Origin of the sequence: Anaerococcus lactolyticus ATCC 51172, from assembly GCF_000156575.1 — a bacterium.
GTDB lineage: Bacteria > Bacillota > Clostridia > Tissierellales > Peptoniphilaceae > Anaerococcus > Anaerococcus lactolyticus.
Genome location: NZ_GG666046.1, coordinates 339599 through 397269, shown reverse-complemented (window position 1 = coordinate 397269; position 57671 = coordinate 339599). Strand labels below are relative to the sequence as shown.

General features: G+C 37.2%; 45 protein-coding genes and 1 other annotated feature (1 of these 46 cut by a window edge). Of the genes, 11 read left to right on the top strand and 34 right to left on the bottom strand.

Annotated elements, in window-relative coordinates; genetic code table 11:
* Window positions 1–17: 17 nt before the first annotated feature.
* The 17 genes from HMPREF0072_RS06445 to rimP all read right to left on the bottom strand — a co-directional run bounded on the left by HMPREF0072_RS06445 (window position 18) and on the right by rimP (window position 16424).
* On the bottom strand, window positions 18–431 hold the full coding sequence (locus tag HMPREF0072_RS06445; protein ID WP_004828491.1) for a hypothetical protein: 414 nt from the start codon (window positions 429–431) through the stop codon (window positions 18–20).
* 21 nt (window positions 432–452) lie between these two features.
* Entirely contained in the window at window positions 453–983 is a 531-nt protein-coding gene (gene pgsA / locus HMPREF0072_RS06440; protein WP_004828489.1) for a CDP-diacylglycerol--glycerol-3-phosphate 3-phosphatidyltransferase, read from the bottom strand.
* Between the two features lie 9 nt (window positions 984–992).
* The gene (locus HMPREF0072_RS06435; RefSeq protein WP_004828486.1) at window positions 993–3278 is read right to left on the bottom strand and encodes a DNA translocase FtsK; all 2286 of its coding nucleotides are present in this window, start codon (window positions 3276–3278) and stop codon (window positions 993–995) included.
* A 122-nt stretch (window positions 3279–3400) separates the two neighbouring features.
* Window positions 3401–3679, bottom strand: coding sequence for a type II toxin-antitoxin system YafQ family toxin (locus HMPREF0072_RS06430; protein ID WP_004828484.1), 279 nt, complete (start codon window positions 3677–3679; stop codon window positions 3401–3403).
* Complete coding sequence (locus tag HMPREF0072_RS06425; RefSeq protein WP_004828482.1) at window positions 3669–3941, bottom strand: type II toxin-antitoxin system RelB/DinJ family antitoxin; 273 nt, start codon at window positions 3939–3941, stop codon at window positions 3669–3671. Before HMPREF0072_RS06425 ends, HMPREF0072_RS06430 begins: the two co-directional genes overlap by 11 nt.
* A gap of 206 nt (window positions 3942–4147) precedes the next feature.
* Entirely contained in the window at window positions 4148–4594 is a 447-nt protein-coding gene (locus HMPREF0072_RS06420; RefSeq protein WP_004828479.1) for a hypothetical protein, read from the bottom strand.
* Window positions 4595–4759: 165 nt separating this feature from the next.
* Window positions 4760–6127: a YjiH family protein gene (locus HMPREF0072_RS06415; protein WP_004828477.1), complete on the bottom strand. Its 1368-nt coding sequence runs from the start codon at window positions 6125–6127 to the stop codon at window positions 4760–4762.
* A gap of 442 nt (window positions 6128–6569) precedes the next feature.
* Window positions 6570–8726 (bottom strand): polyribonucleotide nucleotidyltransferase, encoded by a 2157-nt coding sequence (locus HMPREF0072_RS06410; protein WP_004828474.1) that lies wholly within the window; start codon window positions 8724–8726, stop codon window positions 6570–6572.
* Window positions 8727–8774: 48 nt separating this feature from the next.
* Window positions 8775–9038, bottom strand: coding sequence for a 30S ribosomal protein S15 (gene rpsO, locus HMPREF0072_RS06405; protein ID WP_197049851.1), 264 nt, complete (start codon window positions 9036–9038; stop codon window positions 8775–8777).
* A 108-nt stretch (window positions 9039–9146) separates the two neighbouring features.
* On the bottom strand, window positions 9147–10091 hold the full coding sequence (locus HMPREF0072_RS06400) for a bifunctional riboflavin kinase/FAD synthetase (RefSeq protein WP_004828470.1): 945 nt from the start codon (window positions 10089–10091) through the stop codon (window positions 9147–9149).
* Window positions 10066–10962, bottom strand: coding sequence for a tRNA pseudouridine(55) synthase TruB (gene truB / locus HMPREF0072_RS06395; RefSeq protein WP_004828468.1), 897 nt, complete (start codon window positions 10960–10962; stop codon window positions 10066–10068). The genes HMPREF0072_RS06400 and truB overlap by 26 nt, the downstream gene beginning before the upstream one ends.
* Window positions 10955–11926, bottom strand: coding sequence for a DHH family phosphoesterase (locus HMPREF0072_RS06390; RefSeq protein WP_004828466.1), 972 nt, complete (start codon window positions 11924–11926; stop codon window positions 10955–10957). The genes truB and HMPREF0072_RS06390 overlap by 8 nt, the downstream gene beginning before the upstream one ends.
* Complete coding sequence (rbfA, locus tag HMPREF0072_RS06385; RefSeq protein WP_004828464.1) at window positions 11907–12290, bottom strand: 30S ribosome-binding factor RbfA; 384 nt, start codon at window positions 12288–12290, stop codon at window positions 11907–11909. The genes HMPREF0072_RS06390 and rbfA overlap by 20 nt, the downstream gene beginning before the upstream one ends.
* A complete protein-coding gene (gene infB, locus HMPREF0072_RS06380; RefSeq protein WP_004828462.1) occupies window positions 12291–14441 on the bottom strand; it encodes a translation initiation factor IF-2 in 2151 nt (716 codons plus the stop codon).
* A 9-nt stretch (window positions 14442–14450) separates the two neighbouring features.
* Window positions 14451–14717, bottom strand: a complete 267-nt coding sequence (rnpM, locus tag HMPREF0072_RS06375) for an RNase P modulator RnpM (RefSeq protein ID WP_004828461.1) — start codon at window positions 14715–14717, stop codon at window positions 14451–14453.
* A gap of 28 nt (window positions 14718–14745) precedes the next feature.
* Window positions 14746–15969: a transcription termination factor NusA gene (nusA, locus tag HMPREF0072_RS06370; RefSeq protein WP_004828458.1), complete on the bottom strand. Its 1224-nt coding sequence runs from the start codon at window positions 15967–15969 to the stop codon at window positions 14746–14748.
* Between the two features lie 11 nt (window positions 15970–15980).
* Window positions 15981–16424 (bottom strand): ribosome maturation factor RimP, encoded by a 444-nt coding sequence (rimP, locus tag HMPREF0072_RS06365; RefSeq protein ID WP_004828455.1) that lies wholly within the window; start codon window positions 16422–16424, stop codon window positions 15981–15983.
* 255 nt (window positions 16425–16679) lie between these two features.
* Here rimP and HMPREF0072_RS06360 point away from each other — a divergent pair, with 255 nt between their 5' ends.
* The 6 genes from HMPREF0072_RS06360 to HMPREF0072_RS06335 all read left to right on the top strand — a co-directional run bounded on the left by HMPREF0072_RS06360 (window position 16680) and on the right by HMPREF0072_RS06335 (window position 24173).
* Window positions 16680–18134 (top strand): carbon starvation CstA family protein, encoded by a 1455-nt coding sequence (locus HMPREF0072_RS06360; protein ID WP_004828453.1) that lies wholly within the window; start codon window positions 16680–16682, stop codon window positions 18132–18134.
* 60 nt (window positions 18135–18194) lie between these two features.
* Window positions 18195–18509, top strand: coding sequence for a CC/Se motif containing family (locus tag HMPREF0072_RS06355; RefSeq protein WP_037327030.1), 315 nt, complete (start codon window positions 18195–18197; stop codon window positions 18507–18509).
* Between the two features lies 1 nt (window position 18510).
* Window positions 18511–19395, top strand: a complete 885-nt coding sequence (locus tag HMPREF0072_RS06350) for an AAA family ATPase (protein ID WP_004828449.1) — start codon at window positions 18511–18513, stop codon at window positions 19393–19395.
* Entirely contained in the window at window positions 19388–21079 is a 1692-nt protein-coding gene (locus HMPREF0072_RS06345; RefSeq protein WP_004828448.1) for a vWA domain-containing protein, read from the top strand. Before HMPREF0072_RS06350 ends, HMPREF0072_RS06345 begins: the two co-directional genes overlap by 8 nt.
* 161 nt (window positions 21080–21240) lie before the next feature.
* Window positions 21241–21936, top strand: coding sequence for an ABC transporter ATP-binding protein (locus HMPREF0072_RS06340; protein ID WP_037327033.1), 696 nt, complete (start codon window positions 21241–21243; stop codon window positions 21934–21936).
* Window positions 21936–24173, top strand: a complete 2238-nt coding sequence (locus HMPREF0072_RS06335; protein WP_004828443.1) for an FtsX-like permease family protein — start codon at window positions 21936–21938, stop codon at window positions 24171–24173. Before HMPREF0072_RS06340 ends, HMPREF0072_RS06335 begins: the two co-directional genes overlap by 1 nt.
* A gap of 47 nt (window positions 24174–24220) precedes the next feature.
* On the opposite strand, the gene HMPREF0072_RS06330 is transcribed toward HMPREF0072_RS06335, so the two are convergent.
* The 12 genes from HMPREF0072_RS06330 to hpf form a co-directional block, all read right to left on the bottom strand.
* Entirely contained in the window at window positions 24221–28612 is a 4392-nt protein-coding gene (locus tag HMPREF0072_RS06330) for a PolC-type DNA polymerase III (RefSeq protein WP_004828441.1), read from the bottom strand.
* On the bottom strand, window positions 28602–29660 hold the full coding sequence (ispG, locus tag HMPREF0072_RS06325; protein WP_004828438.1) for a flavodoxin-dependent (E)-4-hydroxy-3-methylbut-2-enyl-diphosphate synthase: 1059 nt from the start codon (window positions 29658–29660) through the stop codon (window positions 28602–28604). The genes HMPREF0072_RS06330 and ispG overlap by 11 nt, the downstream gene beginning before the upstream one ends.
* Window positions 29661–29670: 10 nt before the next feature.
* Window positions 29671–30690: a M50 family metallopeptidase gene (locus HMPREF0072_RS06320; RefSeq protein ID WP_004828435.1), complete on the bottom strand. Its 1020-nt coding sequence runs from the start codon at window positions 30688–30690 to the stop codon at window positions 29671–29673.
* Window positions 30691–30699: 9 nt separating this feature from the next.
* The gene (locus HMPREF0072_RS06315; RefSeq protein ID WP_004828433.1) at window positions 30700–31479 is read right to left on the bottom strand and encodes a phosphatidate cytidylyltransferase; all 780 of its coding nucleotides are present in this window, start codon (window positions 31477–31479) and stop codon (window positions 30700–30702) included.
* Complete coding sequence (uppS, locus tag HMPREF0072_RS06310) at window positions 31476–32171, bottom strand: undecaprenyl pyrophosphate synthase (protein ID WP_004828432.1); 696 nt, start codon at window positions 32169–32171, stop codon at window positions 31476–31478. Before uppS ends, HMPREF0072_RS06315 begins: the two co-directional genes overlap by 4 nt.
* 105 nt (window positions 32172–32276) lie before the next feature.
* A complete protein-coding gene (locus HMPREF0072_RS06305; RefSeq protein ID WP_004828429.1) occupies window positions 32277–32702 on the bottom strand; it encodes an Hsp20/alpha crystallin family protein in 426 nt (141 codons plus the stop codon).
* 143 nt (window positions 32703–32845) lie between these two features.
* Window positions 32846–34144: a S41 family peptidase gene (locus HMPREF0072_RS06300; RefSeq protein ID WP_004828428.1), complete on the bottom strand. Its 1299-nt coding sequence runs from the start codon at window positions 34142–34144 to the stop codon at window positions 32846–32848.
* A gap of 17 nt (window positions 34145–34161) precedes the next feature.
* Complete coding sequence (locus HMPREF0072_RS06295) at window positions 34162–34419, bottom strand: Txe/YoeB family addiction module toxin (RefSeq protein ID WP_004828426.1); 258 nt, start codon at window positions 34417–34419, stop codon at window positions 34162–34164.
* Entirely contained in the window at window positions 34416–34670 is a 255-nt protein-coding gene (locus HMPREF0072_RS06290) for a type II toxin-antitoxin system Phd/YefM family antitoxin (RefSeq protein WP_004828424.1), read from the bottom strand. Before HMPREF0072_RS06290 ends, HMPREF0072_RS06295 begins: the two co-directional genes overlap by 4 nt.
* A 113-nt stretch (window positions 34671–34783) precedes the next feature.
* Complete coding sequence (locus HMPREF0072_RS06285) at window positions 34784–35968, bottom strand: GspE/PulE family protein (RefSeq protein ID WP_004828422.1); 1185 nt, start codon at window positions 35966–35968, stop codon at window positions 34784–34786.
* Complete coding sequence (locus HMPREF0072_RS06280) at window positions 35968–37497, bottom strand: YifB family Mg chelatase-like AAA ATPase (protein ID WP_004828421.1); 1530 nt, start codon at window positions 37495–37497, stop codon at window positions 35968–35970. The genes HMPREF0072_RS06285 and HMPREF0072_RS06280 overlap by 1 nt, the downstream gene beginning before the upstream one ends.
* 130 nt (window positions 37498–37627) lie before the next feature.
* Window positions 37628–38167, bottom strand: coding sequence for a ribosome hibernation-promoting factor, HPF/YfiA family (gene hpf, locus HMPREF0072_RS06275; protein WP_004828419.1), 540 nt, complete (start codon window positions 38165–38167; stop codon window positions 37628–37630).
* A gap of 477 nt (window positions 38168–38644) precedes the next feature.
* Between hpf and HMPREF0072_RS06265 the strand changes: the two genes are divergently transcribed.
* The 4 genes from HMPREF0072_RS06265 (at window position 38645) to HMPREF0072_RS06250 (ending at window position 43625) form a co-directional block, all read left to right on the top strand.
* Window positions 38645–40564, top strand: a complete 1920-nt coding sequence (locus HMPREF0072_RS06265) for an alpha/beta hydrolase family protein (RefSeq protein ID WP_039931187.1) — start codon at window positions 38645–38647, stop codon at window positions 40562–40564.
* Window positions 40545–41522, top strand: a complete 978-nt coding sequence (locus tag HMPREF0072_RS06260) for a YihY/virulence factor BrkB family protein (RefSeq protein WP_004828414.1) — start codon at window positions 40545–40547, stop codon at window positions 41520–41522. The genes HMPREF0072_RS06265 and HMPREF0072_RS06260 overlap by 20 nt, the downstream gene beginning before the upstream one ends.
* Window positions 41512–42045 (top strand): 5-formyltetrahydrofolate cyclo-ligase, encoded by a 534-nt coding sequence (locus tag HMPREF0072_RS06255; protein WP_004828413.1) that lies wholly within the window; start codon window positions 41512–41514, stop codon window positions 42043–42045. Before HMPREF0072_RS06260 ends, HMPREF0072_RS06255 begins: the two co-directional genes overlap by 11 nt.
* A 101-nt stretch (window positions 42046–42146) precedes the next feature.
* Window positions 42147–42381 (top strand) — a binding site (T-box leader).
* 89 nt (window positions 42382–42470) lie between these two features.
* Window positions 42471–43625: a uroporphyrinogen decarboxylase/cobalamine-independent methonine synthase family protein gene (locus HMPREF0072_RS06250; RefSeq protein WP_004828411.1), complete on the top strand. Its 1155-nt coding sequence runs from the start codon at window positions 42471–42473 to the stop codon at window positions 43623–43625.
* A gap of 860 nt (window positions 43626–44485) precedes the next feature.
* On the opposite strand, the gene HMPREF0072_RS06245 is transcribed toward HMPREF0072_RS06250, so the two are convergent.
* Together HMPREF0072_RS06245 and HMPREF0072_RS11090 are read right to left on the bottom strand one after the other, a co-directional pair.
* Window positions 44486–44776, bottom strand: a complete 291-nt coding sequence (locus tag HMPREF0072_RS06245; protein WP_004828409.1) for a GIY-YIG nuclease family protein — start codon at window positions 44774–44776, stop codon at window positions 44486–44488.
* Between the two features lie 392 nt (window positions 44777–45168).
* Window positions 45169–48717 carry a hypothetical protein gene (locus HMPREF0072_RS11090; protein WP_004828407.1) on the bottom strand — a complete coding sequence of 1183 codons (3549 nt, stop codon included), beginning with the start codon at window positions 48715–48717 and terminating at the stop codon, window positions 45169–45171.
* A 267-nt stretch (window positions 48718–48984) separates the two neighbouring features.
* Between HMPREF0072_RS11090 and ymfI the strand changes: the two genes are divergently transcribed.
* Window positions 48985–49713 (top strand): elongation factor P 5-aminopentanone reductase, encoded by a 729-nt coding sequence (ymfI, locus tag HMPREF0072_RS06235; protein ID WP_004828406.1) that lies wholly within the window; start codon window positions 48985–48987, stop codon window positions 49711–49713.
* 178 nt (window positions 49714–49891) lie between these two features.
* Here the strand turns inward: ymfI and HMPREF0072_RS06230 are convergent, their stop codons facing one another.
* The 3 genes in view from HMPREF0072_RS06230 to HMPREF0072_RS06220 are tightly spaced (each overlapping or abutting the next) and all read right to left on the bottom strand, a layout consistent with a single transcriptional unit that may run on beyond the window.
* Window positions 49892–53257 (bottom strand): UvrD-helicase domain-containing protein, encoded by a 3366-nt coding sequence (locus HMPREF0072_RS06230; RefSeq protein ID WP_004828404.1) that lies wholly within the window; start codon window positions 53255–53257, stop codon window positions 49892–49894.
* The gene (locus HMPREF0072_RS06225; RefSeq protein ID WP_004828403.1) at window positions 53250–56597 is read right to left on the bottom strand and encodes a PD-(D/E)XK nuclease family protein; all 3348 of its coding nucleotides are present in this window, start codon (window positions 56595–56597) and stop codon (window positions 53250–53252) included. Before HMPREF0072_RS06225 ends, HMPREF0072_RS06230 begins: the two co-directional genes overlap by 8 nt.
* Window positions 56590–57671: the 3' end of an AAA family ATPase gene (locus HMPREF0072_RS06220; protein WP_004828401.1), read on the bottom strand. It continues 1957 nt past the right edge of the window; only the last 1082 of its 3039 coding nucleotides appear in the window; the start codon falls outside the window, past its right edge; the stop codon is at window positions 56590–56592. The genes HMPREF0072_RS06225 and HMPREF0072_RS06220 overlap by 8 nt, the downstream gene beginning before the upstream one ends.

Here is a 57671-nt window from a genome sequence, read left to right as displayed (position 1 = left end):
CCTTTTTTTATTAAAGTCTAATTTCTTGTTCTAACCATATTTATTGAAAAAATTATAAATTGAATGGTCACCATCAGAATTAGTCCAATATTGATTTGTTGAACGTTAATAATTAGGGGTACCATCAAAAATAAAATTCCACCAAAAATAACTATATTGGAACTTAACTTATCTTCTAAGTGCGAATTTTTACGCATGGCATTTGCCATTATTATCCCTGCCACAAGCAAGGAGGCTAGAAATAAAATCGGAAAAAAATTGCCGTAGCCCCAGGTCATAGGCGATATAAAATTAAACTTTTTTATGGTAATCGTAGCTCCATCAGACATAAACCTTTGGTGGATGAAATTACCAAAAAAAGATGCTAGGGCTTGAACTACAAGTAGGATTAACTCAACTCTTATTAGTTTCTTGCCTTTTTCATTATCCATATATACTCCCAAAGTCCAGTCTTAAATATTTTCTAAGTCTAAAACTTTCTTATTTTTTATCAAATAATCAAGTCCTGATATAATTGTCAAAATCACTGCCAAATAAAATACGTAAATCCCAAATTTATTTAAAACTTCATTATGTAGCAATAATAAAACTAGGGAAATCATCTGGCTGGTTGTCTTTGCCTTGCCCCACATGGATGCTGCGATGGTTATACCCATATCAGCTGCAAGTGTCCTAAAACCTGTGATTATAAGTTCTCTTGAAATAATTATTATAACAGACCAAGCAGGAATTACCCCTGCCTCAACCAAAACAATAAAGGCCGCCATTGTTAGAACCTTATCCACAAGGGGGTCTACAAATTTACCGAAATTTGTAATTAAATTTCTACTTCTGGCAAGATAACCGTCGAGGGCATCTGTTAGGGATGCTAGCATAAATAAAATAGCTGCTATATTATAACTTGTACCAAAGTAGTAGAAGGCTACAACAAAAATTGGTATCATAACTAATCTTACCATGGTAACTTTATTTGCTATATTCATTTTTTTCTCCTATAAATTTTCAATTTGTGTCCTATCCACAAGGACCTTACGAGGTTTGCTGCCCTCATAGCCACCGACTATCCCCTTTTGCTCTAGCTGGTCGATAATCCTGCCAGCCCTGGCATAGCCGATTTTAAGCTTTCTTTGAAGCATGGATACAGACGCTGTTTGATCAGCTACTATTACCTTGATTGCCTCATCCAAGAGTTCATCTTCATCTTCAAGATCAGCTGTAACATTTTCTTCAATCTTTTCGATTGCTTCTTCATTATAGTTTGTTTCGCTAGAGCCTTTTATATAATCCACAACCCTAAGAACTTCCTCATCCGAAATGAAAGCTCCTTGTATTCTTAAAGGTTTCATAGAATCAGATGAAGCATAGAGCATATCTCCCTTACCAAGGAGTTTTTCTGCCCCTTGCATATCCAAAATTGTCCTTGAATCTATCTGACTTGTAACAGCAAAGGAAATCCTTGAAGGAATATTTGCCTTGATTGTTCCTGTAATTACGTCCACAGTTGGTCTTTGGGTTGCAATTATTAAGTGTATTCCACAAGCCCTAGATTTTTGGGCAAGCCTTGTAATATAATCTTCAACTTCACTTGCAGCTGTCATCATCAAATCTGAAAGTTCGTCAACAATTACAACTATATAAGGAAGATTTTCCATGGAGTCATCGGTCTCAGCCGCTCTCTTATAACCCTTAATATCCCTAACTTGGTTTTCTTCAAAAAGTTTATACCTTCTTTCCATTTCAGAAATCGCCCAAAATAGTGAAGAAGATGCCTTCTTAGGGTCGGTTATAACTGGCATAATCAAGTGTGGAATCCCATTATAAATTGAAAGTTCAACCACCTTTGGGTCTATCAAGAGAAGTTTGACTTCATCTGGGCTGTGCTTATATAAAATGGACATGATTATTGTGTTGATACAAACAGATTTACCAGAACCAGTTGCACCTGACACCAACAAGTGTGGCATTTTTTCGATAGCTGAAATAATTGGTTCACCTGAAATTGACTTACCCATGGCAAAAGGAATGGCATGTCTTGATTTGATAAATTGAGTTGATGAGATGATTTCCTTAAAACCTACTATCTCTTTTTTGTCGTTGGCAACTTCGATCCCAACATGAGATTTGCCTGGAATTGGCGCTTCAATCCTAATTCCTGATGTGGCAAGACTTAAAGAAAGGTCATCAGCTAAGTTTACAATTTTTGAAACCTTAACACCCCTAGCAGGTTTTAATTCATAGCAGGTGACAGTAGGACCCACGTCTATCTGGACAATCTTTCCATCAATCCCAAAAGACTCCAAAGTCTCCTCAATAATTCCTGCCTTTGCCCTTATTTCACTATTATCAATCCCGCCTTCGGCATTAACATCTTTCAAAAGATTGACTGGTGGGTAGGAATAATCTGCAAATTCTCTTTTTAAATCTTCGTTAAGGTCTGCAAATTCTACTTGTTTAGACTTGTAATCCCTAATCAAATCATCATTTTTCAAATCTTTTTGAATTTCTTCCCTTGGCCTATCCTCCTCTTTTCTGCTTGGCCTTTTTTTAATTGCCTTCCTTGGAGGATTATCAGACAAGTTATTGTTTATCCTAATACTTGGGATTCTTTCTTCTTTTAAAGATTTCTTAGTCTTGGATTCATCGATTTTTTCCCTTATCTTAAGATAAGCTTTTTGGCTTAGATGCTTGATACCAATGCCTAAAATTATAAAACCATCTCTTAATTTCAAGAAAAATTCCTTGTAGGTAAAGGGACTAACATTTATTATTAATGAACCTATTAGGGTCGCATAGAGAATATAAAGACCAAGATGGCCGATAAAGCTTAAGGTATAAAATCCAACAAGACCTCCAAACCATCCTCCACCCAAATTTCCTTTAAAGGCAGAATACTCTACTGACCAAGCCAGCTCATTTCTGATATAATCCTTGGATGAGATAGCAAGGGTCAAAAAATAAATACTATAAATTAAAAGCATGCGACTTAAATTATCCCTAAACTTTTCCCTATAGATCAAATAAAAACTTGCAAATAATAAAATTGGGAAAGCAAGGCTGAACTTACCAAAGAGACCTTCAAAAAATCTTGCTAAAGCATCGCCAATTAGTCCTGTACTTGATGATAAAATAAAAATAAATATAAGGACAGATATGGCCATAACTACCATCGAAAATTTCTTTATATCAAAGGATCTCTCCCTGAATTTTTTTTGTTTACTTTTGTTGGGAGATTTGCTAGTCGTCTTTTTCCTAATTCTCCCAGAATTCCTATTTGTCATATACACCTCTCCCCTATATTATATGGTAAATTAATTAAAAATAAACCATATAAAATTTACAACTAGTGAGTCTTCAAAATAATTTTTCATAAAAAAAGCACCTATATTAAAGGTGCTATCTTCTATTTAAATAAATCTGAATGTGATCCCGTCCTTATTAAGGTTAAGACTAGCGTTTCATTAAACTTTTCATAAATAAGCAAAAAATCTGACTCTATATGACATTCTCGAGTCCCCTTGTAATTTCCAGCTAATGAATGATCCCTATATTTTTCATCAAGGGATTCATCATTTGCTAATTTCTCAACAATATCTAAGAGTTTTTCAATATCTTTTCCTTGCTTTTTAACTTGCTTTAAATCCTTTTTAAATCTACTTGTAAACTTTATTTTATACTTCAAGAGCTTTCCTCAAGTCATCCATACTATAATAAGCTGTAACGTTCTTATCTTTAGCTATCATTCTTCCTTCTTCTATAGCTTTTATGGTTTCATCACTTGGGATATCAAGTTTTAAATCAAAAGGAATACCACTTTCTCTAATACTTGCTCTTAAAAACATATTTATAGCGGTAGTCATATTTAAACCTAAACTAGAATAGATTTTTTCTGCTGCTTCTTTTATTTCCTTGTCTGTCCTTATGTTCAAATTTGTTGTAGCCATTTGCTCATCTCCTTTGCCTATATTATATAGCTTAATCAGTACGCAGTCAATACACCGTCATTATATTGCCCACGATAAATTTGGATTTTCTTTATTCCTAATAAGTAATCTAAGATAATTTTTCTTTAAATTCTTATATGCATCGTGGCATAAGAACCCCTCCATCCTAATTTTGAATTTTGGGGTTCAGTTCAATCTTTAACGCCTTATCTTTTATCATCTATATCCTTAAGATCTTGTACTTTATCATTAAATTCTTTTATATCTTCTTCAGAAAGCTGCCATGTAAATGGAGTTGTGATCATGGGCACTCCCTCCATTGTAATATAAGGATAATTTTCATACATATAAAAATCTATCTTTGTAGCTTCATTATCTTTACCCTTGCTGGTAAATATTACATAATAAGATTTTATTGCATCCTCAGGTATTTCTTTAAAATAATTGTCGAATTTCTTATCATTAACATTTTCTACGCTCATCCCTATAAAATTACTAAAATAATCTAACTCTTCTTGTTTTTCTGTTTCAGCAATTTTTACATTGTTAGAATCAAATATTTCAATCTTATCTTCTTTTTTCTTGCTCCTACAAGAAGTGAAAACTATTAAAAAAGCAATAACAATAGTCATAAATACAAATCTTCTTCTCATTTTAAACCTCCGAATTGAATTATTGTAAAACCACAGCTACTTTTTTTATTATTTTAAAATAATTATTTTAATTTGTCAATATACCACTTAAGATTTTTAATAAAAAAAATACTCCCTTAGCCAAAAAATGACTTAAGGGAGTAAATTTTTTAATTATTTAAGATTTTAAAATAATAAGTGAGCTAAAATTACTATTACTGGAAGAGTAATTAATGTTCTTTCTAAGAATAGGATGAAGATATCTTTTAGGTCTACAGGTATGTTTGAACCAAGGATAACTGCTCCTGTTTCTGACATGTAGATAAGTTGGGTTACAGATACAGCTGCTACCACAAATTGGGTAAATTGAGATGTAATGCCCTTGCTGGCTAGGATTGATGGAACAACCATGTCGGCAAAACCAACTACCATTGTCTTACTTGCTTCAACTGCTTCTGGCACTTGGAGAAGTTTTAAGATTGGTAAGAATGGCATACCAAGCCAAGTAAAGATTGGTGTTGATTCAGACAATACTAGGGCAAGGGTACCTGCTGCCATGATTACTGGAGTTACACCAAGCCAGAGGCTTAAAACTGTGTCACGTCCATTTAATAGGAATTGTTTTAGATTTAAGTTCTTCTCTGCCTTTAAAACTGCAAGTTGGGTGGCCCATTCTAGTCTGGTGAAGTTTTCTGGAACTGTTTCTTCGTTTGGATTTTCTTGTTCTTTTGCCCTTACATCTCTCTTGCCTGAGAGAGGTGGGATACGTGGCACGATTAAAGCTGCTACTATACCAGATACGCCAACTATTAAGTAAAATAGACCAAACCTGTCAACCATGTTAACATTTTCAAGTACAACCATACAGAAAGTAATTGATACAGCTGAGAAAGTTGTAGAAATAATTGCTGCTTCTTTTTCGGTATAGTTTCCTTCTTCGTATTGTTTAGCAGTGAGGGCAACACCGATTGTACCATCACCTATCCATGAAGCCACACAGTCTACTGCTGAACGGCCAGGAAGTTTAAAGACTGGTCTCATAATTTTTGATAGGAAAATACCAACAAATTCGAGGATACCGAATTCTGTTAGGAATGGTAGGATGAAACCTGCTACCAAGAATATAGTCAAAAGTCCACCAATTAATTCAAATAGGATTAGACCACCGGTATTTTCAGACCAAATCAATTCTGGTCCAAGTTTAAAGGCTGTCATGTAGCCGATTATGCAACCTGCAACTCTAGCAAAAAGCCAGATAGGAGTAATATCTGAAATTTCCTTAAGGATAGGAGATTTCTCAATAAAACTAGGTTTAGCAAATTTATAAGCTAGACCAAGTATGGTTGATATTGTAATACAAGCCAAAGCCACATAGTGGATTGGAACTATTGAGTTAATTGTTTGGTTTAAAAATTTTGAAATTACTGATACTGCTACAGTCGAACCACCATTAGCTGTCTTAAATGGCGTCATTAGAAGTAGCACACCTATGGCTGAAGGGATCACAAACTTCAATACCCTAGCAAATGTTATTTTTTCTTTTTTAATTGTCATTTTTTACCTCTTAATTTAACTAGCGCCCATAAAATCAAAAATATGTAAGTCATGATTAATTTAAGGGCATTTGTCGAACGTCAATTACCTAGGATATTTTTAAAATCACTTAAAAAATTGGATAATACTAAGAAATTCTCCTAGGCTATGCAAAGTTTTTTTAGATCCCTATTTTAAAAAATTGATGAATTTTATTTATAGGAAATCTTTTGCTAAGATTAATTTTCCGCATCTTTTCACTTTGCTAAAAAGACTGGCATTTTACCTCCTTGTACATATTTCGTAAATAAAATAACGATTTCTTATATTTTTATATTAACATATCTTTTATATTTCTGCAATAATAATTCTTCCTAATTAATTAAATAAAATAAAAAAGTTCAATTTACTTGTCGATTTAATAATAAAAAAACTGCTACACCTTGTGTAACAGTCTTTAATCTTATTCTTTGTCTTTTCTATATGGAGATTCATCTACTGGCCAAGCTTCTGCCTTTTCAGGTCTTTCAGCTTTTTCAGGTTTTTCTAGGAGGGCCTTTCTTGAAAGGTTAATCCTACCTTGCCTATCAATTTCAGTAACCTTAACTGTCACCTTATCTCCAACCTTAAGCTCATCTTCAACCTTAGCAACTCTGTGGTTTGCGATTTGGCTGATATGAAGGAGTCCTTCCTTGCCGATTGCTATTTCTACAAAGGCGCCAAAGTTCATGAGTCTTACAACTGTGCCTTCATATATATCGCCTGGTTTTGGATCGGTAACTATAGCTTTAATCATTTCTATAGCTTTCTTACCACTTGCCCCATCGTTAGATGCAACTGTGATGTGGCCGTCATCTTCGGTTTCGATTTTAACTCCTGTGGCGTCTATAATCTTGTTGATGTTCTTTCCACCAGAACCAATTACATCTCTTACCTTTTCTGGGTCGATGTCAATTGTATATAGTCTTGGTGCATATTCTGATAATTCTGCCCTTGGAGCATCAATAGCAGCTTCGATTACATCTAGTATCCTAAATCTAGCATCTTTTGCATCTGCTAGGGATTGTCTTAGGACTTCTTCTGTAATACCAGATATTTTCATATCCATTTGAAGAGCTGTGATACCATCACGAGTACCAGCTACCTTAAAGTCCATATCGCCAAGGTGATCTTCAAGACCTTGGATGTCTGTAAGGATAGAAATTGAGTCGTCTTCCTTGATTAGACCCATAGCTATACCTGCGACTGGCTTTTTGATTGGTACACCCGCATCCATTAGGGATAGGGTTGAACCACAAATTGAAGCTTGGGAGCTTGAACCGTTAGAAGATAAAACTTCAGAAACAACTCTCATTGTGTATGGGAAGTCTTTTTCGTCTGGAAGTACTGGCACAAGAGCTCTCTCAGCAAGGTGACCATGGCCGATTTCACGTCTACCTGGTCCTCTTAGTGGTCTTACATCTCCTACACAGAATGGTGGGAAATTGTATTGGTGCATATATCTTTTTTCTACATCTTCGATATTTAAACCATCAATTAATTGGCTATCAGCTGGAGAACCTAGGGTTACTATTGATAATACTTGGGTTTGACCTCTTTGGAAGAGACCTGAACCATGCACTCTTGGCAAAACTCCTGCCTCTGCAGAAAGTGGTCTGATTTCAGTAAGCTCTCTGCCGTCTGGTCTGATTTTATCAATAGAAATCATCCTTCTGACTTCTTTTTTCATGATATTGTCAATTCTTCTATGGATTTCATCTTCACTTTCTGGATAAGCTTCTAGGAATTTCTCCTTGGCTTCTTCCTCAATCCTAAAGATGTTATCTTCTCTTTCAGTCTTATCTGTAGTCCTGATTGATGATTTGATGTCTTCTTCAAAAGCTTCTGAAATAAGTCTATCAAGCTCTGTTTCCTCATGGACTTCAACTTCTTTTTTAGGTAGACCAATGTCATCTATAATTGTTTGGATGAAGTCAGAAATATCTCCAATTTCATCAAGGGCAAGTAGCATTGCTTCAAGCATTTCGCTTTCATCAAGTTCGTTTGCTCCAGCTTCAACCATGTTGATAGCGCCTTTCCTACCTGCTACAGTAAGTTCAAGTTGAGATTTCTTTCTATCTTCTTCATTTGGGTTTACAACTAATTTTCCATCTACCTTGCCTACCATACAAGCTCCTACTGGGCCATTAAATGGTATGTCAGAAATACCTAGGGCTATTGATGCACCAATAGTTGTAAGTGGGTCTGGAAGGTGGTCGTGGTCCATTGATAGGACTGTAGCTATGATTTGTACATCATTGTAATAGTCTTCTGGGAATAGTGGTCTAAGAGGTCTATCCATTTGTCTGGCGATAAGAGTTGCTTCATCGCTTGCCTTGCCTTCTCTTCTTAGGAAACCTCCTGGGATTTTACCAACTGCATAAAGTTTTTCTTGGAAATCGCAAATAAGTGGGAAAAAGTCTATACCCTCTCTTGGTTTTTCGCTAGCTACTGCAGTTACTAAAAGTGTGGTGTCGCCGCTTTGAATAAGGCAGGCACCGTTGGCTTGCTCTGCATACTTGCCGATTGTTACCTCAAAGTCATATCCGTTTTTTGAAGTGTATTTGTAATTTTTGATCATTATCTCTCCTATATATAAAATAAGGCGGGTAATACCCCGCCAAAATAATTAACCTCTTAGTCCAAGTCTATCGATAATTGATCTATATCTATCAATATCATTGTCTTTTAAATAAGTAAGCATACCTCTTCTACGTCTGATCATTTTGTATAATCCACGTCTTGAAGAATGGTCTTTTGTGTTTAATTTTAAGTGTTCAGTTAAGTCAGCTATTCTTTTTGATAGGATAGCGATTTGTACTTCTGGTGAACCTGTGTCTTTCTCATCTAATTGGTATTCTTTAATTATTGCTTGTTTTTCTACTGCGTTCATAATTTCCTCCGTATTATTTAATAGAGCCTTTGCCATGTATTAGTCGAGGTCTCATATACCTAGCAAAGCTACGTCTTTATTATACACCCCAAATATTATTTTGCCAAATCATTTTAGGTGTTTTTCAATATAATTAAGACCATTTTCCTTATCCTTATCCATCTGGGCAATTAATTCTTCTGCCGAATTGAATTTGAAGTCCGGTCTTAAAAATTCAATAAATTCAACGCTGATATCTTCATCATAAATCGAATCATTAAAATCAAAGATAAAAGTCTCTATCTTTTTATCATCGCCTTCTTCAAAGGTTGGGTTTGAGCCAATATTAGTAAGGCCATAATAATCCTTGCCCCTAATATTGGTTATGGTAAGGTAGACCCCATCAGTAGGAATGACATAGGGAAAACTTAGGTCGAGGTTAGCTGTAGGAAAATTTAACAACCTTCCCCTGCGTTTGCCATGGACTACCTTGCCACGAATTTTATAAGGTCTACCCAAATACTTATTGGCTTTTTTAATTTCACCATTTCTTATGAAATTTCTAAGGTGCCCTGAAGAAATTTTGGCATGGTCGTCTTCCATCTCAAAGTCAACAACATCTGTTATGTAGGCAAAAATATTTTCATATTCTCTTAGGGTGTCAACTGTCCCACTTGCCTTGTAGCCAAAACGATAGTCATCGCCAACTATAATAATTTTCGCATTCAATTTCTCAGCTATGATTGTCTTTATAAAATCTGTTGGAGAAAGTTTCATAAAATTTTCGTCAAAATTAACCAAGCAAAAAGTTTTTATGCCAAGCTGGGATAAGATTTCTACCTTATCTTCAAGACTTGATAGGTACCTCTTATCGTCTTTGACTGTAGTTTTTGTATTTTCCTTAAATAATAAAATTGATGGAGTATAACCATATTTTTTCGATAAGTCTACATTTCTTTTCATTAACTTTTGATGACCTAGGTGAACTCCGTCAAAGTATCCTAGGGAAACTACCTTTTTTTCTAAGTCAGGTAGGTCGCTGTTTAAATCATATATTCTTATCTTCTCTTTCATAAAACACTTTCTCCATTTTTAAGAAACTCTTATCATTTTCCTTGTAATTTTCACCAAGCCCGATGAAGTCTTCCCCGGCATAGACCCTTACAGTCTTATCAAACCTGTCTGCGACTTCTACCAGTTGACCATTTACAAGATTTTCTAAATATTTTTTGTCAAGAACGATTTTTTCAAAATCCTTTAGGGCAAAGTCTACTGGATAAAGTTTCTTAAGTAAATCTTTCTTTGCAATTTTTAATATATCTTCGCTATTTATAGCGTCCTTAACATCCAGATCCCCGACCCTAACTCTTTTTAGCTCGTTGACATAGGCAAGGGTCCCTAGTTTTTCGCCTATGTCGTCAACCAAGGTTCTAATATAAGTCCCCTTTGAGCAGGTCACCCTTATTGTCGCTTGGGGAAAGGCAAAGTCTAAAAGGTCTATATCATAAACCTTAACTTTTCTTCTTTTTCTCTCAATTTCGATGCCATCTCTGGCAAGGTCATAGAGTTTTTTGCCATTTACCTTAAGGGCTGAATACATAGGAGGAATTTGCTCTATTTCCCCCTTAAAAGTATTCATTGCTTCTATAAATTCATACCTACTTACAACCTTATCGCTCTTGGCTATAATTTTGCCTGCTGCATCTAGGGTATCGGTCTTTGCACCGAGGATCAACTCTGTTTCATAGACCTTATCCTTGGTCATCATATAATCTGAAACTCTTGTAGCCTTGCCTATTACAATTGGCAAAACTCCACTCGCTTCAAGGTCTAAGGTCCCTGTGTGACCGACTTTTTTCATTCCAAGGGCACGTCTTACAAGGCTTACAACCCTAGCTGAAGATATGCCCTTTTCTTTGTTTACATTAAGGATTCCCTTAAGCATCTATTTCCTTTAATACAGCAAGGGCTTTTTCACAAGCAGCTTCTAGACTCTCATCAAAAATTGAGTAACCACTTGCCTTGATGTGGCCCCCACCTCCATGAGCTCTAGCAACTGCGGCTACATCGGCAGTTTTGCTTCTCATAGACACCTTGTATTCGCCGTCGTCATATTCTTTTACAATCATAGACACATTTACTTCTCTAAGGTCCCTAAGTTTATTGACAATTGTTTCTGCATCACCCATTTGTACGCCGTATTTTTCAACTTGGGCCTTGGTTGCGATAGCAAAGGCCTTCTTGTCAAAAAATTCTGCCTTAGATATGATTTCATTATGAAACTGCATGACTGCTACTGGTTGGGATTGGTAGAGATTTTCGTAAATATATTCATAATCAATTCCATCTGTAATTAGTCTGCCTGCTGCCCTAAAAGTATATTCGGAAACATTTGAATACATGAACCTGCCTGTGTCTGTGCATAGGCCTGTAAATAAAAGGGTACCTATTGTCTTATCCATTGGTAGGTTTAGTCTATCAATTATTTCGTAAACCAACTCACATGTTGCAGGTGAGGTTTCATAAATCATATTCAAATCGCAGTTGATTTTTCCACCAACATGGTGGTCGATAACTATGGTTTTATCAGATCTTCTTGCAATTTCTGTAGCCTTGCCAATCCTGTCAAATTCAGAGCAGTCCACAATTATAAATAGGTCGTACTTATCAAGGCTAGCTTCCTTGTAGTGATCAAGTTCTGGTAGAAATTGTAAGTAATCGTCAATTGTGTCGATTGCAATTACTTCAACTTTTTTACCATACTTTTCTAATGACCTTCTAAGTCCAAGGGACGAACCGATATTGTCTCCGTCAGGATTTACGTGGCTGGCAATGGCGATTGTTTCTGCCTTATCAACCATTTCTAAAAACTTATCTAAGTGTTCTTTACTAATCTTCTCTAGCTTCATTTGCTTTTTTATCCTTTGCGATTGTTTCTGCTATTAACTTATCCATGTAGGCACCATGCTCGATAGAATTATCAAATTTAAAACGAAATTCTGGCATGGACCTAAGTCTCATTCTCTCACCAATTAGGATTTTAATATAACCCTTGGCTTGATTAAGTGCTTCCATTACTCCATCCTTAGTTTTATTATCTCCAAGGACTGATATATAGATATCAGCGTAGGATAAGTCGTTGGTAACTTCTACATCAGTAACTGATACCATGGCTTCTGCGGATAATCTCGGGTCATTTAGGTCATCCATTATTATCTTTGATATTTCCCTTTTAACCTCAGATGAAATCCTAGCTGTTCTTTTTTTATTCATCTATAAACTTCTTTCTGTTTCAACCATTTCATAGGCTTCCATTACATCGCCTACTTTTATGTCGTTGTATCTTTCAAGTCCGATTCCGCCTTCATAACCTGATTGGAGTTTTGATGCATCATCTTTAAATCTCTTCATTGATGAAATTTCGCCATCAAAGATAACTACGTTATCTCTTAGAAGTCTGATCATTGCTTTTCTTGTAATGACACCACTTGTTACCATAACACCTGCGATTGTGCCTGCTCCTGGAATCCTGAAGGTATCTCTTACTTCTGCCCTGCCTAGAACATTTTCCTTAAATTCTGGATCTAGCATACCTACTATAGCCTTTGATACATCTTCGATTGCTTCGTAGATTACGCTGTAGGTCCTGATTTCTATATTATTATCCTTAGCTCTTTCTAAAGCACCTTGGGTAGGTCTTACGTTAAAGCCGATTATAATAGCATTTGACGCTTGAGCTAAGAGGACGTCTGATTCTGTAATACCACCAACAGCACCTGCTATTACTGTTACCTTGACTTCTTCATTTGATAATTTTGTTAAAGAAGAGCTTACAGCATCAACAGTTCCCTTAACATCAGTCTTAACAATGATATTAAGTTCTTTTAATTCACCCTCTTGGATGTCTGAATACATATCTTCAAGGTTGGTATTAGCTTTGGCGATTAATCTTTCTTCACGTTTAAATTCTTTAGCCCTATCTGCATAGTCACGAGCGATTTTTTCATCCTTAACTGCATAAATCTTATCGCCAGCTTCTGCTACATCAGAAAGACCAAGAATTTGGGCTGGTATAGAAGGGCCTGCTTCTTTGATTGGCTTTCCTTTTGAATCAAACATTGCCCTAATCCTACCTGAGGCAGAACCTGTAACCACATAATCTCCTTGACGGAGGGTACCTTTTTGTACAAGCACAGTTGCAACTGGACCCCTTGACTTGTCAAGTTGGGCTTCGATTATAATACCAACAGCATCCCTGTTTGGATTTGCCCTTAGTTCCCTAACTTCAGCTACAAGTAGGACCATCTCAAGCAGGTCCTTGATGCCCTTGCCTGTGTGGGCAGACACTGGAACCATGATGGTATCTCCACCCCACTCTTCTGGAACAAGACCATATTCCATAAGACCTTGCATAACCCTATTTTGATCGGCTGTTTCCTTATCCATCTTGTTTATGGCTACTATTATTGGAATATCAGCTGCCTTGGCGTGGTTAATCGCCTCAACTGTTTGTGGCATAACCCCATCATCTGCAGCTACCACAAGGATGGCAATATCAGTTGATTGAGCACCCCTCATTCTCATTTCTGTGAAGGCTTCGTGGCCTGGTGTATCTAAGAAAGAGATTGCTTTACCATTGATATCTACAGTATAAGCACCTATATGTTGGGTAATACCACCAGCTTCTCCACGAGTTACAGAAGTATTTCTGATAGCATCTAGGATACTTGTTTTACCATGGTCAACGTGACCCATTACTGATACAACAGGAGGTCTTTCAATTAAGTTTTCTTCCTTATCTTCATAGTCTAAATCATATGATTGCTCTTCTAAGGCATCATATTCTTCTTCCTTAAAGATTTCCTTGCCAAATTCCATGGCTACAAGGTTTGCTGTATCAAAATCAATCTGGTCATTAAGTCCTGCCATTGTACCAAGACCTATCAATTTTCCTATTACTGAATTTGGGCTTTCTCCAAGTTTATCTGCAAACGCCTTGACATTTACTGTTTCTGGTATTTCTATTCTTGAATCTTTGTTAGCTTTCATACTCTTCTCTTGCCTATTGCTCTTCTTCGATTTTTTCTTCTTATTCTTCTTTTTTCTATTCTTCTTGCTTACTACTTGCTCTTGATCATCATCGTCGTCTAGATTTTTAAGATCAATTTTCTTTTCTCTTTTTTTCTCTTGTTTTGCTTTTGCTTTAGGCTTTTCTATTATCTCTTCTTCTACGCTAACATCTTCACTAGAATCATCATTTAATTCACTTAGGAAATCATTGATTAATTTGTGGTCTTCCCCACTTATCATGGACATATGAGATTTAATACCTAAGTTAAATTCATCATTTAGGATTCTAATCATTTCCTTTGATTCTAAGCCATTTTCTTTTGCCAATTCGTATACTCTTATTTTATCAGCCATATAATCACCTCATTTTAGTTCATAAGCTTCTAACTCCTCATAAATTTCGTCATCTATCTTCATTTTAAAGGCTTGATTTAGCTTATTTGATTTCTTAAGGCCCTTGATGCAAGTTTCATCCTTACACACGTAGGCACCTCTTCCGTTTACTTTTCCACTTTCATCTATCAAGATTCCCTCTTCCTTGTTATTTACAATCCTAAGAAGGTCTCCCTTATCTTTTAACGAACCACACACAATACATTTTCTTTGTGGTATTTTGCGAGTTTTTATCATTTCCTTATTCCTTGCTGAAAGCTAGCTCCTAGTCTTCATCTGTAGGTTCTTTAGAAATTTCTTCCTTATCTTCATCAGAAATTTCTTCATCTTTATCATCACTTGCATTTTCTTCTGCCAAGTCGTAAGCTTCTAAATCTTTATCATCTGTAGACTTTTCATCAGAAACTTCTTCTTCGTTTATAGAAAGAATTTCATCAATCTCTTCCTGACTTAGGCTGTCAAATTCAAGTTTTGACTTGATATCAATCTTCCAACCAGTAAGCCTTGCTGCAAGTCTTGCATTTTGACCTTCCTTGCCAATGGCAAGAGAAAGCTGGTCATCCTCAACAACCACTAGAGATTGCTTATTTCTCTCATTGACATAAACTTCTATAATATCTGCTGGAGATAGGGCGTTGGAAATAAAAGATTCTATATCCTTAGAATAATTTATAATATCAATCTTTTCTCCTTGGAGTGAGTCTACAATAGAATTAACTCTCGCTCCCTTATAACCTATACAAGCTCCAACAGCATCAATGGTTTCATCATTAGAAAATACCGCCATCTTTGTCCTTGATCCTGCTTCCCTAGCTATAGAATAAATTTCTATAACTCCGTCAGTAATTTCAGGCACTTCTAGCTCAAAAAGTCTAGTAACAAGATTTTCTGAAGACCTAGACAAAACAATTTGTGGGTCCTTGCCAGAATTTCTCACTTCTTTAATTAAGAATTTCATCCTCTCATTTGGGATATAAGATTCTGTAGGAACTTGTTCTTTAAGAGGAACAATTCCTTCAATCCTGTCTAGGTTTACATAGACATTGTATTTGTCAACTCTTTGGATTAAACCTGTGATAAGTTCATTTTCCCTATCAAGATAGTCACCAAATAAGGATTCTCTTTGGGCATCCCTTATCTTTTGAATAACAATATTCCTAGCAGTTTGAGCAGCAACCCTGCCAAAATTTTTAGGCACTAACTTAATCCTTGCTGTATCACCAACTGCCAAAGAAGCATCTAGATCCTTTGCATCCTTTAAATTAATTTGATTTATAGGATCTTCCACCTTATCAACTACTTCTTTTAGGGCATAAACCCCGATTTCCCCAGTCTCATGGTCAATAGTAACGTCAACATTTTCTTGGTTATCATAATTTTTTTGATAACTTTTCACAAGCGCCTTTTCTAGAGCATCTAGGATTACTTCTTTTTCTACATTCTTATCCTTGCATAGCTCATCAAGGGCCAACATAAAGTCTTTGTTCATCATATCTCCTTTTAGAACACTATCTCTATTTTTATTTCCTTGATATCCGATTTATTTATCTCTATATCTTTGCCATCTTCCTTGGCAAAAACTATTGATTCATCTTTGATATCCTTCATCTTAGCTAGGATAAGGTCACCATTTTTAAGCTTTATCTTAAGTAGCTCATCCTTATTTCTAAGAAGGTCCTTATCTGTCTTAAGTGGTCTTGATAGGTCTTGAGAGGATACTTCTAGGTAGTAGGAGCTTTTGATTAAATCAAGCTCATCGAGCTTTTCATCAAGAAATCCACTCACCCTCTCACAATCATCAATCGTAATTCCATCTTCCTTGTAAATATAAAAAATAAGTCGATTACCGTCTTTGCCCCCGATAAACTCAAGGTCAACAAGGTCATAGCCTAAATTTTCTATGTCACTTTCCAGAGCGTTTTTCAATTTTTCTATTAAATCCATCTCAATTTACCCCCAACATTAAAAAAAAGTGGAATTTCCGCCCCACTCTTACTAAGTCTACTATACTAGCTTATCATTATTTATCAATGTTTTAAAAAATTAATTCCTATCTCAACCACCTAGTAATGAGAATTATATTTTAATGATAACTAATATTATGAAAATGTTTTAGATGTTGAGATTCAGATATAAGACTTGTAATATTTTTTTATTTATCTTATAATGGTTATAAGATAATAAATAAAGGAGGACACAATGACACTATTTATTATTGGACTTATAATTTTGTTAGGTGGAGGTTATTTCTATTCTAAATATGTTGAAAGTCAACTAGAACCAGATGATAGAGAAACTCCAGCAGTTAGAAAAGCCGACGGTGTCGACTTTGTAGTTATGAGCAAGACCAAAAACTGGCTTATAAATCTACTAAACATAGCAGGTACAGGACCTATCTTAGGACCTATCCAAGGTATCCTATTTGGCCCTATCGCATTTATCGCTATTCCTATTGGTTGTGTAATTGCAGGTGCAGTTCACGATTTCATGACAGGATTTATTTCTATGAGAAACGGCGGTAGCCAAGTACCAAAACTTGTTGGTAAGTACCTAGGCAGCGGAATCAGAGCATTTTATAACGTTGTAATCGCAATCCTACTTCTACTAACAGGTGTTGTATTTGTTTATACCCCTGGCGACTTAATTGCAAAATTCGTATTAGGAAAAGACCCAGAAGGTGCAGTAATTTGGATTATCTACGCTGTAATATTTGCTTACTACATACTTTCTACAGTAATGCCTATTGATAAGGTAATCGGTAGAATCTATCCAATTTTCGGTGCATTCCTAATCATTTCTGCCTTTGGTGTTTTAATTGGTATCCTAACCCAAGGTGGCGGACACTTAGCTTTTGAAGGCCAAGGTCTTCTTGCCCAACATCCAAAGGGACAAAAATTTATCCCAGCCTTCTTCATAACAGTAGCCTGTGGTATCTTATCAGGTTTCCATGGCTCTCAAGTAACCCTAGTTTCTAGAACAGTTAAATCTGAAAGAGAAGCAAGGATGACCTTCTACTCAACTATGATAGCTGAAGGTTTTATAGCTATGATTTGGGCAGCAGGTGCTATGGTTCTATTCTCTTCTGGAGAAAGTGCTCTTGACACTCCTGGAACAATCATGGTTGGTAATATTTCTAAATACTTCATGGGTAATATCGGTGGTCTACTTGCCATCATCGGTGTAATAGCACTTCCTATCACATCAGGCGATACAGCATTTAGATCCTTAAGACTTATAATTTCTGAAGAAATGAATATTGACCAAAGAAATCCTGCAAAGAGAGCTATTCTTGCAGCAGTATTATTTATTCCTGCAGCAGGTATCCTATACTTTGCTAAGACAAACCCAGGTGGATTCAACCTACTTTGGAGATACTTCGGATTTACAAACCAATTCGTAGCTATCTTTGCCCTTGCAGTTGCAACAGTTTACCTAATGTACACCAACAAAAACTACCTAATCACCTTAATACCAGGTGCTTTCTACTGCTTCGTAGTATTCTCATTTATTATAAATGCAGACCCTATCGGACTTAGACAACCATATACAATTGCCTATCCAGTTGCAGCAGTTATCACAGTTTTATATGTAATTTGTGTACTAAAACTTGGCAAGAAAAATAGAGAAAGAATTGAATCTATAATATTAGATTAAAATTTTGAAAAGGGGTGGCTTATGCCACTCTTTTTTAATATAATAAAGCTAGGAGGAGCTATGAAATTTATTATAACTAAGACGGCTAAGGATTTTGCCGATAAAAAAAATATTAGAGAAATTTATATAAATCCAGACCTTGATAGCAAGGAAACCTGCTGCACTATAGGCACTGTGGATTTTGATGTTTCTACCAAGCTTATTGGCAATAAGGAAGCCTACAAAAAATTTAGTGATCAGGACATAGATATTTTTGTAAATCCGAACTTCTTTTCCTTTGTGAAGGATGATATGGAAATAGAAATCTCTGCCTTTGGTATCGGATTATTTAAAAAACTTTACATAAAAACTGAAATAAACACAATCGAGCGTTAAGATGGAAAATTTCAATAAAAAAATAGATGAATTTAAAAATAAATACCCCATCGATAGTGACCTTGTAGAAAGGATTCCAAAGCCAAAATTCTTGTATATGGGAGATGATGTTCTAGAAGAAGCGATTGCAGCAATTCTATCCGGCAAAAACATCCTGCTTGTTGGAGAAAAAGCTACAGGTAAGAATGTTCTCGCAGAAAATTTGGCCTATCTTTTTGCCCGTCCTATGTGGAATATTTCCTTTCACGTAAGCGTTGATGCTTCAAGCCTCATCGGTGATGACACCCTAAAATCTGGGTCTGTCACCTTCAGGGAAGGCCCTATAAGCCTTGCAAGTCGCTATGGTGGTTTTGCTGTCCTTGATGAAATCAATATGGCAAAAAACGAAGCAATGGCAGTCCTCCATTCTGTCCTTGACTACAGGAGGAGGATTGATATACCAGGATATAAACTAATTAATGTCCATCCGGCCACCCGTTTTATCGCAACTATGAACTACGGCTACGAAGGTACTCGTGACCTAAATGAAGCACTTTTGTCGAGGTTTGCCATTATTAAAATGCCAAGGATATCTGATAGTGATTTAGTAAACCTCATCAAGACCCACTACCCTGACCTTAAAGATAGGTACTTAACCGACATTGCAAACTTTTTTAAGGATTTGAAAGATAAGGCTAATGCCCACGAAATTTCTGACACTGCCCCAGATTTGAGGGGGATTTTCGATGGCCTAGACCTAGTGAAGGAAGGCCTTGAATTTAAAGAAGCGATGAGGCTTTGCTTAGTCAATAAAATTTTCGATGACTATGAAGCTGACCTAATTGAAGACCTGCTTAAGGCTCGTTTTCCAGATAATATTTACCAAAAAGACCTGATAAATGGATAGACCTAAAGAAAAACTTTATGAAAATCGAATAGCAAACATCCAGTGGGCAGGAGCCGGTAATTATGATTTTGAAAATTTTATTATCGGGGAAAATATTGACGGCAATCCTGATTTTTACATAAATTTGATAATAGGTCTTGCCATCAAATATTTAGGCGAAAGAGAAATTCAAAAGCTCTTTGATGCTTGGGCCTATAACTTTAGACGAGATAGGTATGACCTTGCCCTTGTCTATATCCTAGAAGACTTTGCCTACAAAAAAGAAGTAAGCGAAAGACCAGTTTTAAAATCTTTAAGGATTGCCTACGCCCAAAAATTTCTGGATGATAAGTACGACCTTCAAAGGAGAAACCTTGCCCTTAGGCAAAACGCACTTTACAGGCTAGAACTAATTAGGATGAGGGAAATTCTTGACGCCCCTACCAATAATTTTTCAAAAAAAGACTTGGACCTCTACAAAAAATTGAGCCTACCTGCTGATACAGATAAAACTAATGTAGAAAGCAGAGTTATAAGCCTTTTTAAAACCTACCTTGGCTATAGGGAGAGTGACCTCTTGAAAAAAATCCCATCCCTAAATCTTTCTCTTTTTGAAAGTGCTGGCATGGTGAGCCTTGAGAGGTCAAATATGCCAGCAAATTTTGCCGGAAATATGCAAAAATCACATGGGATTGGCTCTCTTATCCTAGATTTTAAAATTAAAAAACGTAAGGAGAGCCTAGCCTACATAGAAAAAACCTTTGGCAAATCTCTTTTTGATGAGAAAATAAGGCTTGGTATCGAAAGGGACTTGTGCACAGACAGCCACAAAAAATCCAGACTTTTTTATACCAGGGGCATTACCGAAAACGACAAGGACCTCGACCAAGACTTAAATAAAAAGGCTATAGCCAGACACCTCTTAAAATTTAAGGCTAACAAATCTGCCTATACCAGGGCTATAGCAGTTTTATCTAAGCAAATCAAACTTAAATTAAACCTAACTTCTTCTTTGGACGAAGACCTCTCCAACCGAGGCAAACTTATTCCAAGACTTGCCTATAAGGCTGAAATAAGTGATAAGGCAAAGATTTTTAAGAAAAAAAACCTCCAACCTGACCCTACTATGAAGGTAGACCTCCTTGTTGACGGATCTGCTTCCCTGCTCGAGAAGGAATCTGAAGTAGCCATCGAAGCCTATATCCTAGCCAAGTCTTTGGAAAATAACTCTATCTTAAACAGGGTAGTCTCCTTTCAAACTGTTGGCGACTTTACCATTCTTACCATCCTCAAAGACTATGACGAAAAAGCAGAAATCAAAAAAATCTTTCGTTTTAAGGCCATGGGTTGGAACAGAGACGGGCTTGTTTTTCGTGCCTACAGGGCGATTTTGGATAAGGATATCAAAGATTCCCTTTCTTTAATCCTCACCGACGCCAATCCCCAAGACCTAAAACCCCTCATAACCAAAAATTTTAGGCTCAATAAACCCTACCAAGACGAAATCGGTCTTTTTGATGCAAGAAAAAACTTAGATGACCTTCGAAAAAAAGGTCTACAAATAGCCGCCATCATAAGTGGCGATAACCTAGACAACGCCAAAAGCCTTTATAGGAATAAGTTTATAAAAATCGACCAACCGACTGAAATTGCAAAGGCCTGTGGCAAATTTATCAAAAAACAAATCCAATCTTTAGAAAAATAAGCTAGAAAATTTAAAACCAACTTCGGAGATAATTCATGATTGCTGGTTGAAAATTTTCTAGATTTTTTTTGCAATCCTCTTAAAATAGCAACCTTCTATTGTCTATGATTTTTAACAGTGCTATAATAATGATAGAGATTATCGTTATAAAAGGAGGTCCTATGATAAAAATAAAAAATTTGTGTAAAAGTTACGGCCAAGGCCAAGCTAAGATTGAAGTGTTGAAAAATATTGACCTTGAAATAGAAAGTGGGAAAATCATCTGTATTTTGGGCCCATCTGGGTCTGGCAAGTCCACCCTCCTTAATATAATCGGTGGTATTGAAAGCATTGATAGTGGCGAAGTTAATATTTTGGGCGAAAATCTAGCCAGCATGAGTAAAAAAGATTTGGAAACCTACAGAAGAAATAAGCTGGGCTTTGTTTTTCAATTTTACAACCTAATTAGCGACCTAAATATTTTTGAAAACATAGAACTAGGCAAGTATCTTGCAAAAAATCCACTCGATATTAACAAACTTGTCGATGACTTGGGAATCAAGGATCAAATTTACAAGTATCCAAATGAAGTTTCTGGTGGTCAGGCTCAGCGAACCTCGATTGCCAGAGCCCTTATCAAAAGGCCGGAAATTTTAATTTGTGATGAGCCAACCGGTGCACTCGATTATGAAAGTGCCAAAGATGTCCTCTACTTGCTTGAAAAAATGAACCATGACTATAAGGCTACCATTCTTATAGCAAGCCACAACATCCAGATAAGCAAGATGTGCGATTATATCTTAAATATCCACGATGGCAAGGTTAAATCCTATGTCAAAAACAATGAGAAAATTCAAGCAAAGGAAGTGACTTGGTAATGAAAAATCCAATTTATAAGAGAGCCTACAGGCAAGTCTACTTTCATCCTTCCAGGGTCTTGCCAATTTTCATCGCCCTTTGTTTTATAATTATCTTTTCTTCATCATTTTTCACAGCCCAAGATTCTACAAAAAAGCTCTACTACGAGCTTATAAATCAGGGCAAGGTTGAAGATGGAAATTTTACCTGTATTGATAGATTAGATGAAAAAGTCAAAAAAGACTTGGAAAATAAGAAGATAAGCCTATACGAAAATTTTTATGTAGAAGCAAATTCCGGAAAAAATAAAACCCTAAGGGTCTTTGAGAATAGGGAGAATATCAACCTTCCATCAATCCTTGAAGGAAAGCTTGCCCAAACTACGGGCGAAATCGCTCTTTCTGCAAACTACGCCAGAGCTAATAATCTAAAAACTGGAGATTCACTTAGCCTAGAAGGAAAAGATTATAAGATTGTAGGTCTAATTGCCCTTCCGGACTACTCAACCCTCCTTAAAAACAACAGTGACCTCGTTATGGATCCAGGATTTTTTGGGGTGGGTCTTGTAGCAAAAGATGGGCTTAAAAACATTTCAGAGCAAATCACCTACCAATATTCCTACAAAGATAAGGAAAATTTGCCAAAGTCAAAGGCCAGAGATAAGCAAAAAGACTTGCTTAAAATTATTAACAAAACAAACAGGGTAACAGATTCGCTTTTAATCTATGACAACCAGTGCATAAGGTACTTTATAGAAGACATGGGTGGGGATGTGCCAATGATGACAGCCCTTATGGTAGTCTTAGTCCTAGCTATTGCCTTTATCAGCGCCATCCAAGTTAAGAGCATGATTGAAGAAGAAGCTCCAATTATTGGCACCCTCCTCGCCTCAGGCTACAAAAAAAGTGAGCTTGTAAAATCTTATATGCTAATGCCGATATTCATTACCCTGCTTGCTTGCCTAATTGGCAATCTCATTGCCTACACCCATGCCTACCAAACCTACACCAACCTCTACTACAAGTCCTACGATTTGCCAAAATTCGTAGTTTCCTTTAACCTAAGGTCCTTTATTCTAACCAGCCTTATCCCACTTTTGATTTATTTAATAATAAATTTCTTTGTAATAAGTAAGGCCCTTAATCACAAGGCCATAGACTTTTTAAGAAATACACTCAAATCACCAAAAGCAAGATTGAGGGTAAAGCTAGAAAAATTTTCCTTTATTAACAAATTTAGGTTAAGGGTCATCCTTGCTAATAGGGCCAATATTATCAGCCTAATTTTTGGTATAGGCCTTGCCAACATCCTTTTGATTTATTCTCTAGGAGTCAAGCCAATTTTTACAGACTATGCAGTAAAAGTCAAAAATTCAATGAAATATGATCACACCTATCTGGTAAAAGCCCCAGACCCTAAAATCAAAGCAGATAAAATTTCTATGCTTAGCTTTGACTTGGTAGATTTTAATATGAAAAAAATCCAGTGCCTAGGAGTAGATGCCGATTCAAAATATAAGGATTTGGCTATTGGAAATTTGGATAAGAAAGATGTAATAATTTCAAATGGTCTTGCCAAAGTTTATAAGTTAAAGGTTGGTGATGAGATTGATGCCATAGAAAATTTCAATTATGACAAAGTTAAACTTAAGATAAAATCTATAGATAAGGACAACAACCAGTTTCAAATCCTTGGTAAAAGGGAAAATATAAATAAAATTCTGGGTCTGGATAAGGATTATTTCAACGCTTACGGGTCTAGCCAAAGGCTAAGTATTGACAAAAATATCTTAATCAATGAAATTAACAAGGAAGATATGAATAAGTTCATGGCCCACTTCCTAGATTCCTTTGGTGGTGTCTTCGATAGTCTATTGGTCGTAACCCTCGTTTTTTACCTTATCATTTCATATTTGGTAACCAGTCTAATCATAGATAAGTCAAAGACAAATATCTCCTACCTAAAAGTCTTTGGCATAAGAGCTAGGGAAAGCACTGCAATTTACACAAATCCTATCTTCCTTATCCTCCTAGTCTTTGAAATCATCATGATTCCTATGATGGACTTTTTGATAAGAACTATGACAAGATATGCTATCACAAAACTAGATGCCTATGTAGAAATAAATATTCCACTTATAAGTTTTATCGAAGCCATAGGTCTTAGCTTACTAATATTTATCCTAGTCCAAGTGCTTGAAAAAAGAAAAATTTCAAAAATTGATATGGTAAAGGAATTGAAAATTATAAATGGGTAAAAAAAATCTGTTGGAAGAAGCAAAACTTCTCTCCAACAGTTTTTTTCTTAGAACAAGCCGTCAAAAAGGCTCATCTGATTTTCTTCTTGAATACCTTCTATGATTCCCAAGTCTTTCAGACTTTTGAGGGCATTTTTATTTACAGAAGTCCTAGATGTGAGGTCTTCTATAGAAATAAAATCGCCTTTTGCCCTTTCTTCAACTATATCCTTTGCCATAGCCTCGCTGACGTCATCAACTGCAGCCAAAGGTGGGAGGATTGCTCCGTCCTTAATCAAAAATTTTGTGGCATCAGATTCGTAAATATCAGCCTTACTAATTTTTATTTCCCTAGCGTGCATTTCTTCTGCCACTTCGAGGACTGTCCTTAAATCCTGATCTCTCTTGCTTATGTTAAACATTTCCTTGTAGGCATTTAAGGCCATCTGGACAGATTCAAGGCCAGATATGATTGTAGAATAGGTGAAGTCCCCTAATTTTGATGAGAAATATGAGGCGTAGAAAGCCTCAGGATAGTAAACCTTGTAGTAGGCAATCCTGTAGCTCATCAAACAATAGGCAACGGCGTGGGCCTTTGGGAAAAGATAGGCAATCTTAAGACAAGAATCTATATACCAGTCCTTGACTCCATTTTCCCTCATATAGTCAATCTCTTCCTCGCTAAGTCCCTTGCCCTTACGAACTTTTTCCATGATCATAAAGGACTTTTTCTTATCAAGACCTTCTTGAATAAGGGCATTCATTATATCATCTCTGGTTGAAATAATCTCATTGAAGCCAGCTGTATTGGACTTGATTATATCTTGTGCATTGTTAAGCCAAACGTTGGTTCCATGGGAAAGACCAGAAATCCTCGCCATCTCAGAAAACTTTTTAGGATAGGTGTCCTTAAGCATGCCACGAACGAAGTTTGTCCCAAATTCAGGGATACCAAGGGTTCCTATATCGTTATTTGAAAAATCGTGTTTGATTTTAAGGGGTTCTGTGCAGGAGAAAATCTTCATTACGTCTTTGTCGTCCATCTTTATTTTTAGTGGATCTGTTCCTGTTAGGTCTTGGAGGTGCCTAATAACTGAAGGCACATCGTGGCCCAAAAGGTCAAGTTTCAAGAGAGTTTCCTCCATTACCCTGTATGGGAAATGGGTAGTCTTGTTGCCACTAGCTGGGTCATCTGCCGGATATTGGATTGGACAAATATCGAAAACTTCTATATCATCTGGCACAACGATAAGCCCACCTGGGTGTTGGCCTGTTGACCTTTTTACATCCTTAAGACCCCTTTGGAGTTTTCTGACCTGGGCGTTGGTTAAGTTTAGGTTATTTTCTTCCATGTATTTTTTGATATAACCAAAGGCAGTGTTATCTTGGATTTTTCCAATTGTTCCCGCCCTAAAAACCTTGCCCTCACCGAAAAGTACTTCGGTGTACTTGTGAATGGTTGGTTGGTATTCACCGGCAAAGTTTAAGTCTATATCTGGTTCCTTGTCACCTTCAAAACCTAAAAATACTTCAAACGGGATATTGTGACCATCCTTGTGCATAGGTGTCCCACATACTGGACAATCCTTATCTGGATAATCTATACCAGAACCCAACAAGTCTTCCTCGAAAAATTCCGAATGCTTGCAAGATGGACAAATATAGTGAGGAGAAAGAGGGTTTACTTCTGTAATGTCAGCCATAGTTGCTGCAAAAGATGAACCTACAGAGCCCCTAGACCCTACAAGGTAACCGTCTTCGTTGGATTTTTTTACAAGTTTCTGGGCAATAATATATAAAACTGCGTAACCATTTGAAATAATCGAATGAAGTTCCCTATCAAGCCTATCTTGGACAATTTTTGGCAAAGGGTCACCGTAAATTTCGTGAGCTTTTTTAAAGCAAGTATCTCTTAGCATTTCCTCAGAACCAGCGATTTTTGGTGGGAAGGTCCCATGAGGAATTGGTCTTATATCTTCAAGCCCTGCCACAATTTTCTTTGGATTTCTAATTACAAGTTCGTAGGCCTTAGTATCTCCTAGGTAAGAAAATTCACCAAGCATTTCATCTGTGGTCCTTAAATAATAAAGAGGTCTGTTTTCCTTATAAAAGAAGAAGGAACCCTTTTTGAGGACATTTCTTAGCTTGTAGTCGCCCGGATCAAGGTATCTCACCCCACCTGTGGCTGCCACAAGTTTGCCCCTTTCTTCACCAAAATCAATTATCTTCTGGTTTATTTCCTTAACTTGGGCTAGGGAGTCGATTTTACCACTTTCTACCTTATCCAAAAACATAGAAACAGGCTCTACCTGATAAAAATCAAAAAGGTCTAGGACTTTTTTGATTTGCATCTCGCTTCTATCGCCTAGGATGTATTCAAAAAGCATTCCCTCTGCTCCACCAGTACCCAAAACCAAACCTTCCCTGTATTTTTCAAGGACAGACATAGGTGTTCTAGCTTCGCCATTGGCCATGTAGTTCATCCTTGATTCGGAAATTAACTTGTAAAGATTTTTAAGCCCTGTCTTATCCTTGGCAAAGGCGAGGGCGGAAAAAGTCTCATGCTTTGCCTTTGGATAATTTGTCTTAAGCCTATTAATTTTTGAAAGATTAAGACCTTCCTCTTCCATAATCATCTTATACATCTTGATGAAAATTTGGGCAGTAGCCCTCGCATCGTCGCTTGCCCTGTGGTGGTTGAAGGCTGGTATATCAAGCTTTCTTGCAATCTTATCAAGAGAGAATTTCCCCATATCATCAAAGAGGGCGCGGGCCATTGGAAGGGTATCAAGATAAATTGGATCAAATTTAAGTCCCAATCTCTTGGCGTTTTCTCTGATGAAACCTACGTCAAAGTCTGTATTTTGACCTACTATTAGGCTATCGCCACAAAAGTCTAAAAATCCTGGCAAGACCTCGTCAATTTTTGGTTTATCAGCAAGCATAGCATCGGTGATTCCAGTAATTTCTACAATCTTTTCAGGTAGGATTCTTTCTGGGTTTATTAATTGGTTATAGGTTTCAGTTATTTCTCCATTTTCCACCCTCACAGCACCGATTTCTGTAATCGCATCCCTGTATTTTAAAAGTCCTGTAGTTTCTATATCGAATACAACAAAAGACCCGTCTTCGAGATTTTTAAAAGTAGGCAAGTCTTTGCCAGAAAGATTGGTTAAAATCCTCAAATCATCTTCTACAAGCAATAATTCTGCCCCATTTAAAACCCTAATACCGTTTTTCTTGTAGGTGTCATAAACATAAGGCAAAACCTGGAGATTTTCAGTATCGGTGATACCAATTGTATCCCAACCCCATTCCTTAAGGACAGGCAAGAGATCGCCGTCATCCACAAAGCCGTCAAGGTTGGTATATTTGGAATGAAGCTCAAGTTCGAACCTCTTATCAGCTGCCAAGTCTACTTTCTTTGAAATTATGGCTATTGTTATAGAATTAACTGTAAAGACATCTTCCTTGGCATAGTCATCAAAATTTAAAACTCCTTCTACTTGAACAGCCATCCCATCTTTCAAGTCTTCAAGTTTGAAATTATTTTTCTTGTTGGCAAAAAGCTTGCAGGAAATAGCATCAGTCTTATCCTCCAAATCAAAGGTATAGATAAAATATCCTGACTTGGTTTCAAGACAGCTAAGACCGTAAATTGTACCGATTAGGGAGTTGGTCATTCCTTTTTTGTCATAAATATCCTCTATTTGAATTGGCTCTGCCTTAATTTTTCTGCCAAAATTTAGACCATCTGTGTTCTTCTTTGCCTCTTCCTTTTCCTTTTGCTTATTTTGGTAATTGAGGGCTTGGGCTATCTTTCTTTGAAGTTGGGCCTCCTTGGCTTTTTTGAGGTCCTCAAAAGAAGAAGTTTCCTCCTTAGCTTCCACTCCTAAATCATTTTCTTCTTCTTCATCTGCTTTTAAATCTTCTGCTTCTAAAGCTGCTCCTTTTAAATCATCTGGTGTTAAATTTTGGCGAGCTTGATCACTTTCACTAGGATTTTGTTTATCCTCGGCAAATTCATCTTCACTTAAAGGACCATCTTGGCTTGACTTAAAAACTTCAAGAGCCTTATCATCTGTAACAGGGATTGGCTGATTATTTTCCTCAACAAGCTCAACAATCGGTTCATTTTCAATAGGTTGAACGCTCTTTAGAGCAGGATTTTCTTCCTTAAAAATTACGTCATTTAGGTTGTCGCGAACATCTTCATATTCAACCTCTCCCTCATATTCTGGGATGTAGTCATCATAGCTAGGTGGCATAATTTTTTCATAGATGATTTTAAGGTCTACATAGGAAAAATACGATCTCAACTCTTTCTCAAGGCGAGAATCTAGTGGGTTTGCTGCCTTGATTTTAATTTCTAGTAGGTTTTCTTTTTGGAAATAAGTCGCACTTATGATAGTATATAAATTTCCTTCAACTTTAATTAATTTTGCCAGGTCAATTTTCATTTTTCTCTTCTTTTAAAACTTCAATTAGGGTATCGACAATCTCTTCTTCTTTTACTTTCTTTACAGTCTTACCATTTTTAAACAAAAATCCCATGCCATTGGCAGCAGAAATCCCATAATCTGCTTCTTTTGATTCGCCAGGTCCATTTACCGGACAACCCATGATGGCAACCTTGGTATTTATATCAAGACCCCTTGCTTTTTCTTCAACTTCTGCCACTATATTTGGCAAATCAACGCTTGTACGGGAACAAGTCGGACAAGAAACTATATCGACTCCATCACGCCTTAAACCAAGAGCCTTAAGAATGGCCTTACCTGCCCTGACTTCCTCAACTATGTCTCCAGTGATAGAAACCCTCAAAGTATCTCCAATCCCGTCCTTAAGGAGAGATCCTATTCCGATTGAGGACTTCACAAGAGCTTGGTAGAGAGGTCCTGCTTCAGTCACACCCAAGTGCAAAGGATAATCAACTTTAGATGACAAAAGCCTATAGGCATCAATCATTGTATTTACATCAGAAGATTTTACAGAAATTTTTATGTCATGAAAATCCATATCTTCAAGGATTTTCACTTCTTCTATGGCGCTTGCCACAAGAGAATCCTTGTTGACTCCACCAAAGCGATCAACTATCTCTCTTGATACAGATCCAGAATTTACCCCAATCCTTATTGGGATTTTTCGCTTCTTGCATTCTTCAACTAAGAGCGCCACCTTATCCCTGCCACCAATATTACCTGGATTATATCTCAAACAGTCACAACCATTTTCCACAGCTGCGAGGGCAAGCCTATAATCAAATTGGATGTCAGCTACAAAAGGAATATTGGTTAGGCTCTTTATTTTAGGAATAGCCTTGGCATCTTCTATTGTATTTATAGCTGACCTTGAAATGTCACATCCTTCTGCCTCTAAAGCTTTAATTTGCTTAACTACAGCTTCTACATCACTTGTCTTCGCTGTTGTCATTGATTGGATAGAAATAGGAGAGCCGCCTCCAACAGCAACATCTCCTACAAAAATTTTTCTAGTTTCTTTTCTCATTTATACCTTCTTATCTAAATAAATTTACTATATCCTTTATTGAAACCACCAAAATCAGACCCAACAAAATGAAAAATCCAACCATAGTGACCTTCTCTTCGATTTTCTTATCAATTTTTTTTCCAGTAATAATTTCAATCGCACTTGTTAATAGCTTAGACCCATCAAGGGCTGGTATTGGTAAAAGATTGAAAACGGCAAGATTTACAGAAATATAAGCCAAAAAATAAAGCAAATTAGCCAGACCATTTTGGGCTTGGTTGCCTATTTCCTTAAGGACTCCAACAGGACCTGATAGGGCTCCAAAGGCGAGTTTACCAGTAAAAAGCCTGCCTAAGATCACAAAAATCATCTTGACATTTTTCCAAGTCTCGCCAAAACCAAGACCAACAGCTTCCAAAATATTTGGACTCCTCCTAGCTGGCATAATACCAATATAGGCATGATCATCCTTCACTTCCACCTTCAAATCTACAGCAGTGACAGTATCTGAACTTTCCCTAAAATACTCAACTGTAAGAGGCTTTTTATAATCCTTATCCTTATAAAAATCAGAAATTCCTGCCGAAATATCAGCAAAATCTTTGATATCCCTATCTCCGACCTTTCTGATTTCATCTCCTACTTCCATGCCGGCTTCTTGGGCTGGGGAATTTTCTGTAAAAGATCCGATTTTTGTTGTAATAATGCCACTAATTAAGCCAACAATGGTAAAAACTACTATAGCTATGATTAGATTTGCCATAGGCCCTGCAAGGATTGTTAAAAATCTCTTGAAGGCTGGAGCATTGTCAAAGCTCCTTGGGTCGCTTGATTCGTCATCCTCGCCCTCCATGGCACAATAGCCACCAATAGGAATTAGCCTAAAGGAATATTTGGTCTCGCCCTTTTTTCTTGAATAAATAAGGGGACCCATACCCACTGCAAATTCATTTACCTTTATGCCCGATTTTTTAGCCACAATAAAGTGTCCAAATTCGTGAAAAACTATCAGTAACAAAAATAAAACTACCGCTAAAACTATTCTCATTTTCTCTCCTTAAACCCTAGAAAAAAGATAAAGGACAGGGGCAATAAACATGATAGAATCAAACCTATCAAGGATGCCACCATGGCCCGGTATCAAATTACCAAAATCTTTAATTCCAGTTTGTCTTTTGATATAAGATGCGATCAAATCTCCAATTTGAGACATAATCGCAGCTACAATTGTAAAAATAACTATCTCTCTAATATAATTTTCAAGGCCAAATTCATGGCAATAAACAATATTTAAAATTGTCGCACCAACAATGCCCCCAACAGATCCTTCTACGGTCTTGTGTGGGCTTATGTGGGACATCCATGCCATCTTGTGCTTGCCAAAAAGACTGCCAACCAAATAGGCAAAGGTGTCTGATCCCCAAGCTGTGATATAAAGCATCCAAACATAGGATACATTTTTTATCCTCAAAATATGGGAAATTAAAAATGACACATAAAGCATGACAAAGGCTGCAGCAAAAGCATCATAAAGGGTGTAGTGGCTTCTTAAAATAATATACATAAATAAAAACAAAACTGATACCACTATGGATGCTATATACAAATCAGAATTATTTATAAAGGCAGCCGCCATAATTATCCCATTTGTAAGGTAAAGACACTTCATCGGCAAATGTAGGTCAATCTTATGGAGAGCCTTGTCCATCTCATGAAGGGCAATATAAGAAAAAGCTGCTACTCCAAGGGCAAGAGGAATCCTCCCCAAATATGTTATTAATATTAAAAGTGTTAAAATGACAGCGCCCCCAAAGGCCCTGTTTAAAAACTTAATCATATGCCACCATATCTTCTGTCTCTTTTGGTATAAGCTATTATCGCTTCCCTTAGGTCATCTTCTGTAAAATCTGGCCACAAAACATCTGTAAAATATAATTCTGTGTATGCAAGCTGGTAGATTAGGAAATTTGAAAGTCTAATTTCCCCACCAGGTCTAATTAATAAATCTGGATCAGAAAGACCTGCCGTATATAAATTATCAGAAATTAATTCTTCTGTAATATCGTCCTTGCCATAGCCCTTTTCAATAATTTGTTTAAAGGAATGGACGATTTCATCCCTACCCCCGTAATTTAGGGCAATGTTAACGGTAAGGGACTTATTATCCTTTGTGATCTCTTTAGCATAAGTGCAGGACTCTCTTGTTTTTTCAGGAAGTTTTGACAAATCTCCAAGGAAATTTAGCTTGCAATCTTCATCTATAAGTTCTTTAAGTTTTGAATTTACAAATTTGATCAGTAAATCCATCAAAAAACCAACCTCAGTCGCTGGCCTCTTCCAATTTTCTGTAGAAAAAGCATAAAGAGTTATGGTCTTAACCCCAAACTTTTTGCAAGCTTTGGCTATCCTAACCACATTTTCCGCGCCTTCCTTGTGGCCTGATGTCCTAGGCCTATTCTGTTTTTTTGCCCACCTACCATTGCCATCAAGAACAATCGCAATGTGGTTCGGTATTTTTAATTCAGTCATAAGTCCCCTTTTAAAATTCTTATGTCATTATACTCAAAGAGGGGCAATTTATCTATGTATTTTTAGACCAAAAAAGCAGCCAGGAAAGCCTAGCTGCTTGTGATTTTATTTAATTTCTATCTTTTTATTAGTTTTTTCTTCCTTGCGTTTTGGAATTTCAATTTCTAGGATACCATTTTCAAGTTTGGCCTGGATATTTTCCTCATCTATATCACCAAAATACATAGTCCTAGTCATCCTTGTGGATTTTCTTTCCTTATGAATGTAGTTTTTCTTTTCATCTGTATTTTCTGTGTGAGAATTAACTGTTAGTGTAAGTTGTCCCCTATCAAAATCTATATCAATGGAGTCCTTATCTATACCAGGCATCTCAGCTTCTACTAAGAATTTATCATCATCTTCTGCCACATCTAGCTTAAAAGAAGACTCAAACACATCTTTTTCAACAGGTGAGTTAAAAAATGAATCCACCATATCATAAAAGTCATTGTATCTTGATAATGAATTATTTTTTCTAATAAGATTTGCCATAATTATTACTCCTTTATTTTATTATATTAGCACTCTCATCATTCGACTGCTAACTTCTTACATTCATAATATACTATGAAGGTCAGAGAAAGTCAAATTTTTTGCTAATATTTTTTAAAAAAAATAAAAGAGCCATAAAGGCTCTATTTTGCAGCATTTTTTCCTTCTAATTCTATTACTTTTTTCACACAACCATCATTAGAAGGGATTTCTGATTGATCTTTTTGAGGAATTTCTATATCTGGAATTGTGTAGGTTGATTCTTCCATTGATTCTGTTTCCCTAAGACCTAGCTCGTGAGAAAATCTTAGGATATACTTGGTATTTGGAAGTTTCACCATGGCTGGACTTGTCCCAATCCCATCGCCACCTGTCTTTTCCCCTATAATTGTTCCTAAATTGTTGTCCCTAAAAAAGTGGGCTGCATTTTGGGCTGATGAATATACACCCCTGTCTACCAATAGATAAAGATTTCCATTAAACTTATACTCATCACCAAAGTCGCCAGCATTTTCATATCCTGCATCATAGATGATGTGGGTGTAATTTTTTCTGATATTATCCATCATCTTCTTATCCTTCTTAAGAAAAGGAATATTTTCCTCCATATATTTAAAATCTGACTCCCTAATCTTACTTATTAAACTCTTTAACTCCGGATATTGGGGATCATATTTAAAAACTTCATCTGTCCTAAATAAAATATATTCATGAGTTTCTTTAAAATCTTTTGTGCCAAGAATCATTGGATAAAGGTAATCACAAGTATAGGCAGCATTGCCCCCACCATTGCCCCTAAGGTCTATAATTAGAGCCTTCTTATTTTTTGATTTTTTAAGATAAGTCTTTAAAAGTTCTAAATCTTCTTCAAAATCTGGAGTCCCTGGATCAATCATTGCCCTGATTTTTAAGTAGGCTATATCTTTATTTATATCTTGAGTTATTAAATTTTTGGTAGCAGCCCTAGCTTGTCTAAAAATTTTATCAATTAAACTAGAAATTTTTGCCCCAAACAAATAATTTATCAGATCAACATTTACCTCTCCCTTTTCCTCCTTATTGGAAAGCACAAAGGTATCCTTCATATCGTAAACTTCCTCAATATCTAAAAGATTAGTATGGTCATCATCCAAGTCTCCCAAAATCTTATTCATCTTATCGAAAAATTCTTTGTCAGTCCTTAGATTTTTTAACTCTTTCTTGTACTCATCACGATTTTCCAAAAATTCATAGGTCCCATTCCTATCAAATAGGGCGTAATATTTTTCCAAAGTATCAAAAGCATAGTCAAAGTCGTTTTCAAAGGGACTTTGGTCTTCGGAATAATATTTAGGATTAATTTCGTAATCAAAATGGATTTTCTTGCTTCTTAATAAAAAAGATAAGGAAATTCCTACTATGATTGCAAATAGGACAGCTAATATTTTTACTAATTTTCTCATAATTTGCCCAATACCCTCTATTCATAATGCTTAGCACACGAGATTATTATTAAATTATCATTCTCAACCTTGTAAATTATCCTATCTTCTAGGGTTATTCTTCTAGAGCAATAGCTTTGTAAAGCATATCTTAAAGGCTCTGGCTTTCCTAATCCTTCATAAAGATTTCTTTTTATATTCTTTATAATATTATTAAGTCTTTCTAAAGTTTTATTGTCGTTTTTCTGCAAATATAAATATTCATCAAAGGCTTTTTCGTGAAATAATATTTTCATTCTTCAATTAAATCTCTTTGAATTGTTTTATTATCTTCAACGTCTTTAGCTCTTTGTACTAAATCTTTATAGTAGTTCGCATTACTCATTACATAGGCATTTTCAACTAGATTGTTGTACTCTTCAAGACTTATCATAACTACATTTCTATCATTTTTTCTTGTAATTAGAACAGTTTCCAAATTATCTATTGTCCTGTCGCAATATTCTTTCAAGTTATTTCTAATTTCACTATAATTAACCGCAAGCATAATAATTCTCCTTTAAAATATTGTACAATATATTGTGCAATAAATTAATATCATTTCTGCTCAATTCAACTATATATTAAAACCTATTTTATGCCCTAAGACTCCTATAGATTTCACTTAGGAAAATACCCAAGGACGTCTAGGACTTCTTCGAAGGAGGTTTCGCCTTCTAGGACTTGGATTAGGCCGTTTACTATCATTGGCCTATACTTATCTTTTTTCAATTTTTCTTTGATCTTTTCGCTTTCTAGGCCATATTTTCTGAGGATGTCTTTGAATTCGTTGTCTATAGGCATGACTTCTTCTACTGCCTGTCGGCCCTTGTAGCCTCCGTTGCAGTGTGGACAGCCTACCGGTCGGTAGATTTTTCTTTCCCTGTCGACTTTTATGTAAGATGACATTAGTTCGTATTCAAAATCTGTCATCCTATCTAGCTTTTTGCAATCGCAAAGTTTTCTGACTAGCCTTTGGCCTGCCAAAAGATTTACTGCTGACCTTATGAGGTAGTCGTCTACTCCCAAGTCTTTTAACCTTATGAGTCCCGAAAAGGCATCACGAGTGTGGGCTGTGGATAATATTAGATGTCCAGTTATGGCAGCTCTTATTGCAATTTCTGCTGTTTGCCTATCTCTGATTTCCCCAATCATTATTATATCTGGGTCTTGACGGAGGATGGACCTTAAAATTACTGGGTAGGTTAGGCCAATTTTTTCGTTGATTGAAATTTGGTTGATGTTAGCAATTTTGTATTCTACTGGGTCTTCGATGGTGATTATGTTTACATCTTCCTTGTTGAGTTTTTCTAATAGAGCGTAGAGTGAGGTTGTTTTTCCAGATCCTGTTGGTCCTGTCATTAAAATTATGCCGGATTTTTTCCTGATGGCTCTTTCTAGTTTTTCCTTGCTTTCTCTAGAAAACCCCAAAAGTCTGGCTTTTTCCATAAATATGTCTACTGCTAAGATCCTTATTACTATTTTCTCGCCCAAAATTGTTGGCACAGATGAGACCCTAAAGTCGATTCCGGGAAAGGCTTCGTATTTGACGGACTTATCTTGGGGCATCCTTTTTTGGGAAATATCCATTCCACAGGAAAGCTTGATTTTTGAAGAAAGCATGTCAAAATATTCCCTACGAATCTGCATTTTATCAACCAAAGCTCCGTCTATCCTTAGTCTGATTTTGCCAAAGTCCTCTTCTGGTTGAAGGTGGATATCTGAGGCAGAAAGATTTACTGCAGTTGCTATTAAATTTTCTATAAATCCGTCAATATCTGTTGCAATTTGCCTTTGATCAAGCATTACACACTCCAATATTTATCGTCAAGAGCCCTATATCTGACAGCCTCCAAGAGATGTTTGCTTGTTATTTCCTCGCTTGCCTCGAGGTCTGCTATGGTCCTTGCCATTTTTAGAATTTTGTTATAACTTCTTACAGAAAAATTATATTTGTTGAAGGCCATCTGACCAATTTTTTCAACTTCTGGGCTTAATTTGATATATTTTTTCATCTGTCTAGTTGAAAGAAGGGCGTTGGTTTTGATTTTTTCATCCTTGTATCTTTCCGCTTGGATTTTTCTCGCTCTCACAACTTCACTTTTAAGCTCGCTAGATGACTTTGACTTGATATCATCGTTTAGGTCGTCGTATTTTACAGGCTTAATCTCTATGTGAATGTCAATCCTATCTAGGATTGGGGATGAAATCTTGCTTAAATATCTCCTTATTTCATTTATAGAACAAGTGCATTCCTTAAGAGGATTGCCGTAATTACCACATGGACATGGGTTCATTGCTGCAATCAAAATAAAATCTGATGGATATTTTACACTTGCCTGGGCACGCGCCACATTTATTTCCTTATTTTCTAGAGGCTCCCTCAAGGCTTCGATGACATTTTTTTGGTATTCAGGAAATTCATCCAAAAATAATACTCCCCTGTGGGCAAGGGTAATCTCGCCCGGTTTTGGCACAGAATGGCCACCACCTATGAGGGCAACTTGGCTTGAAGAATGGTGAGGAGCCCTAAAAGGCCTAGCGCTAACCAAATGTCCACTGTCAAGTAGACCCATAATTGAATAAATTTTTGTCACCTCAACCCTCTCCTCAAAACTCATGTCTGGAAGAATTGTAGGCAAGTGTTTGGCAGAAAAAGTCTTGCCAGATCCCGGAGGACCGACCATCAGCAAATTGTGACCACCTGCCGCCGCTATTTGTAGCGCTCTTTTGAGATTTTCCTGACCCTTAAGGTCCTTAAAATCTAAGTCATAGGAAATTTCCTCCTTCAAAAGGGCAGGATTTATCTTGTAGGAATCTTTTTTCAAGTCCCCATTCAAAAATGCCACTACATCATTTAATTTATTGAAAGGATAGACTTCGATATCAGAAATTATCGCACATTCTTCCTTATTTTCATCTGAAATTATAAATTTTGTAAAACCCTGCTCCCTCATGGAAATAACCATAGCCAGAGCACCTCTTATCGGAAGGATTCTGCCGTCTAGAGATAGTTCGCCCAAAAATATATAATCGTCGTAGGCTCTTTCTATGGCCCCCATGGAGCTTAATAGAGAAATTGCAATCGGTAAATCTAGCTGGGTTCCCTCTTTTTTCAAATCTGCTGGTGATAGGTTGATGGTAATCCTGCCTGCCGGAAATTTGTAGGATGAATTGACTAGGGCAACTCTTACCCTGTCCTTGGATTCTTTTATAGATGAATCAGGTAGACCAACTATATTAAAGGCTGGTATACCCGATGTAATATCGCTTTCAACTTCCACTAACTTACCCTCAAGCCCAATTAGGGATGTGGTATTGGTTTTAGAATACATAATTCCTCACTTTCTTATTATAATTATAACATAAATTCTAGATTTTAATGGCAAAAATAAAACTCCCACCGGTTGGTGGGAGAAAGGAGAAAAACACCGCGAATAACTTTACGGTATCGTATGTTTAAATTTATTTGGTAGGAACAATTAGGCCGTAATCGCCTTTTTTCCTCTTATATACAACCCTTACTTCCATGTCTTCTGCGTCTTCATAAACAAAGAAGTTGTGGTTTAATAATTCCATTTGGAGGATAGCCTCTTCTGCACTCATTGGCTTAACAGGAATGGTTTTTTCCCTGGCTATCTTGATTTCCTCTTCTTTTTCATTAGCCTTTTCCTCTGCGTCAAAAGCTTCGAACTTGATGCTGTCGCCAGTTTGTCTGCCCCTTTGAAGTCTGGTCTTATGCTTTCTAATTTGTCTAACAAGAGCATCTATTACCCTGTCGATAGCATTTTCAAAAGTTTCCTCGTAGGCTTCGGCTCTCAAGATTGTGCCACCCTTCAAAAACATAGTAGCTTCAAGCTCGTAGCCAACACCTTCTTTGGCAAACTTTAGATCCATATCTTCTTCATCATGGAAGTACTTATCTAACCTATCAAATTTCTTTTCTGACTCGATTCTGATATCTTCTGTCAAGGTGAAATTTTTAGCTTTGATATTTAGTTTCATAGTTGCCTCCTATATTTAGTTAGCACTGTGCTAACTTTTGTATTATGTTTATACCCAAAAACCTTTTCCTTAAACTTTTTTAAAAATTTTTTTCTGTGATATAATAAAACTATCCCCAACTGAAAGGGGGTGATGTCCCATGGGGATAATTTTTTTAGATATAATTTTTATAATTATATCAAGTTTCGTATTACCCTTGTTATCAAGTATTCTTTTCGAATTACGGAAAGAAAAAAGAAACAAGGATTGAAAAAAAGAGGAGCCTGGCCGCTCCTCTTTTTTCTATGCCCCAATGGGAAAATTTGTTGTTTCGTATCACAAAGTTTGCGCTTTGCGGCTTTTTTGATGGATAAGAGGTGGCTTCTCTTAGTAATATTATATGACTATTTACAAATTTATTCAAGTTCGTCTATCTCCTTGTATTCATCCCCCAACCCAAAAGGGTATAGTTATATTATAAAAAATAAAGGAGAATTTATGACACAAATTAATGACTTATTTGACTATGAATTTCTATCAGGAATCTATGTTTCAAATGATGATAATAAAATTGCCTACAAAAAAACTCAGGCAAACCTAAAAGACAATAAATACGATACAGACCTTTACCTTTACGAAAAAGATCTCGGCAAATCTTACAGGCTCACAGACAAAAAATCAGCTAGCCTTTGCTCTTTTGACGGTAATTCTAACTTGATTTATAAGTACGACTCTGATGATTGCTATGATTATTTTTACAAAAATGACGGCTACGGTCTAGGAGAGCTTGCCTTTAAAATTGACAAGGATGTTAAATCTCTAAAATGGCTTAAGGATGACACTTACCTCCTTTCAGCAAGCCCAAAGAAATCCGAAGAGGAAAAAAAGGCAGAAAAAGAAAACGAGGCTTACGAAGAAGTTACCACCCTTCCATTTTGGCTAAATGGAGCAGGCTACCTCAAGAAGGAAACAGTCTATTATTACCTTTACGATTTAAAGGCTAACAAGCTTACAGAAATCATAAAATCAGACAAGGATAATGAAGTAAGTGGTCTTGATATAAGCGAAGATTTAGGAAAAATCGCCTATGTAAGAAGCCACTCTGATGCCAATGACGTTATGGAATTTCGTGAATCCATCATCCTAAAAGACCTAAAGACAGAAGAGGAAAAAATCCTCGTTGACAAGGGCTATGCTACCTATACCCTTCATTTTATCGAAGACAGGCTAATTTTTGTTGGCACTGACATGAAAAAGGGTGGCATAAATGAAGATGCCTTTATCTATGAAGTTGACTTTGACGGAAATCTTAAGATGGTAAATGACGAAAACTTTGACAAGTCTTTTGGCAACTCTATCGGCACAGATGCCAGGGCTGAGGGCAACAGGACCTTCCAAGTCCATAAGAATAGACTTTATTTTATAGCAACTGAATTTGAAGAAGCAAAACTTTATTCAATAGACCTTAAGGGCGACTTAAGAAAGGAACTTGACGGTTGTGTGGAAGGTTTCTTTGTGACAGATGAGGATATTTACTACCTTGAGATGGGACCTGACCACCTTGCTGAACTCAAAATCAAATCCAAAGACCAAAGCCTAATTTCAAATAAGATTGAAAACGTCCTTCCAATTGAGGAATTTACCTTTGATTCTAATGGTGATAACTTGAGGGGTTACGTCCTTTTGCCAAAAGATTTTGACCCAAAGAAAAAATATCCAACCATCCTTTCTGTTCATGGTGGCCCAAAAACAGAACTTTCTGACATCTTCCACCACGAACACCAAATGCTTGCCTCAAATGGCTATATAATTATTTACACCAACCCACACGGATCAAGTGGTAGGGGCGTAAAATTCTCCGATATCAGGGGCCACTACGGGGACATTGACTTTGACGACTTGATGAATTTTGTGGACTTGGCTATTAAAAAATATCCACAAATAGATAAAGATAAAATGGGCGTCTATGGTGGCTCTTATGGTGGTTTTATGACCAACTGGACAATCGGCCACACCGACAGGTTCAAGGCTGCTGTAAGTCAAAGATCAATTTCAAACTGGACAAGTTTTTACGGTGTATCTGACATTGGCTACTACTTTGCCACTGACCAAACAGGAGCAAATCCTTGGGACAGTCTAGAAAAAATGTGGGACCAATCCCCAATCAAATACGCAAATAAGGCAAAAACCCCAACCCTCTTTATCCACGCAGACTGCGACTACCGTTGCCCACTCGAACAGGGTATCCAGATGTATGCCAAACTAAAACTAAATGGCGTTGACACAAGGATGGTAGTCTTCCATGGAGAAAACCACGAACTATCAAGATCTGGCAAGCCAAAAGCTAGGGTAAAAAGGCTAACAGAAATCAAAACTTGGTTTGACAAACACTTAAAAGATGAAAATAAAAAAGCATAAATTTAAAGACTTTATAAAAAATTTCATAAATAGGCTCAAAACTCAGGATATAATGACCTACGCCTCTGCCCTTTCCTTCTACTTTCTCCAAGCCTCCATCCCCCTCATGATGGTCTTGGTGTCAGTAGCCTCAACATTTCTAAAGGGCAACGAAAAAATCATCTATGAGTTTTTGAACCTCTTTCCAAAGACAACTGCACGATTGATAATCAAGGCCCTAGACATCATGTTTGCCTCCAGCCAATCTACAGCTGTGACCACAGTAACCATCCTCTTTGCCCTTTGGTCAGCGACAAGTGGTGTCGATAAGCTAATTATGGCTATAAACCACGCCTACGGCCTAGGCCACCAAGCCAAAGCCATCAAGCAAAGGCTGATGAGTATTATATATACCATAATCTTCATCGCCTTTATCATGTTTTTGCTCATCTTTCAAATCTATGGACCAACCATCATAAATATTTTAGATAGCAAAATCCTAACCATAACAGGGAAATTTTTTGGAGACAATCTTGAATCAATAATTGACTTCATCTCATCTCCAATCTTTACCATCCTTACCATAGCCATCCCACTTTTAATCATGTCAGCTGCCCTTGGAATTTTATATAAGTATGCTCCAGGTAATTCTGCAAATAGGATACCCTTCAAACAGGCCCTAACAGGTGGGATATTGGCAACTGGGACAATCTATGTAGCAAGTTTTGCCTATTCATATTTTATAAATAACTTCTCAAACAAGTCCCTAATTTATGGGGCCCTAGCCGGTATCCTTGCACTTTTCATCTGGCTTTTGATAGTCTCATCGCTTCTAATCATTGGAGCTGAATTAATCGCCGCCTTTAGGGAAGGCTACAGGGATGAATATTTTGATAAGGAAATAAATCCAACAATAAATGCAGAAAACCCGATGAACAAATTTGTTTCAAAAATAAAAGGAAAAATAAATGAAAAGTGAATTTAGGAGATTTTTCCTAAACCTCAGACGAGAAATGGGAGAAGCTTCAATCAAAGAAAAATCAAAAAAAATTATAGCAAGGCTCTTAGCTAGTGATCCTTATAAAAATGCCGAGACAATTTTTGTCTATGTCTCAAAAAACAATGAAGTTGACACCTATGATTTTATAAAAAAAGCTCTCGCCGATGGTAAAAAAGTCTATGTTCCAAAAATAATAGACCACCAAATGATTGCAGCAAAAATAAGTGACCTTGATGAACTAAAGGCAGGCGCCTTTGATATTCCAACAACCGATAGCCTAGAAGCTATAACAAATCCCGACCTTACCATCTGCCCTGGCCTTTCCTTTGACGATGATAAAAATAGGCTAGGCTATGGTGGTGGCTTTTATGATAAGTTTCTTTCCCAAAACAAGACAAGCAAAATTGGTTTAATGCTTAAAGAATTTAGGTCAATAAAAATTCCTGCCGACCCTTGGGATATAAAAATGGACTTAATAATAACCGAAGATAAAATTTTTTGATAAATAAAATCCTATTTTTAGCCATTTATACAAAATTTTATGAATAAATATTTAAAATTATTTGACAGGGAAAATTTTCCTGTGTATAATCGGAGTATAGAAAATAAACTATGAGAAGAAAAGTAGATTTAATCAACCTACCCAGAGAAGCTATGTTTGGTGAAAATAGCCTAGTGAGATTAGATTGAAAATGGCCTTTGAGTTTCTTATCCGATATTTAAGATAAGACGGGCTCGCCCGTTACAGCGATAGGGTATGTCAGTACCCGATGAGTTATTAATTGTGAAATTAATTTGAAATTAAGGTGGTAACACGTGGCAAAGCCTCGTCCTTTATAGGACGGGGTTTTTTTTATTACATAGAATATTTTCTAAGGCGCCTATGATAGAATGTTGAAAAATTAAGAAAATAAAAGAGGTAAAAAAATGACAGAAAGATTTTTAACAGTTGGATCATTACTTAGAAACGAAGAATTATTAAAATACAAAAGAGAAATAGAAAAAAGAGACGATATAACCTATCCTTTCTACGATGACTTTGCAGGCTACAAAGAATGTGAAGATAAGGCAGTAGCAGATGTAGTAGAAAGGCAAATCGAAGCTGGCCTACCAGAAATCACAGACGGAGAATATTCAAAATCCCTCTGGCACTTGGACTTTGTTTGGGGCTTAAAGGGTGTGGAAAGATATATCAAGGAAAATGGATATTTCTTTGAAGACCTAGACTCATGTGGCAAATATGAAACCAGACGTGATATAGGATTGAGACTTGTAGACAGACTACAAGGCAAAAACCATCCCTTCATCGACCACTTCAAAAGACTAAAAAAATTAGTAAATGGCAGAGCAATCGTAAAACAATGCATCCCTTCCCCATCCCACATCTATGGCGATGTATTAAATTTCAACTTCCTACAAGATTCATACTACCAAACAACCGAAGACTTTGAAAAAGACCTCATCAGATCCTACAAGGAATTTTTAGAAGATTTCAAAAATGCTGGTGGGAAAATCATCCAATTTGACGATTGCCTCTGGGAACAATTTGCAGACGAATCTGAAAATGCACAATTTGATGGCAATGCAAGAGCTGATAAAAATATAGCCCTTGCCGAAAAATATATAGCCATCAACAACGAAGTCATCGACTACGGCCACGACCTAGGGCTAACCATCTACACCCACAACTGCAGGGGCAACTACGCCTCCCGCCACTTTGGAGCAGGCACCTACGACTCAATCGCAGACCTATTCTTGGAAAAACAACACTACGACAGGTTCTACCTAGAATGGGACGACGAAAGAGCAGGATCCCTAAACTCATTAAAAGCCTTCGAAAAAAACAAAAACGCAGAAATCGTCCTAGGATTCTTGTCATCAAAAACTGCCGGACTTGATGACGAAAAAAGAGCCCTAGAGTTATTAGACGAAGCAGCAAAAATCATAGACAAAGACAGACTCTATCTCTCCCACCAATGTGGATTTGCCTCATGCGATAACGGCAACGAACTAAGTCAAGAAGAACAATGGGCGAAAATCACCCAAGGCCAACAAATCGCAGAGAAATTCTGGAATAAATAAAAAAATAAATCTCTCCTAGTATATAGAAAAAGCACCCTGGCCCGGGGTGCTTTTGTGTTGGGGAAATGTATTTGTATACTTCAGTTGTAAAATCTATCTTAAGCCCACAATCCCTCGCTTCGAGCGAAGCCGAGAAGCCTCTAGTCACATTGATAAAACCAATATGGTAAAGGTGTCAAGCTCTCCTTTAAAGCTAAGATATTTTTACAAACAAAACCCCAAGTCCCAACCAGAGCCAGTCCTGAGTTGGTCCAGAGGTTTCTCCATGCGTTCGTTTCACTCACTTAGTCGAAACAAGGGTGGCGTGGTTGAAAATTCTCACCACCTCGTCTCGACCGAGCGAAGCGAGCGGAGAGATCTCTTGCTATCTTTATCTTGTCGATATGGTAAAGGTGTCAAGCTCTCCTTTAAAGCTAAGATATTTTTACAAACAAAACCCCAAGTCCCGACCGGAGCTAATCCTTGTTTGGTCCAGAGGTTTCTCCGTGCGTTCGTTTCACTCACTTAGTCGAAACAAGGGTGGCGTGGTTGAAAATTCTCACCACCTCGTCTCGACCGAGCGAAGCGAGCGGAGAGATCTCTTGCTATCTTTATCTTGTCGATATGGTAAAGGTGTCAAGCTCTCCTTTAAAGCTAAGATATTTTTACAAACAAAACCCCAAGTCCCAACCAGAGCCAGTCCTGAGTTGGTTCAGAGGTTTCTCCGTGCGTTCGTTTCACTCACTTAGTCGAAACAAGGGTGGCGTGGTTGAAAATTCTCACCACCTCGTCTCGACCGAGCGAAGCGAGCGGAGAGATCTCTTGCTATCTTTATCTTGTCGATATGGTAAAGGTGTCAAGCTATCCTTAAAACCGAGACCCTACCCTAATAACCCCCAATATAAGTCTATCCATTTTGGGTTCATTTTACTTATGATTTTATCTTTCTTTTTTCTTGACCACTTACCAACTTGGTGTTCTCTCGCTCTTGCACTTTGTATATCATCATAGCATTCATAATATACCAATCTTGTTACATTATATTTGTCAGTAAAGCTATCCTTCAAGAGGTGTTCTTTGTGCTCGTAGATTCTCCTGATTAAGTTGGTTGTTGACCCTTTATACAATACTTCGTTTGTTGCATTTGCAAGCATATAAAAATAAGCGGCCATAATTTCTCCTTTATAATTATTACTATTTATATACCCAATATATGCTTCATTAAAGTTTTATTTTTAATCACTAAAATATCCCAAGTACCGACCAGAGCTAATCCCTGTTTGGTCCAGAGGTTTCTCCGTGCGTTCGTTTCACTCACTTAGTCGAAACGAGAATGGTGGGTTCCTACTATTTCTCAATAAATTTAGATGATTTTATTATAAAGAATAATTTAAGCCTTTGGCAAATTTTTCAAAATAAGGCCCCTCGCTTCGAGCGAAGCCGAGAAGCCTCTGGCCACATTCATATTATTATTATGGTCCAGGTGTCAAGCCAACCTTAAAACAAAGCCCCCCATTTCCCCAAAAGAAAAAACCCGAGTCTTACTCGAGTTTTCCTTTAATTATTAATCTTCTTTTTTTCTGCCGATATATAGGGCGCCTGTTGAAGCGACTAGGGTGCATGCTATGCCTGCGATTGATTCAACACCTGTCTTGACATTCTTGCCAGCGCGTCTTCTATTTGGACTTTCGTCTTGTGAATGCCTATCTCTCCTAGGAATCACAAATCCTTCCTTGCTAACAAGGTCTTTGGCTGGGATTCTTTCTCTCCTACCATCGTTGAAAGTAACGTATGCATTAGCATTTTCGTCGATTTTAACATCAACTATATCAGGATTCTTTTGTTTAATCTTCTCTGCAATCTTTGTTCTTTCTTCCTTATCAAGCTTGCCCTTTTTCTTATCAACAACGACCTTTGGTACAACTACTTCCTTATCGCCCACATTAATAACCTTGTCACCCTTTTCAACATTTGGTGTCTTAGGGTTATTTTTATTATCCTCGCCAGTTTTTTTATCCTCTGGCTTATCTTTTGGATCTGGATTATTCTTAGCAGGGTCAGTTGGCTTATCTTTAGGATTTTCTGATCCTGGGGTTGGGTCTGGTGTGTTACCTGGTTGACTTGGTTCTGGGGTAGTTCCTGGAGTAGCGGTTTCACCTGTGCCAGTGCCTGTACCAGTTCCTGTACCTGAGCCTGAGCCTGTGCCTGTTCCTGAGCCTGAGCCTGAGCCAGGGCTTTTTGGTTTCCAGGTTGCTGTTATGGTTATATTTCCTTTAACATCGATAGGTGTATTAGGTTTTTTAACGCCTTCTTTGTCACCAACTTTCCAACCAGCAAATTCTTGGTTTTCATTTGGTGGGTTGAAGGTATTAGCAGCAGGGAGGGTGTAAGTTCCGTTTTTCTTTACCTTTGTGACGATATCTTCTGCTTTTCCACCACCTGCCTTAGTACCACCATCTGGCTTGACTGTTACCTTGAAGGCTTCTGTGGCTGTTGCTGTGAAAACTTTGTTTGAGTCTGTGACTTTAAAGTTATCTGTATTCCATACTGGATCTATAAAGTCGTCTTGTTCTTTCACCTTTTTATTTATCGATTCATAAATTGTACTTTGTAGTGTAGGGTGTACATAAGTTTTTAAATCTGTACCTGGTTTTACCTTATACTTTTGATAAGATACAGGACTTTCCTTACCTTCGATGGCGGTCTTGCCGTCAGCATTATCAATCTTAGTACCCTTGCCTAGTTTAAATTCTGCTACTATAGCATCATTAGGTGCGTTTTCATTAAAAACTACCCTTCCCCCTGGAGTTTTTTCTTTTGAAAACCATGTTACATGGTCGCTTACGTATAGGGTTTGGTTTTCTACTACAAGTTCAGAACCATCACTCAATGTAACTTTAATTTTTCCTACAAAACCAGTTGTATTATTAGCTTTATCTGTGTTTCTTTTTTCTTTACTTGCATCTTCTTGGAAATCATCAAATTTTGCACCAGCCAAGAGGTCGTCTATTTTCTTTTTGTTTTCAGCGCTTACGCCCTCTTTAACCTTAACACCATCTTTCCAGAATCCCTCTCCTATTACATCTCCTACCCATTTTTTCATAACAACTGGATCAAGACCACCGAGTTCTGTGATTTGTTCTGCCTTGGTTTTAACTTTTGGTAGGGTTGTTGCTCCATTTTCTGATGTGGCTGGGTTTTGGTTATTGGCTTTAAAGCCGTCATCTGTAACACTTGCACTTACTTCTGAGCCACCCTTTACCTTGTTCACTGGTAAGGTGATTTTTCCTGAATCTGGGTCTACAGTTCCATCAGATTCTTTTGGCACAGACCATTTATTAGTAGCAGAGTCTTTTGTTGCAATAATGGTTTTTTTAGTTCCATCTGGTGTTTCATAAGTTACACTTACTTTCTTAGCATCTGTATCTTTGTTATCAGGAGTGACTACAACATTTTCACCAATTACTTCAACCTTAGGTTTTTCAGGCGCCTTGTTTTCTATTATTTTTGTATTTTCAATAGGGATTCCTGGATTTTGTTTCCCTATCGCTGGAATGATACTACCATCTGGATTTCTCTTTGGTACGAAATTGCCATCTACCCAATCACCATCCACATCAGAAGGATTAATTATTTTTACATTTCCATCATCACTAATATCTATAATTGCTGGTACGGTTCCACCAAAACCATCAGGTAGTTTTGAAGCTCCATCTTTTCTTGTGTTGGCTTTTCTAATAGCTTCATCAATGGTTTTCTTTTCCTCTGGTGTTAGTTTTTTAGGGTCTCTAACTCCTGTAAGATCTGGTATTTTTATTTCAGGAGATTTACTTTGACAGCTTGATTTTTTTCCATATTCCTTTACAACAACACCAAATTTTTGTCCATATTGCAAGAAATCTTTGTCTACAGGATAGGTAATGGTATCAGTCTCTTGATCAAGCGTAGACCATGTTGTAGTAGTTTTATCAAGTTTACAAGTCCCATTGCAATATCCTTTGTTTGGTTCATCATTGGTAAATTGTCTTACTATACCATATGCAGTGCCTTTTGCGACTTTCTGTTTTAATTTAATTACAATATTTCCATCTGCTACAAAGGTTTGTTGTATTTCTGGTTGAGGTGTGATTTCTGTTGGGTTTTTTATTTTTAATTTAGTGGCTTCTACCTTTAATGTTGACTTATCATCAAAGGTGACCTTATAGTAAGCGTTGGTATCTCCATTTATAGAAAAATCTACAGATTTAATATCACCCTTTAAATCAGCATTTTTTTCCCAAAACATTTCTAACGCCTTGTTCTTTTCTATAGAATGAGGCAAACTTGCTGCAGTATCTTCAATCCAGATTTCCCCTGTTGGCATTTTTAATGTATCTTTATATTTTTCAGCTTTTTTAGGTTCTTTCTTTTTTACAGTAGCTACTTCAGTCTCAGCAATTTGGACATCATCACTGCCCTTTAAAACAGCCTTAACCTTATCACCCGCTTGTAGGGCAGCTGGTAATGTTATTGGAACAGATCTTTTTACATTTTTTGGCTGAGTAAATGTTCCTTTCACAACACCATTAACAAGGACTTCTATTTTTTGTCCTTCCTCCATGCCTAAACCTTGAACGGTGATTTCAGTCATTTCTGCTTCTAATTTATCAGCAGCTTTAATTTGAAATTTTTTTATTACCCTATCCTGGCCTGGGGCTTTTTTGGCTGGGGTGTTTTTAATGATAGCTTCTTTTATTAGGCGAGCTTTGGCTCCTTCATAGTTTACAGATGGGTCTGCCTTGGCTTTTCTAAGTTCTGCCTTTAGTTCATCTACCATATTACCATTGAAGTAGTAATCATTTTCTTGATTATTTGCCTTATCTCTAATGGCTTGGATTTCTTCATCGGTTAGCAAATCTTCTTCCACTTTAGCAGGTGCTTCTTGTTGACCAGCTGCTTCCACTCCTGGGGCTGGTGGGACTTCTTCTGCTCTTGCGTTTGGGGCTGCCAATAGTAGACCTAGCATACAAGACACTAGACCTATGGATAGTTTCCTTGTCGCATAGATTGGTTTTTTCTCTTTATTTTCGGCCTTGGTAGCTAGTAGCTCCTTGGCTGTTTGGTATTTTTTCATATTACTCTCTAGCCTTTCTTTTTGAGTACATTTCTATACACATTCTCACCATAATTATATGTTTTTAAAAATCATATGCAAGTTTTTCCGTATTTTTTAATGGTTGTGTGGGTTTCGTTTTTTAGTTATATTGTATCATTTGTCTTGTTAATTTTGAGTAAAGGCTGGGTGATGTAAAATATATTAAAAATTTATGGTGTTGGTCTTGGATTTATGAGTGAGCTGGTTTTATTCGCACCCAGATTTCTCTTGTGTTATAATAGGAGTATGAAAACAGTATTAATCACTGGCTCTTCTAGGGGGATTGGCGCTGCCACTGCTAGGAGACTTGCCAAGTCTTATAAAATCGTTATAAATTACAACAAATCCAAGGACAGGGCTCTCGCTCTTTTGGCAGAGCTTAGGCAGATAAATCCTCTTGTGATTGCCGTTAAGGCAGATGTCTCCAAGGAGGATGAAGTTTGTGCTATGTTTGATATTATCGAGAAAAATTTTGGCTCTGTTGATATCCTCATCAACAACGCTGGAATTTCATATTTTTCCCTCATCCAAGACATGCCTTTTGAAAAATGGAAGGAGCTTATGGAGACCAATTTGAATTCGGTTTTCCTAAATTCAAAAAGAGCTATTGCTAAGATGGTCGAAAAAAAATACGGGGTTATTATTAATATTTCATCTATTTGGGGCGATTTTGGTGCGTCTATGGAGGCAGGCTATTCTGCTAGCAAGGGGGCTATCAATGTCTTTACCAAGGCCCTTGCCAAGGAGCTTGCTCCGTCAAATATTAGGGTCAATGCCATAGCACCGGGTATAGTCGATACTGATATGATGAGAAAAGATTTTGATGATGCTGAGCTTCGTGATTTGAAAAATGAAGTCGGTCTTAATAGGTTTGCCAGTCCCGACGAGATTGCAAGTCTCATCGAATATTTAATTTCTGACGACGCTTCTTATATTACTGGCGATATTATCCACATAAATGGAGGCTTTAATTAGCCTCCCAGAGTGTAGACAAATGCTCTTATAATATAGATAGCAATTTTGCTAATCCCTAATTTATGGGATTCTTCCTCACTTCGTTCGTCAGAATGACATGAGTGTAGAACTTTGTCGATTGTCTAGGAGGCTTTAATTAGCCTCCATTTTTATTTTTTAAATTGACTGTGTGACTTGCCTATATTTCCTGGAAGTCCTTAAAATTGTACCAATATATTAATGACTTGGTCACTTTTTTGCCCAGGGCTTCCTCTATGGCTTGTTTGTAGATAGCAAGTTGGGTTTGGTAGGTGTCCTCTCTTTTGATCATGTCGGTCTTAAAGTCGATCAAAATTATTTCGTCTTGCCCCTCAAATATCAAGTCTATCTGGCCATTTACATAGTAACCGTCATAGGTCATTAGGAAGGATTCTTCGCTTCTCTTTGGGATATTTTCGCCGATTAATTCTGCTATTAGGCTATTCGTATAAAAGCCTAGGAGCTTGTCTATTTCTACAATTTCTTTGATTGTTTTGTCAAAGATTTTTTTCTCTATTAGCCTGTCAATTTCATTTTCCAAAGTCCCTGCTGTGTAGACTTTCATCGGAAGTTTTTGGAAAATTTTGTGGATTAGGCTACCCTTTTCGGTTGGGCTGTAGGCTTTTTTCTCTTCCATAAAACTTGGTTTTTTGAAGGAGATATTGCGACTAAATCCCTCTGCATCAAAGGTTTCGTAGCCATCGCTTTCGGCATTAAAGTCCTTGGCAAGTTCTGTTACGGATTTTTTGAGGCTCTTTCTTATGTCATCCTTGCCAGGGTAGGTAAAGTCTAGCTTGGTTTGGATTTGCTTGAGGATTTTCGTATTTGCTTTTTCATTTAGGATGTCGTATAGGCTTTCATTGTGGCTTACAGAAAGGTCTGGAACATCCTCTATAAAGTCAAAGCTAATCCTCTTATCAAAAGTCGATTGCTTTTTAACACCCGTAAAAAACTCACTTGTGATGTTGTCAAAGGAAAGACTCGCCATTATCCATTCTAAATGAGAATTTAAGGTCAAGTAGGATTCATTCTTATATACTTTTTCAAAGGCCGATGAATTTTTGTCAAAATTGCCTGTGATGTAGAGCCTTTCCTCTGCCCTGGTGAGGGCCACATAGAGGATTCTCATTTCTTCTTTCTTGTCATCTTCCCTAGATTTTTCTATGATTAGCTTCCTATTTATACTTGGAATTTTTATCTTGTTTTCATAGTCGGCGACATTGATGCCGATGCCGATTTTTTCATCAAAGATTATCGGGTCTACCTGCTTGTTGAAGCCCTTGTCTGCGCCAGCGAGGATGACAATTTTAAATTCAAGGCCCTTGGACTTGTGGACGGTCATTATTCTGACTAGGTCTTCGCCCTCAGATAGGTCACGAGTTGGAGTGATGGAGTCAGACCTGGTGGATTCTAAGTTAGCAAAAAAGTTTACAAAACCATAGAGACCATTGTCGTTTACCGAATCATAGTCTGCCATCATGTCAATTACCGAGTCAATATTATTTATCCTGTCTTCTGCCAAGTCCCTCGCCAAGAGAAAGTCATAGAGGCCGGACTTTTCAAAAAGATAATTGGCAAAGTCGTAGAGGTTTAAAATTGCAAGTTTGTCTTTTAAGTCCTCGATTAGGGCTTTGAATTTTTTGATTTTTTCATAAAGCTCATCTTCCTTGTTATAGGCATCAAAGGCTTCGTAAAATTTATAGGAAGCGAATGCTAGTTTAATCCTCGCCAAGTCGTCCTCGTCAATGTCGAAGATAACAGACCTTAAGACTGAAAGCAAAATGATGTCGTCATTGGGGTTTGTGAGGTATTTCAATAGGTTTATAAAAAATCCTACCTCACTCGCCTGGGTGGAAACCTTGGATATATCATTGAAGTAGGGGATGTCTGCCTTCTTGAAGGCCTCTTCGTACTTGTAGGATTCGGTACCATTTCTTAGGAGAATGGCTATATCCCTGTACTCGTAGCCTTCGGCAAGCAAGTCTTTGATTAGGCTTGCCAGATAGGTTTCTTCTCTGACAGACTTAGCCAAGACCTTGACCCCAACTCTTGCAGAATCCAAAAGGTCCTTTTCTTCCTTGCCGTAATTTAGCCTGTGACCACCCTTTTTGTAGTCAATATCTGCCATCTCCTTGGTCATGAGCCTGTCAAAGATGTAGTTGTTAAAGTCTAGAATTAGCCTATCGGTCCTGAAGTTTTCGTTGAGGTTTATCCTCATTGATTCTTTTTCTTTTTCGTAAGAGTCGAGTTTTTCTATAAATAAATCTGGCCTTGCCCTCCTAAAACCGTAGATTGATTGCTTGACGTCGCCTACAAAAAATAGGTTTCTGTCAGATTTTAATTTATCAACGATATAGTTTTGGATTTCATTTGAGTCTTGGTACTCGTCAAAGAAAATATACTTGTACTTGGCCCTTAATTTTTCCCTGGCAGTTTGATTATCGAGCAAGGATATAAATTCGTGTTCCAAGTCGTTGAAGTCAAGGTAGTCTTTGGCAGATTTTTTCTTATCAAAGGTCTCTTTAAAGTCCTTGGTGAGTTTGTAAAGCTCCCTAAAAAGCACGTCTTCCTTGGTCCTTATAAAGTCAAGAGCCTTGGCATCTGTATTTACTATTAGCCCCTCAAGCTCCTTAATCTCGGCCTTGTAGGCATCTCTTGCCGAGTTTATTTCATTGACTAGGTCATCATCACCTATTTCGGTTTTGATTTTTTTTGCAAAGGTTGCGTACTTTTTGTTAGCAAGGGCCTTAGAAAAATTGTCCCAGTCATCAATTTGGTCTCTGATGCCAGCGAGCATTTCATAGTCCTCTGCAAGCAAATTCACTGCTGTGGCAGGTAGGATTGGATTTAGTCTCGCTCCAAGATTTTCAATCCTCTGTAAGGTCAAATCAAACCTGTGTCTGATAAAGTCTTTGAAGTATCCGAGGTTTTCTCCCCTATCCTTGGCTTCTTCTAGCCACTTTAACCCGTCTATCATGCCGACAATTTTTTGGTAGGTCAAAAGAATTATTTGCTTGGCATTGTAGTCAGACCTTTCGCCCGAAAAATTTTGCAAGAAATAGACAAAGTCTGGGTCCATTTTTTCGTATTGTCTGTCAAAAACCTCGTCAATGGCATCAGCCATGTAGATTTTGCCTGTAGAGTCAGGCATAACCTTGAAGTTTGGGCTAAGCTTGTCTAAGTAATAGAAATTTTCCCTTAGCATATCGGAGCAAAAAGAGTGGAGGGTCTTGATTTGGGCGAGTTTGAGAAGTTTAAACTGCCTTTTTATGAAGGCTGGGTCAAAGTCGGTCGCTCTTTTTTCTAGAGCTTCTCTTATCTTATCCTTCATGTCTTGGGCACTCTTGTTAGTGAAGGTGACTATTATCATCTTGTCTATGTCGATTCCTTCCTCAACCATCATTGAAATCACCCTATTAACAAGGACCATGGTCTTGCCCGAACCTGCTGCGGCAGATACTATTATATTTTTATCTCTTTCGTAAATCGCAGTCCTTTGACCGTCGGTTAACCTAAGTTCAGTCATTTTCTGCCTCCAAGTCTTCTATGGTGAGATTTTTATCCATATCCCTAAACCTAAAGCTGTCAATGGTCTTGTCAAACTTGCAAATCCCCTTGTAATCGCAATAGGTGCAGGAGGAATAATTTTTATCCTCTCTGAGGGGGGCGAGGTTGATTTTGCCAGCCTTTATATCCTTGATCAAATCTTTTACCATATTTTTTATAAAGTCGCTAAGCTTGGCAAAGTCTTCCTTGCTTATCTTGTAAGATTTTCTGTTTCTTACAATAGAAGAAGTCTTGCCATTGGATTGCCTATCCATGAGGGTAAGAGCCTTGCCGTCAGTGTCAAGAAGGATGCCATCTAGGGCAAATTTCTTATCAAGACTCGCTGAGATTTTTTCTTCATCAGCAATCGAATCTCCAAAATTTTCTATTTCATCCTTGAGGGAAATATAAAAGGCACCTATTGGTTCTAGGTTTTTCTTATCGTCACTTACAGCAATCATATAAATAATAAGTTGCAAGTCCTTGCCATTTAGGATAGCGGCGAGGTTGAAGGCCTTTGAGCCAGTCTTGTAGTCAATTACCCTCACCAAGTTTCCTGCCATATCTATCCTGTCTATCCTGCCCCTCAAATAATTTTCCTCATCCACATATACCGGGTCAAAAAATCCGCCCTTGTCAAAGGCTTGCTCGAAGTATTCGAGTTTGAAATCGCCTCTTTTTAGCTGGTCGACAATCTGCCTGGTATTTCTCTTGGCAGCCTGGTTGATATTTTTTAGGATATATTTATTCTTTGGGCTATCCTTCCTAGTGGAATCGAGGTTTTCATCAATCCCTTCATTGAATTTTTCATCTAAAAGCTTGTCAATTTCTGAAAAATCTACCTCATCTAGGTCCATGTCCTTGATAAGTCTTGATAGGTCCTCAAAAGACTTGTGGACAATATTTCCTATATCGAGGGCATCCACATCAAATTCTTTTTCCACATCTGGCCTTAGGCCGTAGGCTATGAAATGTTTGTAAGGGCAAGCCGAATAGGTTTCAATTTCTGATACCGAATAGGCGTGCTTTTTGTAGAGGACCTTCCTAAGCTCATCTGCCAGAGCTAGCTTGTCGTTGGTATAAAATAGGCCTTTTTTAACCTTGTCGTAGGTGAGCTTATTCTCGTCCTTCTCTTGATTTTCCCTAAGATATTCCATGAAAGCTGTGGCAATTTGCTTGTCTTTGTCGGTGATTTTTTCCTTGTTGGCAAGCTTATTTAAGACAGCAAGGGTGTATTTTTTAAGGCTTTCTCTCGCAAAAATCGCATCTTCTGCCCTTGGGTCTAGCAAGATATTTTTCTTAAGCTTAGGGAAAATTTTTCTTATATCTCGGATGACCAAACTTTCGTTTAAGTCCTTGCCTTCCTTGTCAGACAGAGCGTAGGAGAAAATCAATTTATCACTCCTTGAAATAATCTTATATAGGCTTAAAAGCTCTGCCCTGTCGCGGTCCTTGGCGTAGAGTTTAAGGTCAATCTTTGCCTTTTCTAATTCTTCCATCTCATCTGGACTGATGAGGTAGTCCTTGGCCTTTTGGCTTGGAAAATACGCATCGTCCATACCGAGTAAAATATTTATTTTTTTGTTTGAAACCCTATCTCTCGCAAAATCTGTGACAATCAAATGGTCCTTAGATGGTGGAATAAGTCCGATTTGTATATCTCTGGTGACTGCTTCAACTATGGTTACGACCCTGCTAAGAGGAAGGCTCCTGTCGCCCATCAATAAGACTAGCTGGTCTAAAATTGCCACAAACTCATCCCAAATCTGCTCATTTTCCTTGTAATCATCAAGGTCAGCATTCTCCAAAAGTTTGGCTTGAAAGGCGTTGATGCTTTTTTTGATGTCAGAATCGGCAATCATTTTAAAAATCTTTGTAGCAAGGTCCTTAACTGTCATATTTTTCTTATCAAGACCCTTGGTTAGGTGCAAAATTTTTGCCCTGACTAAGTTCACATGGTCGTATTCTTCACGCTTTTTTGCGATTTTTTCATCTTTTTTGGGGTCATTTACCAAATTTTTTTCGTAAAAATCTTCGTCCATGGCAAAGTACTTGTCATTTTCAAACATAGACCCCTTGATTTTCCTATAGGTCAAGAAATTTATTAGGGCGTTGGCATCTTTATCAGAAATCCCGATTAGCTTTGAATTTAGGATATAAAACAGATCTTCTTGCCTAAAATTATTCACCTTTAGCCTTAAAAGAGCCAAAAAAGTTTTGATGATATGGTTATCTGCCATCTTCCTCCTCTTGTCGAGAAAGATTGGAATTTCATATCTTGAGAAAGTTTTTATCAGCTCATTTTCGTACTGGTCAGGATCTGTAAGATAAACTGCCATGTCCTTATAACGGATATCTGGATTAGTCTTTATAATTTTATTTATCAAAAGAGCCATGTTAGTGACTTCAGACTTTGTTGAAATCGACTCATATATTTTGATATTCTCTGGATTTTTTTCAAAAGGCGCTGGCCTATAAGTTTCAAAATTTATCCTTAGGTGGTCGAGGTCAACTGTCTTAGGATTTGATGGTAGATTTATGACTTCACTTTCAAAATCTTGCCTAAATAAGTCAAAAGTCCTAGCCGAGCCGTCGAAAATTTCTGGTCTAACTAGGGGATTTGAGATAAATTTAGGGTCGATATTTAGGGAAATATTTAGGTTGAGTCCCTTATTGTATAGGGCAGAAATTAGGTCAAGCTTTCTTTCCTCAAAGAAGTCAAACTTGTCGATAAAAATCTCGTAGCCATCAAGAAGATCAGTTTTATCCAGATTTGCTGCCACAAAACTTAGGATGTCTTCCTTGTCAAAATATTTTCCCTCTAGCTCCTTTTGGTAGGTGTCGAGGATTAATTTTATTTCCTCAAATTTTATTTTTGAAATCTCGGATATGTCGCTATTAAAAATACTTGCAAAAAATCCTTCATCAAAGTTATTATCTTTAAAATTTGAAATCAAGCCAACAATCGAATTAATAAAGTCAATGTTTTGGTAGGAGTTTTCAAATAATTTCAAATCGTCTTTGAGGTCTTGGAGGATATTGGTTAGGAGTAAAACCTTGCCTTCCTTGTTCAAAAATTCGAGTTTACCCTCGGTAAAGTTGTCCATAAAAAAGCTCGCAAAGGATGAAAAGGATAGGACCTTGGCATCCATTACTGCCTTGTATTTTACAGCCTCTAGGAAGTTTATATCAGTCTCCAAGGTGTACTGTTCAGGTACAATTAGGATGGATTTTTTCCCCTTATCAAGCCTCTCTTCGATTTTTTTGTAAAGGTAGGAGCTAGCATTTTCCGCCACCTCTGATATTATTAATCTAATCATCTACAATCTCCAAACTTGAACCCTGGCTTGGGTCATAAGTTATTAAAATTTTCGCTTCTATCGCATCTTTAAGCTCATCCACATGGGAAATCAAACCGACAAACCTATTTTCCTTGGAAAGTTTTTCGATAGTTTCAATGGCGTTTGCCAAAAACTCTTTGGAAAGAGTCCCGAAACCTTCGTCAATAAAGAGGGTATCAATCCTAATCCCCCCGTTTTCTGCGCCGATTTCATCAGAAAGACCCAGAGCTAAAGACAGGCTTGCGAGGAAATTTTCCCCACCAGATAGGGTTGAAGCAGGCCTTTTCTTGCCGGTGTTGGAATCGAGTATATCAATATCAAGACCCATCTTGGATCTTGCGTCTACTGCTTCTGTCTTTCTCACCATCGAAAATTGCCCATCTGTCATCTGATTAAACCTAAGGTTGGCAAAATTTAGGACCCTATCAAAATAAACTGAAAGGATGAAGGTCTCAAAATCGAGTCTTTCAAGACCTTTGACCCCACCTGTTTGTCCGTTGGCGAGATCTGATAGGTTTGAAACAATTTGAGCAGTTTTTGATAGGCTCAAATAGGAGGCATGGATTTTTTTAATTTTTCCCTCGTCTTTTTTGATCGAATTGAGTATGGTTGAAAGCTTGATTTTATCATCATCAAGGACTTTTATTTCCCTGGTAACTTCCTTTAGGTCATCTTCAAACTTAAAAAGGTCTTCTGGAGCCTTGTCCTTGAAGAACGAGAAATTTTCCTTGGTAGTTTTCTCCCTCGCAAGGTCGGTGAAATAAGTTTCTACCAAGTCTTTTTGGGCCTTTAATTCGCCTTCCCTTGATAAGTACGCCATGTAGGCTTCTAAATTTTCAAATTTCTCTTTAAGTTTATCTTCAAAATCCTTTTGGTAAGTTTTTAAGTCCTCATTAGCCTTTGCAATATTTTCAATAAGGGCAGCTAGGCTCGCCTTTTGCTTTGATATCGCTAAAACCAAGTCTTGGTGGGCTTTTTCCTTATCCTTGATAAAGGTAGTGGTGGATGAAATCTCTTCTTCTAAGCTCTTTTTTTCACCAAGAAGCTTTGCCA

What these genes read in the sequence shown, in the direction of transcription:
- HMPREF0072_RS06295 (WP_004828426.1), bottom strand. Translation starts at nt 34,419, where the DNA reads ATGAAAATATTATTTCACGAAAAAGCCTTTGATGAATATTTATATTTG.
- HMPREF0072_RS06390 (WP_004828466.1), bottom strand. Translation starts at nt 11,926, where the DNA reads ATGAAGCTAGAGAAGATTAGTAAAGAACACTTAGATAAGTTTTTAGAA.
- HMPREF0072_RS06300 (WP_004828428.1), bottom strand. Translation starts at nt 34,144, where the DNA reads ATGAGAAAATTAGTAAAAATATTAGCTGTCCTATTTGCAATCATAGTA.
- HMPREF0072_RS06280 (WP_004828421.1), bottom strand. Translation starts at nt 37,497, where the DNA reads ATGTATTCTAAAACCAATACCACATCCCTAATTGGGCTTGAGGGTAAG.
- rimP (WP_004828455.1), bottom strand. Translation starts at nt 16,424, where the DNA reads ATGGATTTAATAGAAAAATTGAAAAACGCTCTGGAAAGTGACATAGAA.
- HMPREF0072_RS06265 (WP_039931187.1), top strand. Translation starts at nt 38,645, where the DNA reads ATGACACAAATTAATGACTTATTTGACTATGAATTTCTATCAGGAATC.
- HMPREF0072_RS06305 (WP_004828429.1), bottom strand. Translation starts at nt 32,702, where the DNA reads ATGGCAAATCTTATTAGAAAAAATAATTCATTATCAAGATACAATGAC.
- HMPREF0072_RS06410 (WP_004828474.1), bottom strand. Translation starts at nt 8,726, where the DNA reads ATGATCAAAAATTACAAATACACTTCAAAAAACGGATATGACTTTGAG.
- HMPREF0072_RS06260 (WP_004828414.1), top strand. Translation starts at nt 40,545, where the DNA reads ATGAAAATAAAAAAGCATAAATTTAAAGACTTTATAAAAAATTTCATA.
- hpf (WP_004828419.1), bottom strand. Translation starts at nt 38,167, where the DNA reads ATGAAACTAAATATCAAAGCTAAAAATTTCACCTTGACAGAAGATATC.
- rnpM (WP_004828461.1), bottom strand. Translation starts at nt 14,717, where the DNA reads ATGATAAAAACTCGCAAAATACCACAAAGAAAATGTATTGTGTGTGGT.
- HMPREF0072_RS06355 (WP_037327030.1), top strand. Translation starts at nt 18,195, where the DNA reads ATGAAATTTATTATAACTAAGACGGCTAAGGATTTTGCCGATAAAAAA.
- HMPREF0072_RS06230 (WP_004828404.1), bottom strand. Translation starts at nt 53,257, where the DNA reads ATGACTGAACTTAGGTTAACCGACGGTCAAAGGACTGCGATTTACGAA.
- HMPREF0072_RS06245 (WP_004828409.1), bottom strand. Translation starts at nt 44,776, where the DNA reads ATGGCCGCTTATTTTTATATGCTTGCAAATGCAACAAACGAAGTATTG.
- HMPREF0072_RS06225 (WP_004828403.1), bottom strand. Translation starts at nt 56,597, where the DNA reads ATGATTAGATTAATAATATCAGAGGTGGCGGAAAATGCTAGCTCCTAC.
- infB (WP_004828462.1), bottom strand. Translation starts at nt 14,441, where the DNA reads ATGGCTGATAAAATAAGAGTATACGAATTGGCAAAAGAAAATGGCTTA.
- HMPREF0072_RS06420 (WP_004828479.1), bottom strand. Translation starts at nt 4,594, where the DNA reads ATGAGAAGAAGATTTGTATTTATGACTATTGTTATTGCTTTTTTAATA.
- HMPREF0072_RS11090 (WP_004828407.1), bottom strand. Translation starts at nt 48,717, where the DNA reads ATGAAAAAATACCAAACAGCCAAGGAGCTACTAGCTACCAAGGCCGAA.
- HMPREF0072_RS06340 (WP_037327033.1), top strand. Translation starts at nt 21,241, where the DNA reads ATGATAAAAATAAAAAATTTGTGTAAAAGTTACGGCCAAGGCCAAGCT.
- ymfI (WP_004828406.1), top strand. Translation starts at nt 48,985, where the DNA reads ATGAAAACAGTATTAATCACTGGCTCTTCTAGGGGGATTGGCGCTGCC.
- HMPREF0072_RS06360 (WP_004828453.1), top strand. Translation starts at nt 16,680, where the DNA reads ATGACACTATTTATTATTGGACTTATAATTTTGTTAGGTGGAGGTTAT.
- HMPREF0072_RS06445 (WP_004828491.1), bottom strand. Translation starts at nt 431, where the DNA reads ATGGATAATGAAAAAGGCAAGAAACTAATAAGAGTTGAGTTAATCCTA.
- HMPREF0072_RS06335 (WP_004828443.1), top strand. Translation starts at nt 21,936, where the DNA reads ATGAAAAATCCAATTTATAAGAGAGCCTACAGGCAAGTCTACTTTCAT.
- HMPREF0072_RS06330 (WP_004828441.1), bottom strand. Translation starts at nt 28,612, where the DNA reads ATGAAAATTGACCTGGCAAAATTAATTAAAGTTGAAGGAAATTTATAT.
- uppS (WP_004828432.1), bottom strand. Translation starts at nt 32,171, where the DNA reads ATGACTGAATTAAAAATACCGAACCACATTGCGATTGTTCTTGATGGC.
- nusA (WP_004828458.1), bottom strand. Translation starts at nt 15,969, where the DNA reads ATGAACAAAGACTTTATGTTGGCCCTTGATGAGCTATGCAAGGATAAG.
- rbfA (WP_004828464.1), bottom strand. Translation starts at nt 12,290, where the DNA reads ATGAATAAAAAAAGAACAGCTAGGATTTCATCTGAGGTTAAAAGGGAA.
- rpsO (WP_197049851.1), bottom strand. Translation starts at nt 9,038, where the DNA reads ATGAACGCAGTAGAAAAACAAGCAATAATTAAAGAATACCAATTAGAT.
- HMPREF0072_RS06290 (WP_004828424.1), bottom strand. Translation starts at nt 34,670, where the DNA reads ATGCTTGCGGTTAATTATAGTGAAATTAGAAATAACTTGAAAGAATAT.
- HMPREF0072_RS06425 (WP_004828482.1), bottom strand. Translation starts at nt 3,941, where the DNA reads ATGGCTACAACAAATTTGAACATAAGGACAGACAAGGAAATAAAAGAA.
- HMPREF0072_RS06320 (WP_004828435.1), bottom strand. Translation starts at nt 30,690, where the DNA reads ATGAGAATAGTTTTAGCGGTAGTTTTATTTTTGTTACTGATAGTTTTT.
- HMPREF0072_RS06250 (WP_004828411.1), top strand. Translation starts at nt 42,471, where the DNA reads ATGACAGAAAGATTTTTAACAGTTGGATCATTACTTAGAAACGAAGAA.
- HMPREF0072_RS06345 (WP_004828448.1), top strand. Translation starts at nt 19,388, where the DNA reads ATGGATAGACCTAAAGAAAAACTTTATGAAAATCGAATAGCAAACATC.
- HMPREF0072_RS06435 (WP_004828486.1), bottom strand. Translation starts at nt 3,278, where the DNA reads ATGACAAATAGGAATTCTGGGAGAATTAGGAAAAAGACGACTAGCAAA.
- pgsA (WP_004828489.1), bottom strand. Translation starts at nt 983, where the DNA reads ATGAATATAGCAAATAAAGTTACCATGGTAAGATTAGTTATGATACCA.
- truB (WP_004828468.1), bottom strand. Translation starts at nt 10,962, where the DNA reads ATGCTTAAGGGAATCCTTAATGTAAACAAAGAAAAGGGCATATCTTCA.
- HMPREF0072_RS06315 (WP_004828433.1), bottom strand. Translation starts at nt 31,479, where the DNA reads ATGATTAAGTTTTTAAACAGGGCCTTTGGGGGCGCTGTCATTTTAACA.
- HMPREF0072_RS06415 (WP_004828477.1), bottom strand. Translation starts at nt 6,127, where the DNA reads ATGACAATTAAAAAAGAAAAAATAACATTTGCTAGGGTATTGAAGTTT.
- HMPREF0072_RS06285 (WP_004828422.1), bottom strand. Translation starts at nt 35,968, where the DNA reads ATGCTTGATCAAAGGCAAATTGCAACAGATATTGACGGATTTATAGAA.
- HMPREF0072_RS06350 (WP_004828449.1), top strand. Translation starts at nt 18,511, where the DNA reads ATGGAAAATTTCAATAAAAAAATAGATGAATTTAAAAATAAATACCCC.
- ispG (WP_004828438.1), bottom strand. Translation starts at nt 29,660, where the DNA reads ATGAGAAAAGAAACTAGAAAAATTTTTGTAGGAGATGTTGCTGTTGGA.
- HMPREF0072_RS06400 (WP_004828470.1), bottom strand. Translation starts at nt 10,091, where the DNA reads ATGAAAGAGAAGATAAGAATATATGATTTAAACAGCGACCTACCTGAC.
- HMPREF0072_RS06255 (WP_004828413.1), top strand. Translation starts at nt 41,512, where the DNA reads ATGAAAAGTGAATTTAGGAGATTTTTCCTAAACCTCAGACGAGAAATG.